58 protein-coding genes, 1 tRNA gene and 1 pseudogene (1 of these 60 only partly in view) are annotated in these 55,710 nt (G+C 58.0%); 21 read left to right on the top strand and 39 right to left on the bottom strand.

Annotated features, from left to right (window positions below):
* Positions 1-143: 143 nt before the first annotated feature.
* The 4 genes and pseudogenes from WLY71_RS00800 to WLY71_RS00815 form a co-directional block, all read right to left on the bottom strand.
* Positions 144-596 (bottom strand): hypothetical protein, encoded by a 453-nt coding sequence (locus WLY71_RS00800; RefSeq protein ID WP_347802122.1) that lies wholly within the window; start codon positions 594-596, stop codon positions 144-146.
* Between the two features lie 6 nt (positions 597-602).
* Positions 603-1,019 carry a hypothetical protein gene (locus WLY71_RS00805; RefSeq protein ID WP_347802123.1) on the bottom strand — a complete coding sequence of 139 codons (417 nt, stop codon included), beginning with the start codon at positions 1,017-1,019 and terminating at the stop codon, positions 603-605.
* A 37-nt stretch (positions 1,020-1,056) separates the two neighbouring features.
* Positions 1,057-2,031 carry an alpha/beta hydrolase family protein gene (locus tag WLY71_RS00810; protein WP_347802124.1) on the bottom strand — a complete coding sequence of 325 codons (975 nt, stop codon included), beginning with the start codon at positions 2,029-2,031 and terminating at the stop codon, positions 1,057-1,059.
* 69 nt (positions 2,032-2,100) lie between these two features.
* Positions 2,101-2,771, bottom strand: a pseudogene (locus WLY71_RS00815) (PDDEXK nuclease domain-containing protein).
* Between the two features lie 190 nt (positions 2,772-2,961).
* Here WLY71_RS00815 and WLY71_RS00820 point away from each other — a divergent pair.
* Positions 2,962-3,411, top strand: coding sequence for a carboxypeptidase regulatory-like domain-containing protein (locus WLY71_RS00820; protein ID WP_347802125.1), 450 nt, complete (start codon positions 2,962-2,964; stop codon positions 3,409-3,411).
* Positions 3,412-4,377: 966 nt separating this feature from the next.
* Here WLY71_RS00820 and WLY71_RS00825 read toward each other — a convergent pair.
* Complete coding sequence (locus WLY71_RS00825) at positions 4,378-4,617, bottom strand: DUF2188 domain-containing protein (RefSeq protein ID WP_347802126.1); 240 nt, start codon at positions 4,615-4,617, stop codon at positions 4,378-4,380.
* A 470-nt stretch (positions 4,618-5,087) separates the two neighbouring features.
* Positions 5,088-5,651 (bottom strand): RrF2 family transcriptional regulator, encoded by a 564-nt coding sequence (locus WLY71_RS00830; protein WP_347802127.1) that lies wholly within the window; start codon positions 5,649-5,651, stop codon positions 5,088-5,090.
* Positions 5,652-5,997: 346 nt separating this feature from the next.
* Between WLY71_RS00830 and WLY71_RS00835 the strand changes: the two genes are divergently transcribed.
* A complete protein-coding gene (locus WLY71_RS00835) occupies positions 5,998-7,200 on the top strand; it encodes an NAD(P)/FAD-dependent oxidoreductase (RefSeq protein WP_347802128.1) in 1,203 nt (400 codons plus the stop codon).
* Positions 7,201-7,473: 273 nt separating this feature from the next.
* On the opposite strand, the gene WLY71_RS00840 is transcribed toward WLY71_RS00835, so the two are convergent.
* Positions 7,474-8,115, bottom strand: a complete 642-nt coding sequence (locus tag WLY71_RS00840) for a DUF1109 domain-containing protein (RefSeq protein ID WP_347802129.1) — start codon at positions 8,113-8,115, stop codon at positions 7,474-7,476.
* On the bottom strand, positions 8,112-8,684 hold the full coding sequence (locus WLY71_RS00845; protein WP_347802130.1) for a sigma-70 family RNA polymerase sigma factor: 573 nt from the start codon (positions 8,682-8,684) through the stop codon (positions 8,112-8,114). The genes WLY71_RS00840 and WLY71_RS00845 overlap by 4 nt, the downstream gene beginning before the upstream one ends.
* Before the next feature lie 250 nt (positions 8,685-8,934).
* On the opposite strand from WLY71_RS00845, the gene WLY71_RS00850 reads away from it, so the two are divergent.
* The 4 genes from WLY71_RS00850 to WLY71_RS00865 are packed head-to-tail and all read left to right on the top strand — an operon-like array spanning position 8,935 to position 11,348.
* Positions 8,935-9,207 carry a BufA1 family periplasmic bufferin-type metallophore gene (locus WLY71_RS00850; RefSeq protein ID WP_010461569.1) on the top strand — a complete coding sequence of 91 codons (273 nt, stop codon included), beginning with the start codon at positions 8,935-8,937 and terminating at the stop codon, positions 9,205-9,207.
* Positions 9,208-9,235: 28 nt separating this feature from the next.
* A complete protein-coding gene (gene bufB / locus WLY71_RS00855; protein WP_347802131.1) occupies positions 9,236-10,090 on the top strand; it encodes an MNIO family bufferin maturase in 855 nt (284 codons plus the stop codon).
* Complete coding sequence (locus tag WLY71_RS00860) at positions 10,087-10,854, top strand: HvfC/BufC family peptide modification chaperone (protein ID WP_347802132.1); 768 nt, start codon at positions 10,087-10,089, stop codon at positions 10,852-10,854. Before bufB ends, WLY71_RS00860 begins: the two co-directional genes overlap by 4 nt.
* 20 nt (positions 10,855-10,874) lie before the next feature.
* On the top strand, positions 10,875-11,348 hold the full coding sequence (locus tag WLY71_RS00865; RefSeq protein WP_347802133.1) for a DoxX family protein: 474 nt from the start codon (positions 10,875-10,877) through the stop codon (positions 11,346-11,348).
* A 582-nt stretch (positions 11,349-11,930) separates the two neighbouring features.
* Here the strand turns inward: WLY71_RS00865 and WLY71_RS00870 are convergent.
* The 4 genes from WLY71_RS00870 to WLY71_RS00885 form a co-directional block, all read right to left on the bottom strand.
* Positions 11,931-13,088 (bottom strand): S49 family peptidase, encoded by a 1,158-nt coding sequence (locus tag WLY71_RS00870; RefSeq protein WP_347802134.1) that lies wholly within the window; start codon positions 13,086-13,088, stop codon positions 11,931-11,933.
* 36 nt (positions 13,089-13,124) lie between these two features.
* Positions 13,125-13,664 (bottom strand): terminase small subunit, encoded by a 540-nt coding sequence (locus WLY71_RS00875; RefSeq protein WP_347802135.1) that lies wholly within the window; start codon positions 13,662-13,664, stop codon positions 13,125-13,127.
* A gap of 144 nt (positions 13,665-13,808) precedes the next feature.
* On the bottom strand, positions 13,809-14,645 hold the full coding sequence (locus WLY71_RS00880) for a coiled-coil domain-containing protein (RefSeq protein ID WP_347802136.1): 837 nt from the start codon (positions 14,643-14,645) through the stop codon (positions 13,809-13,811).
* 80 nt (positions 14,646-14,725) lie between these two features.
* Complete coding sequence (locus WLY71_RS00885; protein ID WP_347802137.1) at positions 14,726-16,066, bottom strand: tyrosine-type recombinase/integrase; 1,341 nt, start codon at positions 16,064-16,066, stop codon at positions 14,726-14,728.
* A 403-nt stretch (positions 16,067-16,469) separates the two neighbouring features.
* Here WLY71_RS00885 and WLY71_RS00890 point away from each other — a divergent pair, with 403 nt between their 5' ends.
* Entirely contained in the window at positions 16,470-16,931 is a 462-nt protein-coding gene (locus WLY71_RS00890; protein ID WP_347802138.1) for a hypothetical protein, read from the top strand.
* Positions 16,932-17,000: 69 nt separating this feature from the next.
* On the opposite strand, the gene WLY71_RS00895 is transcribed toward WLY71_RS00890, so the two are convergent.
* The 14 genes from WLY71_RS00895 to WLY71_RS00960 all read right to left on the bottom strand — a co-directional run bounded on the left by WLY71_RS00895 (position 17,001) and on the right by WLY71_RS00960 (position 28,256).
* Complete coding sequence (locus tag WLY71_RS00895; RefSeq protein WP_347802229.1) at positions 17,001-17,903, bottom strand: hypothetical protein; 903 nt, start codon at positions 17,901-17,903, stop codon at positions 17,001-17,003.
* A gap of 170 nt (positions 17,904-18,073) precedes the next feature.
* Complete coding sequence (locus tag WLY71_RS00900) at positions 18,074-18,301, bottom strand: excisionase family DNA-binding protein (protein WP_347802139.1); 228 nt, start codon at positions 18,299-18,301, stop codon at positions 18,074-18,076.
* Positions 18,298-18,588, bottom strand: coding sequence for a hypothetical protein (locus WLY71_RS00905; protein WP_347802140.1), 291 nt, complete (start codon positions 18,586-18,588; stop codon positions 18,298-18,300). The genes WLY71_RS00900 and WLY71_RS00905 overlap by 4 nt, the downstream gene beginning before the upstream one ends.
* A complete protein-coding gene (locus WLY71_RS00910; protein ID WP_347802141.1) occupies positions 18,588-19,868 on the bottom strand; it encodes an AAA family ATPase in 1,281 nt (426 codons plus the stop codon). Before WLY71_RS00910 ends, WLY71_RS00905 begins: the two co-directional genes overlap by 1 nt.
* Positions 19,865-20,272, bottom strand: coding sequence for a virulence-associated protein E (locus WLY71_RS00915; protein WP_347802142.1), 408 nt, complete (start codon positions 20,270-20,272; stop codon positions 19,865-19,867). The genes WLY71_RS00910 and WLY71_RS00915 overlap by 4 nt, the downstream gene beginning before the upstream one ends.
* A gap of 2 nt (positions 20,273-20,274) precedes the next feature.
* Complete coding sequence (locus WLY71_RS00920) at positions 20,275-20,991, bottom strand: hypothetical protein (protein ID WP_347802143.1); 717 nt, start codon at positions 20,989-20,991, stop codon at positions 20,275-20,277.
* A 553-nt stretch (positions 20,992-21,544) separates the two neighbouring features.
* A complete protein-coding gene (locus WLY71_RS00925) occupies positions 21,545-21,769 on the bottom strand; it encodes a helix-turn-helix transcriptional regulator (RefSeq protein WP_347802144.1) in 225 nt (74 codons plus the stop codon).
* Between the two features lie 143 nt (positions 21,770-21,912).
* Positions 21,913-22,641: a hypothetical protein gene (locus tag WLY71_RS00930; RefSeq protein ID WP_347802145.1), complete on the bottom strand. Its 729-nt coding sequence runs from the start codon at positions 22,639-22,641 to the stop codon at positions 21,913-21,915.
* Positions 22,641-23,867, bottom strand: a complete 1,227-nt coding sequence (locus tag WLY71_RS00935; RefSeq protein ID WP_347802146.1) for a tyrosine-type recombinase/integrase — start codon at positions 23,865-23,867, stop codon at positions 22,641-22,643. Before WLY71_RS00935 ends, WLY71_RS00930 begins: the two co-directional genes overlap by 1 nt.
* 174 nt (positions 23,868-24,041) lie before the next feature.
* Positions 24,042-24,117, bottom strand: a tRNA-Phe gene (locus WLY71_RS00940).
* 103 nt (positions 24,118-24,220) lie between these two features.
* Positions 24,221-24,493 (bottom strand): oxidative damage protection protein, encoded by a 273-nt coding sequence (locus tag WLY71_RS00945; protein ID WP_008149405.1) that lies wholly within the window; start codon positions 24,491-24,493, stop codon positions 24,221-24,223.
* The gene (mutY, locus tag WLY71_RS00950; protein ID WP_347802147.1) at positions 24,490-25,557 is read right to left on the bottom strand and encodes an A/G-specific adenine glycosylase; all 1,068 of its coding nucleotides are present in this window, start codon (positions 25,555-25,557) and stop codon (positions 24,490-24,492) included. Before mutY ends, WLY71_RS00945 begins: the two co-directional genes overlap by 4 nt.
* Positions 25,554-27,773 (bottom strand): AsmA family protein, encoded by a 2,220-nt coding sequence (locus WLY71_RS00955; protein ID WP_347802148.1) that lies wholly within the window; start codon positions 27,771-27,773, stop codon positions 25,554-25,556. Before WLY71_RS00955 ends, mutY begins: the two co-directional genes overlap by 4 nt.
* A 78-nt stretch (positions 27,774-27,851) precedes the next feature.
* Positions 27,852-28,256, bottom strand: coding sequence for an acetyl-CoA sensor PanZ family protein (locus tag WLY71_RS00960; RefSeq protein ID WP_347802149.1), 405 nt, complete (start codon positions 28,254-28,256; stop codon positions 27,852-27,854).
* A 223-nt stretch (positions 28,257-28,479) separates the two neighbouring features.
* On the opposite strand from WLY71_RS00960, the gene WLY71_RS00965 reads away from it, so the two are divergent.
* The 7 genes from WLY71_RS00965 to WLY71_RS00995 all read left to right on the top strand — a co-directional run bounded on the left by WLY71_RS00965 (position 28,480) and on the right by WLY71_RS00995 (position 34,311).
* Complete coding sequence (locus tag WLY71_RS00965; RefSeq protein WP_046045556.1) at positions 28,480-30,144, top strand: OFA family MFS transporter; 1,665 nt, start codon at positions 28,480-28,482, stop codon at positions 30,142-30,144.
* Positions 30,145-30,424: 280 nt separating this feature from the next.
* Entirely contained in the window at positions 30,425-31,018 is a 594-nt protein-coding gene (hisB, locus tag WLY71_RS00970; protein WP_129439274.1) for an imidazoleglycerol-phosphate dehydratase HisB, read from the top strand.
* Positions 31,018-31,656 carry an imidazole glycerol phosphate synthase subunit HisH gene (gene hisH, locus WLY71_RS00975; RefSeq protein ID WP_347802150.1) on the top strand — a complete coding sequence of 213 codons (639 nt, stop codon included), beginning with the start codon at positions 31,018-31,020 and terminating at the stop codon, positions 31,654-31,656. Before hisB ends, hisH begins: the two co-directional genes overlap by 1 nt.
* Positions 31,657-31,917, top strand: coding sequence for a DUF2164 domain-containing protein (locus WLY71_RS00980; RefSeq protein ID WP_054616495.1), 261 nt, complete (start codon positions 31,657-31,659; stop codon positions 31,915-31,917).
* 42 nt (positions 31,918-31,959) lie between these two features.
* The gene (hisA, locus tag WLY71_RS00985) at positions 31,960-32,697 is read left to right on the top strand and encodes a 1-(5-phosphoribosyl)-5-[(5-phosphoribosylamino)methylideneamino]imidazole-4-carboxamide isomerase (RefSeq protein ID WP_008149420.1); all 738 of its coding nucleotides are present in this window, start codon (positions 31,960-31,962) and stop codon (positions 32,695-32,697) included.
* 9 nt (positions 32,698-32,706) lie between these two features.
* A complete protein-coding gene (gene hisF, locus WLY71_RS00990; RefSeq protein WP_007897430.1) occupies positions 32,707-33,477 on the top strand; it encodes an imidazole glycerol phosphate synthase subunit HisF in 771 nt (256 codons plus the stop codon).
* A 78-nt stretch (positions 33,478-33,555) separates the two neighbouring features.
* Positions 33,556-34,311, top strand: a complete 756-nt coding sequence (locus tag WLY71_RS00995; RefSeq protein WP_347802151.1) for a substrate-binding periplasmic protein — start codon at positions 33,556-33,558, stop codon at positions 34,309-34,311.
* 75 nt (positions 34,312-34,386) lie between these two features.
* Here the strand turns inward: WLY71_RS00995 and WLY71_RS01000 are convergent, their stop codons facing one another.
* The 5 genes from WLY71_RS01000 to gpmI all read right to left on the bottom strand — a co-directional run bounded on the left by WLY71_RS01000 (position 34,387) and on the right by gpmI (position 41,329).
* Positions 34,387-35,787, bottom strand: coding sequence for a trypsin-like peptidase domain-containing protein (locus WLY71_RS01000; RefSeq protein WP_347802152.1), 1,401 nt, complete (start codon positions 35,785-35,787; stop codon positions 34,387-34,389).
* 340 nt (positions 35,788-36,127) lie between these two features.
* Positions 36,128-36,895: a divergent polysaccharide deacetylase family protein gene (locus WLY71_RS01005; protein ID WP_347802153.1), complete on the bottom strand. Its 768-nt coding sequence runs from the start codon at positions 36,893-36,895 to the stop codon at positions 36,128-36,130.
* A 1-nt stretch (position 36,896) separates the two neighbouring features.
* Entirely contained in the window at positions 36,897-38,216 is a 1,320-nt protein-coding gene (locus tag WLY71_RS01010) for a S41 family peptidase (protein ID WP_056745477.1), read from the bottom strand.
* Between the two features lie 31 nt (positions 38,217-38,247).
* Positions 38,248-39,546 carry a murein hydrolase activator EnvC family protein gene (locus WLY71_RS01015; RefSeq protein WP_347802154.1) on the bottom strand — a complete coding sequence of 433 codons (1,299 nt, stop codon included), beginning with the start codon at positions 39,544-39,546 and terminating at the stop codon, positions 38,248-38,250.
* 253 nt (positions 39,547-39,799) lie between these two features.
* Positions 39,800-41,329: a 2,3-bisphosphoglycerate-independent phosphoglycerate mutase gene (gene gpmI / locus WLY71_RS01020; protein ID WP_347802155.1), complete on the bottom strand. Its 1,530-nt coding sequence runs from the start codon at positions 41,327-41,329 to the stop codon at positions 39,800-39,802.
* A 153-nt stretch (positions 41,330-41,482) separates the two neighbouring features.
* Here gpmI and WLY71_RS01025 point away from each other — a divergent pair, with 153 nt between their 5' ends.
* The 3 genes from WLY71_RS01025 to secB are packed head-to-tail and all read left to right on the top strand — an operon-like array spanning position 41,483 to position 42,679.
* Positions 41,483-41,896 carry a rhodanese-like domain-containing protein gene (locus WLY71_RS01025; RefSeq protein WP_347802156.1) on the top strand — a complete coding sequence of 138 codons (414 nt, stop codon included), beginning with the start codon at positions 41,483-41,485 and terminating at the stop codon, positions 41,894-41,896.
* 1 nt (position 41,897) lies between these two features.
* Positions 41,898-42,152 (top strand): glutaredoxin 3, encoded by a 255-nt coding sequence (gene grxC, locus WLY71_RS01030; protein WP_008149430.1) that lies wholly within the window; start codon positions 41,898-41,900, stop codon positions 42,150-42,152.
* 41 nt (positions 42,153-42,193) lie between these two features.
* A complete protein-coding gene (secB, locus tag WLY71_RS01035; protein WP_347802157.1) occupies positions 42,194-42,679 on the top strand; it encodes a protein-export chaperone SecB in 486 nt (161 codons plus the stop codon).
* Positions 42,680-42,791: 112 nt separating this feature from the next.
* On the opposite strand, the gene WLY71_RS01040 is transcribed toward secB, so the two are convergent.
* Positions 42,792-43,247 carry a tRNA (cytidine(34)-2'-O)-methyltransferase gene (locus WLY71_RS01040; RefSeq protein ID WP_007949025.1) on the bottom strand — a complete coding sequence of 152 codons (456 nt, stop codon included), beginning with the start codon at positions 43,245-43,247 and terminating at the stop codon, positions 42,792-42,794.
* Here WLY71_RS01040 and WLY71_RS01045 point away from each other — a divergent pair.
* Positions 43,246-43,686, top strand: coding sequence for a hypothetical protein (locus tag WLY71_RS01045; protein WP_111449420.1), 441 nt, complete (start codon positions 43,246-43,248; stop codon positions 43,684-43,686). The two genes, WLY71_RS01040 and WLY71_RS01045, sit on opposite strands and share 2 nt — an antisense overlap.
* A 391-nt stretch (positions 43,687-44,077) precedes the next feature.
* On the opposite strand, the gene ntrC is transcribed toward WLY71_RS01045, so the two are convergent.
* The 6 genes from ntrC to glnA form a co-directional block, all read right to left on the bottom strand.
* Complete coding sequence (gene ntrC, locus WLY71_RS01050) at positions 44,078-45,514, bottom strand: nitrogen regulation protein NR(I) (RefSeq protein ID WP_046052178.1); 1,437 nt, start codon at positions 45,512-45,514, stop codon at positions 44,078-44,080.
* A complete protein-coding gene (gene glnL / locus WLY71_RS01055) occupies positions 45,511-46,596 on the bottom strand; it encodes a nitrogen regulation protein NR(II) (protein WP_008024908.1) in 1,086 nt (361 codons plus the stop codon). Before glnL ends, ntrC begins: the two co-directional genes overlap by 4 nt.
* 225 nt (positions 46,597-46,821) lie before the next feature.
* Entirely contained in the window at positions 46,822-47,445 is a 624-nt protein-coding gene (locus tag WLY71_RS01060) for a DUF4124 domain-containing protein (protein WP_347802158.1), read from the bottom strand.
* Positions 47,442-47,951 carry a DUF4124 domain-containing protein gene (locus WLY71_RS01065; RefSeq protein WP_347802159.1) on the bottom strand — a complete coding sequence of 170 codons (510 nt, stop codon included), beginning with the start codon at positions 47,949-47,951 and terminating at the stop codon, positions 47,442-47,444. Before WLY71_RS01065 ends, WLY71_RS01060 begins: the two co-directional genes overlap by 4 nt.
* A 66-nt stretch (positions 47,952-48,017) precedes the next feature.
* Positions 48,018-48,605, bottom strand: a complete 588-nt coding sequence (locus WLY71_RS01070; RefSeq protein ID WP_347802160.1) for a hypothetical protein — start codon at positions 48,603-48,605, stop codon at positions 48,018-48,020.
* A 172-nt stretch (positions 48,606-48,777) separates the two neighbouring features.
* A complete protein-coding gene (glnA, locus tag WLY71_RS01075; RefSeq protein WP_347802161.1) occupies positions 48,778-50,184 on the bottom strand; it encodes a glutamate--ammonia ligase in 1,407 nt (468 codons plus the stop codon).
* Between the two features lie 330 nt (positions 50,185-50,514).
* Between glnA and thiI the strand changes: the two genes are divergently transcribed.
* Positions 50,515-51,969 (top strand): tRNA uracil 4-sulfurtransferase ThiI, encoded by a 1,455-nt coding sequence (thiI, locus tag WLY71_RS01080; RefSeq protein ID WP_347802162.1) that lies wholly within the window; start codon positions 50,515-50,517, stop codon positions 51,967-51,969.
* Positions 51,970-52,108: 139 nt separating this feature from the next.
* Complete coding sequence (gene typA, locus WLY71_RS01085) at positions 52,109-53,929, top strand: translational GTPase TypA (protein WP_033055293.1); 1,821 nt, start codon at positions 52,109-52,111, stop codon at positions 53,927-53,929.
* Positions 53,930-54,145: 216 nt separating this feature from the next.
* Here the strand turns inward: typA and WLY71_RS01090 are convergent, their stop codons facing one another.
* Positions 54,146-54,589, bottom strand: a complete 444-nt coding sequence (locus WLY71_RS01090) for a YkgJ family cysteine cluster protein (protein ID WP_008149447.1) — start codon at positions 54,587-54,589, stop codon at positions 54,146-54,148.
* Positions 54,590-54,843: 254 nt separating this feature from the next.
* On the opposite strand from WLY71_RS01090, the gene WLY71_RS01095 reads away from it, so the two are divergent.
* Positions 54,844-55,710: the 5' end (the start) of a glycogen/starch/alpha-glucan phosphorylase gene (locus WLY71_RS01095; RefSeq protein ID WP_347802163.1), read on the top strand. 1,584 nt of this gene lie beyond the right edge of the window; only the first 867 of its 2,451 coding nucleotides appear in the window; the start codon lies at positions 54,844-54,846; its stop codon lies beyond the right edge, outside the window.

Here is a 55,710-nt window from a genome sequence, read left to right on the forward strand (position 1 = left end):
ACAGGGATTGATCAATCGAAGTATGCTTTTTCATGGACTCGCCCTCGCTGTCGTTGGCTGATTAGACTGCCACCGTGGCGCATTGACGCCTCGGCTTGGGCGAGTCCATCCAATTACAGATCGCGTTATGGCTTTACCGGTGTTTACTCGGCCTTTTCTTCCTGCGCGTCCAGCGACTCGCGATAGCTGTCGAGCGCCGTGCCGAAGTCAGTGATGAACTGCGGGTCCGTCAGCCAGGCCTGGGCGGTGTCGCGGTCCATGCCGTCGGCCCACATGCGGTAGTCGATCAGCATGTCGGCGGCCAGGTGAGTGGCCGCCATGGCTTCGTTGTCGGCGTTTTCCATGTCCAGCAGTTCTGGATGGTCGCTGATGATGTCGGCGAGGTTCGACAGCAAGGTCAGCAGCATGACGTTGCGGCTGGTGGCTTCCGCGTCACGCATTTTGCTGAACATCGCCAGGGTGTATTCCGGGATCGGCTCGCCGATTTCCCCCAGATCATCGTCCAGTGCGGCGGGTTTTCTGCCGTGAATATTGATTTGCTTGGCTTTGATCTTGGCGCGTTTGGCGCGTTTCTGTTGCTTGTTCAGGGAGGCCATGGGAACTCAGTTTGCTTTATGTTGGGTTTGAGCCGCGATAGCTTCGGAAGCTGCCACGTAATCAATCTGGAAGGCCGGGGATTCGATCCAGGCCAGGGCACTGGCTTCGTCCGCTTCGGTGGACCATTGGCGGTACTCGATCAGCGCAGCGATGATGAAGTCTGTCGCTGTTTCTTCGCCTTCCTGCTCCAGCACCAACGCGAGCAGCGGGTGTTCAAGAAAGGCCGCGCACATAGCTTGTTGGCTGATCTTTTCCGCGTCGATCATCTCTTTGAACAGCTCGGTCAGATCCACCGATTCGAAGTCGATACGATCATCGTTCGGGTCCAGCTCGACCGGCGCGGCAGCCCGTTGAGTGCGGTTCTGCTTGGCCTTGGCTTTGGCGCGTGTGGCGCGTTTGTTCTGCTTGTTGGCGGAGGCCATGGGCGTCGTTCCGTATTCCGTTGAGTGGGCGCATCAGTCAGTTGCGTGGCACTAGCCGCCCAGGTGTGTCGGGGGCCAGTTCGCCGTTCTGCAGCCAGGACAATGCAATGGGCCATAGTGTGGCTTGGTATGGGCTGCGAAAAAAGGCGAAATGTCCGACTTCTTGTTCGCCGATGTCTTCGGGGGTGATTCGCAGGTGGCTGTTCGTGCTGTTGGTGAAGTAGCCGAGCAAGCGTTCGATGGCCGGGATGGTGCCGTAAGGGTCGTCGCTGATGCTGATGGCCAGGGTTTTGGCGGTGACGTTGGCGAAGGGGAGCCGGCCGTGCTTTGCGTGGACCACGCGACCGCTGGGGCGCTTCTCGTAGCGGGCCGTGGGCGTGCTCCAGTCGCGGACCACGCCAGTGGGCGTGTCTTCCAGCCAGCCGAGGCGTTTACCTGGGAAGTAGCCGTAAATCATCGTCAGCAACGGCATCACCAAATGCCACTTGCCAAACATCCGCCACCGATGGGCCGGCGCATAGTCGCGCCAGTAAGCGAATTGCGCGCCGACGGTCACCAGGTGCCGGATCAGATGCCCGGAGGCTCCCAGGCCCGCCGCACAGCCGCCGAAGCTGTGGCCTACAACATCGATGGGTTGCCCGGGAAATTCACGTTGAGCGCGCTTGAGCATCGCCTCAAAGTCCAGCGCGCCCCAATCTGACCATGAAGCCCGAAGCCCTTTCAGCGACGCGGGTCGCGATTCGCCGATGCCACGGTAGTCGTAAGTGATCACGTCGAAGCCGTTGGCGAACAGGTAATCGGCAAAGCGCGAGTAGTGCCGACAGCGGACCGATGTTGCGGCGTTGATCACCACCACAGGACGGGTCGAGTCTTGATTCGCATGCCGCCAGGTGAAGCCGCCAAGGATGAAACCGTCGGCGGCGGGTTCCTTGAAAGAGTCACCAGTTGTGCCGGTGGGTAACGGCAATCCAAGTTGCGTCGGGGCCAGTGAGGGCATGTCCTGCAAATTCATCGACTTTGAACCTTTGCGGTTAGCCAGTCACCATAGTCTTCACGCCGTTTATGAACAATCCACCCGTGCTTATCGGGGCCTTTGCTTGAGTAACCGCTCCTCAAGCACCGCCCACTCCCGATCCAGTTCTGTGCGAAGTTCCTCCTCGCTCGGCAGTATCAGTCTGTATGTACCGGCGAACAGTTGTTCGTTGCCTTGCGGTACTGAATAGCGCACCACCGATTCATCTTTTTGCGCGCAGAGAATGAGGCCGACGGTGGGGTCATCCTCCGATCCGCGCTTGAGGTCGTCGTCATGCGCACGTACATGTCCATCTGGCCGACATCCTGGTGGGTCAGTACGCCGCGCTTGAGGTCGAAGATGACGAAGCACTTGAGCAGGTAGTTGTAGAACACCACATCGATGTAGAAGTCTTTGCTCTCGGTACTAATGCGTTGCTGGCGAGCGATGAAGGCGAAGCCTTTGTCCAGTTCGAGCAGGAAGCCCTGGAGTTGATTGATCAAGGCTTGTTCAAGTTCGCTTTCCTGGATCAAGCCCGCATTGGGCAGGCCGAGAAACTCCAGTAGCACTGGGTCCCGGATGAAATCCCGAGGGTTGGCATTCATTTGCTGGATATTGGTGGCGGCTTCCTGTTTGACGGCGGCCCGGTCGCGGCTCGCCAGCAAGCGTTCGTAATAGAGGGTATTGATCTGGCGCTCGAGGGCGCGACTTGACCAGTTCTGCAGGGCTGATTCGTTCATGTACCAGTGGCGAGCGTGGTCGTTGTCGACGCGAAGGAGCCTGCGGTAGTGAGAAATCCGCGCTTGAGGAATACAACGTGTAGTCCAATTCGCAGTGAACCCAAGTACTAATCAATCTAAAACTTGGCGATTCAGCAGGAAATCTAACAGGAGTACAGATTGGGTTCTGCGGAGCCCGGGAGTCGCCACCATGAAGTACCTCCATTCACTCCTGTTGCCCATCGCCGCTGTCGGCGTATTGATGTTTCCCGTCATGCTGAGCGCTGCCAGCCTTGAACCCATCGACAACTCAGGCGTGCAAGTCCAGCCGCAACAGCAAGGCGGGATTAGTTACCTGTCCGGGGGGATTGGCGAGGATGAGTCGAAGGCCATTCAGCAAGCCGCGGGCTACAACCTGCACATGACATTCTCCATCGGGCCGGAGAACAAGTACGTTCCAGATGTTGATGTGGTTGTGCAGAAAACCCCGGGGCATACCGTGCTGACGCTCAGCCAGGCTGGCCCGTTGGTTTACGTTCAGCTGCCTGCTGGCAAGTACACCGTTGTCGCGACCCGCAATGGTGAGGAGCGACGTGAAACAACCGATGTCGGAAGCGGCACCGCTCGCAATCTGGTTTTCCATTGGAATGGTGACGAATAGCCAACGATGGGCGAGAGAGAAGTGTCGCGAGCAAGGCAGAGAAAAAGCGCGGATCAAATCGCAGACATAAAAAAACCCTGAATCTTGCGATTCAGGGTTTTCGGTATTTGGTGCCAGAGACGGAATCGAACCTTTGTCTACAGGCCTTGCGTAGTCTAGATGCGGCCGGTGTTATAAATCCGCTTGCCCCCATATCTGCCCCCAAATCTAAATTCAACCTGCTTCGCCATGTTTCCCCTATCAGCGATATGTTGAAAATTCTGATCGCCTTGTTTTCATCAGCCGTTATCAGACGTGCCCGCAATTTTGGGCAGTAAGCGAATACCTGGCAGGTCCGGGGCGGTACGGGCGTCACAAGCTCCTAGTGATCTTTCGCGGTAAGGGATCGTGATCTGCTACCCCCTTTTAACGTTAATGCACGGTGCAAGAACCGTTAATGCACGGTGCCTGGATGGGATAACGATTCGTGAGGCGATCTCGTTAGAGCGCGATGGGTCTCGGGAAAATTTCCGACACGTCCATCCACCAGCGGTGGCAGGAGACTTCCTCAGATTGAAGGAGTCGTCCTAGGGTGCGGTGTCAAATCGAACATTGTCAGCTTGACAGATTTGACCGTCGACACACTTTTGCGGAGCCTCCCGACCTGCATTGCAGGTTGGAAGGTCAGATCCGATCTGGCCCCCATTGGGGAGTGAACACTGCCGCCGTTTGTGGGGAATTGCACTCCACTTGACCAGTGAGTTGCATTCGTGCTGACCAAGCGTTTGCATTCGACTTGACCAGCACACTTAGTGGCTCGACGGGCAGAAGTCGAACCATTGCAGCCAGTCATCGTAGGAACCCGCGAATGTGGCGCCGCCGCTCATTCGCAGGCTTTAACCCACCTACGCGAATTGCGCCTCGTGTTTTGAGGTCATGCCAAGCATTCTACCTCGGTCATAGGCGCGAACTCGAAGTTAGCGGCATTTAACCTTTTACGTCACGGGGATCGTTGCCGGGCGCGATGGTGTCTTTTGCCCTGAACTGTCCGTCGCGGCCCTTAGTAGTCATTTCACCACCACCTTGGTTTTGCAGCATCGCGCGCGCGGCTTGTTGCGCCTCTGCCTGAGTATCGTGGACGCTTGAGGCTCGGTCTGAATCGTTGCGCTTGTTTTCCCACGTCCCATCTGAGCGTTGGGAAATGGTGCGGTCTTGGGGCTTGCTCATGATGAATCTCCTCTGCTGGGGTCTCCATGTATAGACTAGGAAATGGCCCTTTGCCCGCCATTTGCGCTCTTACTGGGTACGTTAGGCTGAGAGCATCTCTCAATGCCTATGGTGACAGACGGAAATCGGCCAAAAGCAGTCAGTCGTGACGGGCAGAGAACAGCCATTTTCGGTTAGTCTTGATAGATACAAGCTCGCCAGCGCGCCTAGCAGCGGCTCCAGATCTTCGCCATGAGTGGGTACCCGAGCGTATCGGATAAACATCCCACCTTCTCAGTGCCACACCTATCGCATTTCATGTCGCAGATAACTGAATACATGCGACACACTCACGCAGCATCGCAAAGCCTTTACCGTCAAGCCGAGTGAGTCGTCGCATAACTTAGAATTAAAGCGACAATCATGGTTTGCTTTGAAGACGCTGGAAGCTAGCAGTGCTCGGTGAGTATCACGAAGTGTGAGGGAATTATTCAGTCCGAAATAATGGTCACCTGGATGGTCCGATCGTCAGAAACCTGCGCGCTGCTTTTCTTTTCTCGACGATCGTTTATCCACCCACCCACCTGGGCTTGGAAGTCAGCTGGAGATTTTCTTCCGATCTTTCTTGCAAGATCAAGAATGGTTTGTTGGGCGAGGGCTTCTTCCATGCGTTTCTGTGCCGTCATCATAGCCGCGTGAATCGAGCAGTGGCCGTCCAGTGCCCAGGCAGGCGGTGAGCCTTCGAACAGGGCACAACGGCCGCGAATCTCTCGGCAATCAAAAATGAGCTTCTGACCGTCGATGGCGTTGACGATATCAAGAATGCTGATCTCGTCAGAAGACCTAGACAGCTTGAATCCACCGCGTACACCTTCCGTTGCTACGACCAGTTTGGACTTGGCCAACTTGGTGAAGATCTTCGCCAGATAATCCAGAGGCACGCCTTGCAATTCTGCAAGATCGCGCACGCTCGCCTCACGGCTTTCGCCGCCATTACCCACCAAAAAAACCAGGCAATGAATGCCGTACTCAACGCCTGCACTGTAAAGAGACATAAAGATCTCCGACTAAATTAGTCGCATATATTAACGACGATTAGTAAGTGCTGCAATGGTCTTCTCATTCTGTGGCATGAGCGGTTTCGTCCTTGAAAATCATACAAGCGCTTAATTTATGGTGAAAATATCGTATTGAGTAGCCTTCCCCCCTCTGATTTTTCTCACAAATCAGACAAGAGCAGCGACGAAAAATATCTTGCCATTAAGAACTGCGACCAATATAGTCGTAGTTACTGGGGCGCAACGGTTCGCATCTGCGGGGGCGCCCTCGCTCCGCTTTCGCGTCCACTACCGACAAGCGTGACTCTTTAACGAACTCATCACTTCCCACCAGGGGTTAAAAATGAAACAGCAGATTCTGGTTATTGGCGCAGGTTTCGGTGGCATGTGGGCGGCTTTGAGTGCAACGCGCCTGTTCGACATTCATGCTCACACCGATGTTGAAGTTACCGTGCTGGCTCCTCAGGCCGAGTTGCGCATCCGTCCACGTTTTTACGAGCCTGATGCGCACCAACTGGTCGCGCCGATCGGTGAGCTATTCGATTCGGTAGGCGTCAAATTCATCAAGGGAGCCGCAGAGGACATTAACGTTCAGCAAAAACATGTCGGCTACATCGATACCTCGGGCACCAAACATGTGTGCAGCTACGACAAACTTGTTCTGGCCACTGGCAGCCGCCTCGCGATGCCCAACACTCCAGGTGTTGCGGAACACGCCTTCGATGTGGACCAGATAGAACAAGCTGAACGTTTACAGAACCACCTCAAGTCCCTGGCCGGCCTTCCAGAAAGCAAAGGCCGCGACACTGTAGTAGTTGCAGGTGGCGGCTTCACCGGCATTGAAACGGCGACCGAAATGCCGGCTCGTCTGCGGGCCATACTGGGTGATCATGCGGATATAGAAGTGATCATCGTTGATCGTAGTGAAAAAGTCGGGGCGTCAATGGGGGCCGAAATCAGCAAGTCGATCGCCGAGGCCTGCGATGAACTAGGGGTGAAATGGTGCTTGAAATCGTCTGTGGTAGGAGTTGATGAAAACGGTGTGACCCTTGACGATGGTCAACGTATTGAAGCGAAGACCGTGGTCTGGACCACTGGTGTGCGGGCCAGTTCTCTGACCGAGCAGATCCCGGGTGATCGCGATTCCCTCGGTCGCCTGCATGTGGACGCCCACTTGAAAGTCATCGGTCAGCAAGACATCTTTGCCACCGGCGATGTTGCCTACGCCGCCACCGATGAACTTGGCAACCATGCACTGATGACTTGCCAGCACGCCATCGTCCTGGGCCGCCACGCTGGCAACAATGTTGCTGCGCAGATTTTAGGTGTGGAACCGACCCCATACAGTCAGCCCAAGTACGTCACCTGCCTGGACTTGGGGGGATGGGGTGCGGTTTACACCGAAGGATGGGATCGCCAGGTCAAGTTGACCCGGCAGGAGGGGAAATTGCTCAAAACGCAGATCAACACTGTGTGGATTTACCCTCCGGCGGCCAACCGTGATGCTGCGTGGGCAGCAGCGGATCCATTGATCCCCATCGCCTGAGATAGCAGACCTGGGAGGCGTTAGTAGCTGGCAACGCAGACTTCAAAACGATGTCTGCGTTTTTACACAGCCTCGGTCGTTAGCAGACGAGATCGGAAGACTACTTTGGCCGTTAGTGGTCGATTGCGAACGTCCGCTTATGGCCGGTATTGGACATTCACGGCGTTGCGCTTCTGGCCAAGAGTTGCCTATCGCGTGCGGCAGCTGGCGGCCATAGCCAGATCGGAAGGGGCAGTGTTGGAGTCGCTGGATAACTAGCGATTTTCAACTCCACTACCATTGGAGCCAGCGCGGTCCGAGCAGTGCACCGATAACGGTTGGTATCAACATGCCAAGCAAGTACCAGACGCCCCAGAACGGGGCTTCCATTTCAGGGCAATGGAGGCAATAGGCAATGGTAGCCATCGCCCCTGAAAGCAGTCCACCGCAGGCGCCGGCCAGTCTCAGGCGAGTGGGTGCCAACCCGCGCAGCGCCCAAAAAACAGCAATGAACCCCGGAATCGAAAGCAAGGTGATGTTCAGCGTACACACGCGCCAGGTTTTACCGAAGATCATCGAAGCACGCACGTCCGGGGCTGCTGTCATCAGGCCATAGAGGGCGCCGGCCCACACCGCTGCAACCGCAGCAATGACCAACAGTTGTCCAGCGCCTTGCGTAAGTCCGGGCCTCGCCAGGCGCACAACCTGGCTCAACGCGCCGACCATCAGGCACAGGGGCAAGGCAATTTTTGCCCAGAAAATCGGAGTTGCCGCCACTTCGGCCAGATCCGGACGTGCGCCGAACATGGCCATCACCAGCAAGAATGCCGTTATCAGACCTACCAGCACAGCGACGCCGAAACGCTTGGCTAGCGCATGCCGGTCGACCGGTGTAACCCCGGTCGCCAGCATGGAAATAAGATCGTCAGTTTTCATCGTGTACCTCTAATCCTGTAGGCCAACGCCTTAAGCCCGCGATGGATGCCAATCTTTACCGCTGACTCCGAAAGCCCGGTCAGTTGAGCGGACTCGGCAACCGACAGGCCTTCAAGCTTCACCTGCTGGATCGGCAAGCGCTGCCGCTCAGGCAGTTGCTCAAGTAACTTGCCGAGGTCGCGATGGGCCTGCTCCGGCTCCAGAAGCGACTCGGCAAACAGCTCTGCCACATCGTCGAGCGAGTCATTGAGCAGTTCATTGCGCGACCTGCTACGAAAAAAATCCGTGAGTTTGTAGCGGGTGATGGCAAACACCCAGGCCGTCAGCGGTTGATCCGCACGGTAAGTTTGTCGACCGTTATGGACAGCCAGCAACACCTCTTGCAGCAAATCCTCGACTTCACCCGGTTGCCGCTGAAGTCGGGTTCGAAGAAAGCCGCGTACATGACCGCTCAGCTCTTTGAGGAAAGTGCCATAAGCCCGCTCGTCTCCACCCAGGCCCGCGAGGAACAAGGTCTGAAGATGGATTTCCCGGCTGCGCAATGCGTCGTTATGTGAAGTTCGTTCCATCGTCCACTCTGGTTACACGAGGATGAAAATATTCTGTAGTTGCATAACGCCAGCGCCGATAACTGGCGATGGATCATGCTTGCCGCCAAAGGCATATGGCAACAAGCAGATTCATTTTGCGTTTCTAAAAATATTTTTTGCGATGGCTGTAACCGGATTTGAAACCTCAGCGAACTACCTTTCGGATCTGAAGCACAGCGTACTCCTGCACTGATGCGACGACCCACCCTCATGATCCCGGAGAATAACCATGAACAATCTGAAGCTTGCTGCCATCGCCGTTGCCTTTTCCTCCTTTGCTGCCGGCGCCATTGCCGCCGAGACCCCAGCCGCCGCAGGCGCCATGGAAAAATGCTACGGCGTCGCCATGGCCGGTCACAACGATTGCAAGGCGGGTGCAGGTACCACGTGCGCAGGTACGGCAAAAATGGATTACCAGCCTAACGCCTGGAAAAACGTTCCCGCTGGCACTTGCACCACCATCAAGACACCAAAAGGCACCGGCACACTCACACCAATGTAACGTCAACGCCACGGGGCACGTACTTATCATGACCAAGGCATTCCAGATCGGGGCCGGACTTGGCCTCAAACCGAACCATTATCAAGAGGCCCACGACTGCACGGTCGAAGGTCTCTGGTTCGAAGTTCATCCGGAAAACTACATGGTTGGTGGCGGCCCCCGTCTGGCATGGCTGGAGGCCATTGGCGAGCGGCACCCATTGTCGTTGCACGGGGTGTCACTTTCGCTGGCGGCTGATTGCCCGCCGGACCCGGAGCACTTGAAACGCCTGAAACAGCTCGCTGATTGCGTTCAACCGGCACTGATTTCCGAGCACCTGGCCTGGTCAGCCTGGCGCGACCAATACCACCCCGACCTGTTGCCGTTTCCTCGTACACACGAAGCGTTACAGCGTATCGCAAACAACATCCAGCGCACACAAGACGCCCTCGGGCGTCGCATTGCCATCGAAAACCCGACCCATTATTTGCACCTGGACGGGCATGACTACAGCGAACTGGAATTTCTCACCGAATTGAGCACGGTGACTGGCTGCGGCTTGTTGCTGGACGTCAACAACGTGCACATCAGTGCGCACAACCTGGGTTTTAACGCCGCCGATTATCTGGATGCCTTTGCGGCCGACGCCATCATGGAGATTCATCTGGCGGGGTTCACCAAGGATCCGGGTGAATCCACGTTACTGATCGACAGCCATGATGCCCCTGTCGCCGAAGATGTCTGGTCGCTGTACCAAAGGCTTATCGAGCGGATCGGCCAGCGTCCGACACTGATCGAACGCGACGACCATATCCCCACTTTCGACGTTTTACTGACCGAGCGCAACCGAGCGCAGACGTTATTGAACCTTGGGCAAAATCAGCAAATGAAGGTGGCGATATGAAGCCCTCTCTCGCAATCTTTCAGGATGCCTTCGTCGATGCGTTATACGGCAATGAATCATCCACGATGGATTCGCTGACCCAACAACCAGGCTTTGCGGTCTATCGCAATACCGTACTCAAAGGCACGACGGATGCGTTGCTAGCCAACTTCCCTACCGTAGAGCGCCTGGTGGGCACTGACTGGCTTAAAAGCGCCGCCGCCATACATGCCCGGCTTTCACCGCCAACAGATGCACGTTTACTGAATTACGGAGCGGGATTCCCCCACTTTCTCGACAAATTCGAGCACGCGCAAGACATGCCGTATCTGGGCAACGTCGCCCGTCTGGACCTGCTCTGGACACAGGTTCATTGCGCCGCTGATGAGCCTGGTCTTGGGCTGAACGACTTGGCGCAGATTCCCGCTACGGAATTGGGCAACTTGCGGCTTAAACCACGGGACACCGCCCGTTGGGTCTGGTTGCCGGACTGTCCCGCCTACACGATCTGGTGCGTCAATCGTGAACAACGGGAAATGCCTGAAAAACTCGAATGGCAAGGTGAAGGTGCACTACTGACACGCAAGGCCGGCCGCGTGTATTGGCAAGCTGCCAGCGCCGCAGACTGTGCCTTTCTCGACGCCTGCGCCGCTCACCTGCCCCTCGATGTCGCCGCCGACTGGGCCATTGATGTCGAGTCTGACCTGAATCTGGAAAACCTAATTATTCGCCTTGTGAGTGCTGACGCGTTTGTAACGGCGGAACTCCTGACAACTAGTTACTGAAGCCATCAACGGAGCACAGCATGGATACCATCAACACCCGCTCACCTGCCGCCGACAATTCCCTGCGTGGACTCTGGAACCGCTTTGCAACCCGTTTGGGCAATCTGATCAGCGATTCGTTTCTGGTGTTGGTGGCGCGCATCGCCATCGCCGCCATTTTCTTCATGTCCGGGCGCACTAAAGTCAGCGACGTTCTGACGATTACGCCGAGTACCTACGAACTGTTTCGTACGGAATACGCCTTGCCTGTGATCTCTCCAGAACTGGCGGCACACCTTTCGACCTACAGCGAGCACCTATTTCCACTGCTGTTGGTCCTCGGGCTGTTCACCCGCCTATCCGCCTTGGCATTGCTGGGTATGACCTTTGTCATTGAGGTTTTCGTTTACCCCGATGCCTGGCCGACGCACCTATCCTGGGCGGGATTGCTGCTAATCATCATCGCACGCGGTGCAGGAGCACTTTCGCTGGATCGCAGACTGGGCATCCGGTGATCCATTGACGTATGGAGAACTATCTAGCAGGAGTCTGCAAGTAGTTATCGCCCACATCAGCGTGAAGTTCGCCGTCAGTCCAAGAGCTCCCTTTGTTCTAGCTAACAATACTTCGGCTGCCACATGTGGGCAATCACAGGGCTTGCACGCGTATTGCGTATGCAATACGCAACTACACAAGCGAATACAGCCGATTTATCTTCCGCTAATTCATCTTTGACGCAAATCGCGTCATGCAACTTCAATAACACCTCCGCTTATTTTAAATACTGTTCCTCAAACGTATTGCCTGAATGACTCAGAAATAAGTCGCCCTAGTCTTTTAATCAAAGTGAGTGACCGCTTTTGGCCGATCTCTGCCTATCGTCAAGATGCCGTGTGCTGGTTAAGTCGAATGCAAAAGGGTGGTCAAGTCCACAATACACACGGTCATGATGGAGGCCGGCGTATGTTCGAGAGCGCGCGACAGGCACCACATGCGGCTCCACACGAGACCTTAAAGCCTGATGGGGTCGCGCTCTCTCTGCTGTTGCGGTCACTCAGCCGCATCCGCAGTGAGACCGCAAGAATGACAACGGGAAACTACCTTTTCGAACGCCTGTTTTTCCAAATGCTGCTGGTGGAAAACTGCTGAGGGCGATCAGCGGGTGCCTTCACTGTTGCAACTGCCGCTGCACGAGTTGAGCTCTCGTGCGATTGAGTGGCCTTGAATAGCCGGAGTGCTGCCGCCTCAATCGACAACCCCTCATTGATCGATGCATATACCTCGGAGTCGAAGCCCGACCCCAGCGGCGCAAGGGCAGTAATCCCGGCAATGCGTGCTTGCTCTGCAGTCTGACCGACGGGAGCAACAGTTGGGCCGAGGGCACGGACCGGTTGGTGATTAGTAAGGACCGGTGCAGTCTTAGATTTAGATGGCGGTGCCAAGACCGTGACGCCTTTGGAAAGACTGCTCACCAGCCCCTCCAGCGAGCCTAAGCGCTTGGCCAAGCCCGATTTTACAGCCGCAGCTCCCACCAACAGACCGCCACCACCGCCCATTGCCGGCACGCGAGCGGCGGGCACATTCAGGTTGCGCGCCACCTTGGCGACGAACACACCTGCCATAGCGTCGACCATCTCCCCCACTTTGGCCCGTCCCTGCTCCGTGGACAAATCCGGGCGCTTGTTGGGCGCGTTGCTGCTGACGATCTGATAGCGCTTCGGACCTTTTGCGTCCGGGCTATCCACTATCACCTCCACCACGACACCGATGCTGCCGACGATAGCGGTGTCATCGACAACGACCTCATGCGCAGCGGAGGCCAGCCAGTAAGCGGCACTTGCACCAGTCCCACCGACATACGCCACGATTCGCTTTTGCGACCGGCCGGCAAAGATCAGTTCGGCCAGCTCGTTGATTCCGCTGGCCATCCCGCCTGGGCTGTCGATGTCCAACACAATTGCTTTGACCGCCGGGTTATCCAGCGCCTGGCGAATATCGGTCGCGAGAATCTGAGTGCTGGTAGCGCCGCTGATCTCAGTCAGCAGATTGGCATAGCGGAATATGGGACCAACAATCGGCACGATGGCCACGCCGTCACGAATGGACACCTGGCGGGTGTTGTCGAGCTTGCGACCGAGGCGCGCCTCAAGTGCCACGGGATCCCCCATGCGTTCAGAGACGGCCAACAAGTCAGCTAAGGCGTTGGGTAAGATGAGCCAGGGTTGGCCGGATGCAAGGTCGAATGCAGAATTCATGGAGGTTCTCTCTTTCGATTAAAGGGACGACGTTGATTACGAAACCTCCTCCAACTGATCCAGGTACTCATCGAGGATCGCGGGCAGGTTTTCGCCCAGGCCGGCGGCGATGTTTCGGGCCAACGCGATTTCACGCTGCATGGTTTCGACGTACAGATGGTCGATGTCCGGATGCTTGCGGGCCACTTTATGAGCCACGGTGTCGAGGATGGACGCCACCTGTGCAGCGATGCGGGTCAGCGCGAACACGGCAAAGTCGACGGGCACCAGTTGGCGGGACGAGACAGCGTTCTTGTTCTCCTGACCCACACGCTGGGCGGCGGTGAGACCTCGGCGCTCCTCCATGAGTTTGTATTCGATCAGTGGGTCGATACCCTCCTCGACGTGGGAGGCCGTTTCCGCTTTTACCTGACCTGCTGAGAGGCCCCTTAGGTACCGAATGTAGGCAAGCCGACCCGCTTCAAAATCGAGCCCGCCATTTCCCTTGGAGCCAGGCAGGACACCGTCTGTAAGCAGATTGCGCACCTGTCGATCAGTAAGGTCCAGGTGCGCCGCGAGTTGTTTCTGATTAGCCATAAATCACCAAAGCGGAAGCGGAAACGGCCTTCCTGGCAAAAAGTCATAAATACTGGAAAGTCGGGGCTCGAATTACCCTCACCCCCAGGGGGTAGGGGAAAGGACCCATTGCACCAGCATGGTGCGCCAGAGCCCTAGGCTCCGTTACGCCACGATCAGATCGGCCCGGGTGACCGTGCTGGCGTAGCTATCGATCTCTTGACGATTGATCGAATCGCGACTGCCCAGGCTGAACAATGGGATGTGCAGGTCATCCAAGAGAGTGGTCGTGCCGGAGCCGTAGCGAGCGGTTGCCGACAGCTTCCCGCCCAATCCAATCAGCGCCTTTGCGGCCGCATCCCATTCAGCAATCAGTTTTAAGCGCACAGCATTGAGTTGCTCATTTTCAAGCGCCTGCAATTGTTCAAGCGCCTCTGCCTTTGCGCTGTCGATAGCAGCGAGTTCAACGGTCAACGCATTGACGATCGGCTGCTGACGCAAGGCCTTTCGCTGCGCATCGTCGACAGCCTCACCCGCGCGCTCGAGCTTGATCTGCGCCGCTTGCTCCGCTCCGTCGTCACCCTTGGCCAGTGCCGCGGCATAGTCCTTCGCTGCATTCTGCTCACCCTCGACAGCCCGGGCTTGCAGTTGGCTTATCTCACCGCTGACCTTGGCCAGCTTGCCGTCGACCTTCTCCCGAGTGCTGTCCAGTTTGGTGATTTCCTTCTGGGCAACGATGATCTTCTTGCGCGATGCCTTGATAGTGGCGTCTGCGTTCTCGGTGTCACGCTGCCAGGTGATCAGCTTGTCAAGGCGATACAGCTCACGCTTTAGGTTGCCTTGCTCGCTCGTGGCATTGTCGCGGGCCTCGTGCAGCTGAATACGCTCAAGGCCGCTGAGCGTGTCTTCATGGCGCAGGTCATCGCAGGCGGCGGCTAGATCCTGCTCAACCTGGCGAAGACGGTTTGCGGCCTGGGTGCGTTGGGATTGGTAATTGCTCATGTCGTTGGTCCTTCTGGGTGTGAGTGGGCTAGTTGGCCCAGTGCGTTTTGGCTGAAATGGATACGGTGAAACCCCCTGTTTCAGAAGCTCGGGCTCCTCCCCTGAAATGGATGCATGGAATGGCTGGAGGCTTTGCTGTTGGTGGCCTGCGGGGGGAGTGCCTTAGCCGCTGGTCCTGCAAATGTCCCTTCGTGCAGGGGAGTAAAGCCGTGGTGGTCGAGGTGTGCGTGCCACGTCTCCAAGGCTTTGCGCTTCATGCCCTCGGCAGTGGTGTGGATGTACGTGGCGTCGAGATCTTTCATGGCGTGGTTGAGCAGCATCTCGGCAACCAGGTAATCGATACCTAGATCCATCCACTGGGTGCGCGCCAACTTTCGCAGGTCATGGCTCGACCATTCGCCCTTGGCCATACCCTTGAACAAGGTGCTGGCCAACGTGGCGCTAACCGCCACACCAGGGCGCCCAGGGAACAGAAAAGACCCCTTATAACCATTGGCGTGTTGAATAGCCCTGTACCGCTCAATCAGGGCGCAGGCTTGGCTGGTCAGAGGCAGCGTGTGTTCAGTCTTGGTCTTGGTATCCGGCGCCGGGATGAACCATTTGCGGGTTTCGGTGTTCACGTTTTTCCAGCGGGCCAGGCGGGTTTCGCCTAGCCGGGTGCCGTGACAGAGCATCATCAGCGCGAGCATGGATTCCAGCGGCGCACGTCCGATCCGATCAGCGAGGTCCCGCAGGAGTGCCGGCAGATCATCACCGCGCAACTGGGCAGGCTTGGGCCGAATACGTGTCTGTACGAAGTCGGTATATTTGAGGCTGGCCATGGGGTTAACGCCCAGCAGTGCGAGCCGGGTTGCCTGACGGAACGCGACAGCCAGGACGCCATAGACCGAGCGCACGAACGAGAGCGCAAAACGCTCCTGCATTGGCCACATCAGCAGGCGGTCGAGACTGGACCGGTCAAGACTGGTCAGCTCCAGTGCTTGCAGTCGCGGCACCAGGTGGCAACGTAACGCGGACTGGGCGCTGGCCTTGCGCTTGACGGACAGCCCGCGGTCGCGGCTCATGCGGTCGGCGTACCAGATCAGCACATCACCCACCGTTGTCCAGCTAGTGGTGATCGACGTGGCGGCCGGGTCAGCAGAGCGCCGCGCAAGGATGGCAGGCAAGGTGGTCTGCATCAGCTTGGCATTGATACCGGGATAGTTGCCTGCCTTCCCCCACACCCCACCGATTACGACGTGCCATGAGCCTCTAGCCCGGTCGGTGGACGAGTAACGAAAGCGAAGTTCCGGGAATCTCGGGTCTCGCAACTGGCGAACCTGAGTCGCGGCGTGTTTGCGGATCTCGGAATCTGTAACCACGAGGTGCAGGGTTTTAGGGGGCGCGGGTAGTTGATGCGGCGCCGAGGCGGGGTCAATCATTGATAGCGTCCCCGATCGCTGAAACAGGGGGTTTCAAGTTGGCAGTGTTTGTCTGTGGGTGCGCCAACAGGGGGATAGGCGATGCGGCCTCGGCGAGAGAGATCAACAGAGCGTTAGCTTGTAGATCGCCCCGGTCGGCTGCGGCGCGCAGACGAGCCCAGGCGCACGCCAATTCAGCTTGTGTCGGCCGACGCTGGCGGCCCCTCGATTTGCTCATTTCCAGATACACCCTGATTCCATCAATTCAGGGCAGATTAGGGCTGATTCGCTTCGTTAAAAAGGAAGGAAAATGGCAGCTATTCACTTGAAACTGAACGACACGCTATAGGACACTTGAGGGAAATATTGCCGACGAACGGTCACTCTGACTGTAAAACACTAAGCCAGAAATAGGACCGGATTCATGGACGGAAAAAAACAGTTTGCGGTGTACAGCGATTCTCGCGAGGGTTTTCTGAGTCAAACTAACCCGAGTGTTTGGCATTACGACGCTGAGTATGCGATCCGCTTTGAGACCGAAAAAGATGCGAGGAGAGCTGCGGGAAGGCGGCACTCGGAGGACGCCCAGGCCGGCCGACTTTTCCAGGTTGATGGAGTCACCGAATTTGAGCCGCTAGGGAAAGTCGACAATGCGCCCCCAGGCAGTTGGGTTGTGACTATTATCGACCCTAAAGCTCCCGGACAAACTTTCTACCTCATGAGTGAAGGAAGGGTTGTGAAAATGTCGAGTTCGGCTGACGACGCAAAAGGCTACCGATCTGAGCGTGCTGCTAGAAAGGCTGTCGACGCTATTAACGGAGGGCAATTGTTCTCGGCGCAGACGCACCAGAACACGGCACAGGTGTATCACTTTCCTAGGTCTTGATCCCTCTATCGATGAGCACAACCGGTGCCTCACTGGATTTTCTCCTCGCGCAAATGCCCGGGCGAGACATCACCCGATGAGGTTGTCGATTATGCGATCACAGTCCTGTCGATGATCGGCACGACCGCTGACGTTCAGGTACCGCATCACCGTCTTGGCTTCGTCCTTGTGCCGTGGCCGGATCTGCGCCAGCAGCTCAAACACAAACCAGTCACGAGCTGACGCTTCCGGGGCAGGATCACCGGCGTAGCGCTCACATGCATTGCGCAGCCAGTAGAGCGCGCTCCAGTACTCCAGCTCGTAGATGCAGTCGTGCAGGGTGTTTGGCATCAGATCCGGCCTCGCCTGGAACCTGGCAGCAACCTCGGACTTGTCCAGGTCAAAGTGGTCAACAGGCTTTAGCCCATCGAGTACCGAGGCGCAGAACACCTCGGCATCTGTCAGGCTGAAAATCCGGTCACCGAAACGCGACCTGGCCTCTGTCTGCCTTCGCAGTTTCTCCACTGACGACTTGGCCAAGCTCTCAAGGTTACCGAGGTCGAACGACGACAAGGCCGCGATCATGTTGTTTGGGTGCTTGACTTGGAGCCATTGGCGATACCGTTCCTCAAGCTGCTTGAACGGCGTCTTGATGCGCTTTGCCGCTTCCATGGCCGCTTCGATGTGTCCAGGGTGGCCGGTGCCGACCACTTCACGCAGCCAGAGCAGGGCGTCAACGTCACGGTCCCCGGTCAGGCATTGCTGCGGTGGTAGCTCTTGCACGGCTGGCGACGTTCCAGCGCTTACCTGCATCGGCGGCAGGCAGAACAATGCCCGGTGGGCCTCATTGTCTCGAAAAGCACCCGACCGGCTCACGATGGTCTTGACCGTGCCGAGGGGTATCCCGGTGATTTGGGAGACTTCCCGGAACGAGTGGCGGCGACGCAGATCGAGGATGCGGATTCGCTGATCTTTTGAAACCCCCTGTTTCACTGTGTTCAAGTTGGAAACCCCCTGCCTCAATGTTGCTGACTTGGTCCGATTTGAGATCGGACCATGCACTGCACTTTTCGGATAATGAAACCCGCAAGTCCCCTGCTTTCGAACTGGCCCCACGGCTCGACGGATTGTTTGGGGGATTTCTGACACTCTCTCAAAACGCATCAAGATGGGCGCCTCGCTACCTTGGTGATCCAAGCCTCTAAATCTTTCACTAGGATCAGCCGTCGACGACCGGACTTAAAGGCTCGAAGCTCATTATTTGCGATTGCTTGAAAGATCGTAGAACGGGTCGTTCCAGTCATCGAAGCTGCCACCTCTGGGCCAACTGCTATAGGGGCGAACGTAACGTTTTTCACCTCCTGTACACCTCTCTCGAAGCTGCCATTCATGCCACGTCTCCATCCGGCCAGCGACCGCGCACATCAGCCAAGGCTTCCGCTCGTGTCATGGGCTCACCGATCATCGTGCAGAGCGGTTTCCCGTAGCGCATGACCTGCCAGTGACAGCGGCGCTCAATGCCGTCGTTCGATGCCAGTTCAGCCAAAAGCTCGAGCCGGTGGTTTTTGATGTAGGCCCGCACCTGGTCGTTGAGCCTGCTTGCGGGCGAAACCCGAACACGCTTCCCGCTCAACTTCGCCGCAAATCCCAGATTGAGCAGATAGGCGAGGGCGGCCATCAAAGCTCCTCCGCGTCATCATCCAAAAATGGAAGAGATGTGCCGTCTGGCAGCGGGCCACTTAGCAAGCTTTTCCAGTCTCGTTCTTCCTGCTTGGGGCCGAAGGTGCTCACATTCATCCGAAGGTGCTCAGACTTATCCCTGAGCACCTTCGATGATTCGTTGAGCACCTTCGGGATTTCATGAGCAACTTCTTTGCCCAGCTGCCATGCCCATCCGCTGCCCATCCCCTGTTTGCGGGCTTCAGCACCGACCACCTTTTGGGCCCTTCGAATCGTCGCCCAGGCGTGTCCAGCACCGTCGGCATCGGCTTTAATTTGCTTGGTGGGTACCGGCCCGCGAGCCAACAGATCGCGCAAAAAGTCACAAGCCTCATCCAACTCGCTGCGCTCATCACCGCCGGCCGATTCAACGTCTCCGAGAATGTCTCGAGCACTGCCGGTGATCGTGTCGCCCCAGATGACCCTTGTTGTCTCGATGCCGTCGCCTATCGTGAACGGCTCAATGGCGTAAGAGACTCCGCCCTCATCGGTACCGATGTTGGACTTTGCCCGCGCCAGCACTCGGGCATCTGAGTCTTCCTGTTTGGCCGCAACCAGTACCGTCCGGGCCAGTGCCGAGAACGCTTGCGAGCCGATCACCCGATCCGCCGGCGATGAACCGGCCCCGCCTTTGGCAAAGTGGCTGATGCCGACCACGGCGCAGAGATTGGCCTCGGCAAAGTCCACCACGCCCTGTAGGCCACGCCGGACGTCGTTGGCCTTGTGCATATCCCCCTTCACGGCGCCGACCACGGGGTCAAGCATCAGCAATGACACGCCGCCCAGCTCGCGGGCCGTTTCGCGCAACAACCCGATATCGTTTGCTGGGTCAAAGGGGTCAGAGTCGCCTTGAGCGTTGAGGCGACCTTGAATGATGTGTACCCGGCTCACGTCAGCACCAGCAGCGATCAGGCGTGGCACCAGCGTGTCTGCCGGGTCGTCTTCGCTCGACCAAATCAGGACGTTGCCGCGCTCCTGGCAAATCTCACCATCTGGCCAGCGACCGCCCGTGGTGATGGTCGCGATCAAGCTAATCAATAGCGTGGTTTTCCCGGTACCGCCGGCGCCCGCCAGAATGTGCAACTTCCCCTTCGCCAGCCAGCCAGGCCAGAGCCAACGAATCGCTACAGGCTTGATATTCGCCGCGCTCACAGCGTTGACCTTCCACACGGAGGGGATTACCTGGAGTGGCGTGACAGTATTGGCCCACTGCTCTGCAAATCTGTCCTTGTTGCTCATTTCACCCCCAGACGCTGTTTGGCGAGGTTGAAGCGCTGCAGATCGTCGCCGGATAACTTTCCGTCATCGAGCAGTGACTTTCCGATCAGGTAAACGGCCCGCTCATGTTTGATAGCGGCCGCACTTGGCCCACGGCGTTCTCGTTTCTCACCGGGGAATAGATCGCGAAGCTCTAAGCCAATTGCCGAAACGATGCTTTGAGCGGTACAGCCGGCCCAACACTTCAGCAGAACAGTCCCTTCCGAAGTTTCACTAATTGCCAAACTTGGGCTCTTGTCGTCATGTGCAGGACAGCACGCTTTCCACTTGTTAGCGCCAGCTGGTTTAACTTTGTCGAGGCAGCCGAGAACTTTCTCCAGGCAAGCCGATCCCGCCGGCGCAAGTGCGCCGTTTTGAATATTCATAGTTAGCCCCTTACGCGAGTATCGCGGCGATAAACACGGCGGCGATCACGGGCGCGATCCACAAGTTCCGGTGATACCTTCGTTCCCACGTAAGCGACTTTAGAGTCAGTCATTAACATCGCCCGCGGAACATACGTATATTGGCCGCAGGGCAAAGTACGCGGTGCCCGACGAGTGCGAGGCACGTACTTATCCAACAGCGCCATCGACTCAGCCATAGACTCTTGCAGTCGTTTGCCGCTTTCACACAAAGGAACAGGCTCACCAGGTCGAATAGCGTTCCATGCGTAGCGATCAGCTAATATTTCGTTCACATCACCAATAACTCGCTGGCAGTCTGCGTGAACTTCTGGGTCGGTAATTCCGAAAGTGTCAAAGCCACAGTGGTTATCGCGATAGTGTCCGATTTCATGCATGACGACGAATGCGTGGATTTCGTCGTCTTCAAGTTGGGACCAATCTATTTCTGGGCGCTGGACACTCCGCAGAGCACCCGCGTCTATTTTTGCGGCCACCAGAATTACAACTCGTTCCTGCAGACACACTTCGTTGACTGACGCGTCAGGGTGAACAGCTTGTGCAAAAGGGTTGAACATACCCCAGTTGCCTGCCAGCTCTTCGTCAGTGCCAATCGCGAGGCAGCAACCCGCTTCTTTGGATATCTCGGCAAGATTACGGTACTGGACGCGGCCGAGCGTGAGAGTGGTATTGCTCTTCACAGGGCACCGCCTTGAGCTTCCAGTGCACGGACCTGGCTCATGTGGTGGTTGTAGCGTGTCAAGCGAACAGATAGGGACGAGTTTGCGCGGAGGGCGGCCATTGCCATAGCGCGATGCGCAGCGGCTTTGTTGGACGGGGCGGACGGATTTCGAGTGCGAGAGAACTGCATGGGTATAGCTCCTTTTGCTTTCGGGGAGCTGCCACGGTCCTTCTCACGGGATAGGTGGCAGCTATGCGTGGGGTGAGAATACCGGGGCAAAAGGAAACCCGGCCAGACCGAAGTCTGCCCACGCACAGCCGCCATAAAGCGAAATCTCAGGCATAAAAAAACGCCGGAGATGGAATCTTGGGCGCTGTGCGCCTTTTGCTTACTCGGGTTCTCACGCCCGGTCACTGATTTGGCAGCGACAGCAGGACGATACAACGGGAGATTTTCCGGCGCAAGTCTTACTCGTGCCCTTTTTTTCCACTCGTGCCCATCCCTGTGTATGGGCACGAGTAAAGAAAATGGGCACGAGTGAGAATAAAGGGCATGAGTAAGGGGTTGGGTATTCATGCCACTTCACCCCGGCTTTCAGCGACACGGGCGTCACACCAGCCCAGAACCTCAGCCTCGATCCAGACGACACACTTGGGGCCCAGGGTGACTTGCTTGGGGAAGTTGTCAGCAGCGATACGGCGGTAAATCTCAGTGCAGGAAAGGCCGGTGATCGACTCTACTTCCTGGCGCTTGATGAATCGGCGAGCTGGTGCGGTGGTATTGGAAACGTTTGCCATCGTCTGCGCCTCCTTGGGCGGTATTGGTAATCGACGATGGCAATGCTGGCGGGTAAGAAGCGGTGCTGACAGTCCGGTGTGCGGCGCAAACCGTACAGTTTGCTGAGCATAATGTACGGTTTGCAGTGCAGACCGTAGTCAGGTCACGAGCGAACCCTTTCGTGAACTCGAATCCATTCTTGTAGCGTCCGCTCTTTTATTCCGTCTCGCTTGGCTATGATGCGGCAGAAGTCGGAGCGGTTCTTGTACCCTGCAGATGTTTTGTCCCACTCCGCCAGCAGTAGGGTCTTTACCTTGTTCGTTGAGGCATGACGTTTATTCGCTCGCTCACTGGCTATGTTTGAGGCGATTTGGCCTTGTCTCTCGAAAGAACGGTTTAGCGCATAACTAGCTGCCAGCTCGCCATAGGTTTTCAGAATCAGTTCGTATACTTCAAACGCTTCTTTGATCTTGCCTTTGCTATATAGCCAGCACAGTAAGTCATATTGATATACCAGTAGGCTTGTTTTCTGCCAGTAGTCAAACTCTCCAAACGACGCGTGAATAGATAGTGTGGTCAACTTCTCAACGGCTGTCGTCGCAGATGATCGGCGGCTTGGAAGAGTTATCTCCGCAGCTATTGCGATTAGCTCTAAGTCCGCCTCTATGATATCCCCTACGTCTGCGCCAACCTGAATTGCCGGTAAATTCTTCCAGGCGTCTTCATCGTCCTGGCCTAGTGCAATGTATGCCAGTTCCTCAAAGCAAAACGATAGGGTGTCTGTAAATTGCTCTTGGATATTCGAGAGCTTAGAACTTTCAAATGAATTGAACGAGTCTAGTTGCTCATACAGTTTTTCAAGATCGATGTATCGGAAGTATTCGCAAAGCATTAGCACGCCCTCATTAACTGTACATTTGAGTTCGCGCCAGCACATAGCGCGTCGATTGAGTCAGCCCAGGCCTGCATCATTCCCCGGCGCTGCTCCAGGTAGTTGGCGTGGTTGTACGTGTCCCGGATGCCGTCGCTGTCGCCGTGGGCCAGCTGTCGTTCGATCCAATCTTTGTTGTACCCGCGCCCGTTGAGCTCTGTGGAGAGCAGGTGACGGAAGCCGTGGCCGGTCTGTCGGTTCTCGTAACCCATCACGCGCAGCGCCTTGTTGATCGTGTTCTCGCTCATTGGCCGATCTGGGTTTTGCTGGCCGGCGAACACCAGCGGGTATTTCCCCGTGATCGGCTGCAGCTGGCGCAGGATCTCCACAGCCTGTTTCGGCAGCGGCACAGCGTGAGGCCGGCGGGCCTTCATTCGTTCCTTGGGGATTGTCCAGGTGGCGGCATCCAAGTCGAACTCTGCCCAGGGCGCAGCGCGCAGTTCACCAGGCCGCACAGCGGTCAGCACCAGCAATCGGATAGCTGATCTGGTCAGGGTGTTGATGTTGGCGCTGTCGCACTTTTCCAGCAGCTCGGGCAGTTCAGCCATTGCAACGTGAGGATGATGGCGAGGGGCCTTCGCTTGGGCGGCCACCACGTCCAGATCGGTTGCGGGGTTTGACTCAACGACACCTTTGGCCAGGCCGTATCGGAATATCTGATGCAGCCACTGCCGGATCTTCCCGGCGGCGTTCAGCGTCCCGCGCGCCTCGACCTTGCGTACCAGCTCCACCAGATCGGGGCGGGTGATAGTTTTTAACTGGCGTGATCCGATACCGGGGATCAGATCGTTTTCAAGGTACAGCTTGGCCTTGTAAATCGTGCTGTCTGCCCAGCGGGGCGCGTTGTAGGCAAACCACTCTCGCGCCAGCGTCTCGAATGTCAGTCCTTCCACCTTCTGCGCTTGCCTGGCCGACTTGCGCTCGCTCGACGGGTCTTTGCCTTCCGACATCAGCTGGCGCGCCTCAGATCGCTTCCGGCGAGCTTGCACCAATGTCACTTCAGGGTATGAACCGAATGCCAACCGATTTTCTTTGCCGAGGTGGCGGTACTTAAGGCGCCAGAGCTTTGAGCCTGTCGGCATCACTTCGAGATACAGGCCTTCGCCGTCGGCGAGTTTGTACGGCTTCTCCCTGGGCTTGGCAGCCTTGAGAGCGGAATCGGTCAGGGGCGTGACTTTCAGGGCCATGGAGCACCATTTTGGGGGCATGCGAGATGACCGAACCGGCCATGCCCCCAACTCTGCCCCCAAAACTCTGGGCTGGCAAGGTTGGTTTGGGAAATCATAGACAACAAAAAGCCCGCACTGGGCGGGCTTTTTGTGGGCTTTCGGGTAGTTTTGGCACCACCTGAAATCAATTAGTGGTGCCCAGAGACGGAATCGAACCGCCGACACGGGGATTTTCAATCCCCTGCTCTACCGACTGAGCTATCTGGGCAACGGGGCGCATTAAACTGGTTTTTCGGGGGGTCGTCAAGAAAGTTTTCAAAAAAATTTTAATTATTACCGTCGCTTACGTTCCGACCCTCGAAAAAGCGGGATTATTCAGCCGGCGGAACGTAGCCGTCAGCCTTGGCGTATTCCTCGCCGGAAAAGAACTTGTCCATCTCGCCCTGAAGATATTTGCGGTCTTCGGCGTTCATCATGTTCAAGCGTTTTTCGTTGATCAGCAGAGTCTGGTGCTTTTGCCAGTCTGCCCAGGCTTTGGCCGAGACGTGGTCAAAAATGTCCTGACCTTTTGCGCCTGGAAATGGAGCGCGCTCCAGGGCGGGTAATTCTTCTTTGTACTTGCGGCACATGATGGTGCGGGTCATGACGACTCTCCTGCGTTCAATACGGCGGCCGCGCGTTCGAGCAAGGTTTTGACCGGGGCGGCAAGGCCCAGGCGCGGCGGGGTGGCGAGGTTATACCAGAGCCAGTCGGCCTCGGCCACGTGATGGCCGGCCTCCTGGACCTGAACCAGCCAGGGTTCGATGGACAACTGAAAATGACTGAAGGTGTGTACCAGGCTCGGCAGCGCCTGTTGGCTGCCAAGCTCCAGCGAATGCTGCGAAGCCAGATGTTGCAGGTCGTCGAGGTCGTCGAGTTCCGGCAGGCTCCATAGACCGCCCCACAAGCCCGTGGAAGGGCGACGGTAAAGCAGAATCGCGCCTTCGCCGTTGGCAAGCATCGGCATCAGCGTGCGCTTCTGTGGCACGGCTTTGCGCGGTTTGGGGATCGGGTAGCGCGTCTCCAGGCCAAGCATGTGCGCTTCGCAGCCTTTTTCCAGCGGGCAGAGCAGGCAGCTCGGCTTGCTGCGGGTGCAAAGCGTGGCGCCCAGATCCATCATCGCCTGGGTATAGGCGTTGACCCGATCATGCGGCGTAAAGCGCTCAGCGTTGGCCCACAGCTGTTTGGCGACCTTTGGCTCGCCCGGATAACCCTCTTGCGCGGTAAAGCGCGCCAGCACCCGTTTGACGTTGCCGTCGAGGATCGGCGCCCGTAGACCCATGCTCAGGCTGGCGATGGCGCCGGCCGTGGACAGGCCAATGCCCGGTAGATCAACCAGCTTTTCCACATCGCGGGGAAACTCGCCACCGTACTCGGCGACAACAATCTTCGCGGTCTTCTGCAAATTGCGCGCACGGGTGTAGTAACCCAGGCCGGTCCACAGGTGCAGGACTTCGTCTTCCGGCGCAGCGGCCAGGGCTTCGACCGTCGGCAACGAGGCCATGAAGCGGTCGAAGTAGTTCAGCACGGTGCTGACCTGGGTCTGCTGCAACATGATTTCCGAGACCCACACCCGATAGGGGGTGATGCCTTGTTGCCAGGGCAAGTCGTGGCGGCCGTGGCGGTCGTACCAGTCCAGCACCGCCGATGAAAACTGCTCGGCTCTCATCGCTTGAACAGCCCCTTCAAGGCGTCTTTCAGTTCAGGGCTGACTTTGTCACCCAGCTTCTCGTCGATTTTTTCGCTGATCTTCTCGCCAGCCAATTTGCTCGCGACTTGCCCCATGCGTTCGTTATCGAGGCGGCAGGCCTTGGCGCCCAGTTCCAGCGGGCCGCGGCAGCGCAGCGGCCACTCGATGCCGACGAACTTCTCGCCGACCTGGCAGGCCGGGTCCGGCATGTCGCTCTTGTCGCCTTCGACGATAACGCCCACGCGGTAGTCCATGCCCAACACCCGCAGATCGACATCGCCGTCGCCCTTGACGGTCATGCCCGGGATGCGCACTTTCAGGTCCGGGTTGCTGGCCACGCCGTTACGGAAGGTCAGGTTGCCCTTGAGCTCCTGGAACGGTGTGTCCTTGCCCCGTGGTTCGCCGCTGAGGGATTTACGGTTCAGGGTGGCGATGCCTTTGCACAGCTGTTGTTCGAGGTTGGCATTGAGCAGCACGCCGTTATTGATGACGAAACTGGCGTTGCCGTTGAGGGTTTCGATCAGCGCTTTCTGGCTGTTGCCGCTGCCGGTCAGGTTGCTGTTGACCGTCACCAGACCTTTGACCGGTGGATTTTTACCCTGGCTTTCAAGGATTTTTTCCATCGGTACTTTGCTGATGCTCGTCTGCATGTTCAGCGCTGGCACCTGTTGGCGCACGTCGAGCGTACCTTTGGCGTCGAAGTTGCCGTCGTACAGGTCGCCGCGAAGGCTCTCCAGGGTCAGCAGACCGCCCTGGCCTGTGGCCTTGAGCACGGCGTTCTGGATCGGCAATTTATCGAGCGTCAACTGACCGAAGGTGAGGTCAGCGTCTACGTCGAGTTTGCTCAGGCGTTCCACCGGCAGCAGGCGCTCGTTGCTCCACGCGTCTTTGGTCGGTGCTTGCGGCAGCGGTGTGCTGCCCGCGCCAGCCAAGGCATCGGCTTCGGTGCTGGCCACTTCGGCCTGACGCACCTGCGTCGCGCTGTTGGCTTCGGCAGATTTTGGTGGCAGGTAACGGTCGACGTTGAAGGTGTCGGCTTTGAGGGTCGCCCGCAGCGATTGTTTGGCGAAGTCCTCGACGGCGATGCGGCCACTGAAGGTGCTGTCATCGACTTTCATGTTGATGTTGTCGAGCACCACGCTGGTCGGCGTGCCAGCCAGACGGCTGACTAACTCGACTTTGCTCAGGCTACCGTCAGCCATCGCCGGAAGCTTCTGGCCGATGCTGTCGACGAATTTCGCCAGATCGAACTGGGCGATCGACAGGCCGCCGCTGATTTGCGGGGTTTTGTCGAGGTCGTTGACCTTCAGTTCACCCAATGCGCGCAGTTGGTTGGCAGAGATCTTGATGCCAGTCCATTCGGCGACGTTCGCCGCTTTATCCAGCAGCAACTGGCCTTGGGCAGCGAAGGTCATGGTTTTGCCTTGCAGCGGATCGCCAGCCACTTCGCCAGAGAGTTTCATGTCTTCGAGTTTGTAGCGCTGCAATGCGCGCTCGAAACGCAGCTCGCCGTTGAGCTCGGTACGGACACGCAAGACCGGCTGGTTGGTGCCCAGGAACGCGGTGAGTTTGACCGGGATGTTCGTGGAGTCATGCACCGGCCCTGTACTCAGCTGGATGCTTTCGGCGCTGAATTGCTTGCCGGTTTTCTCGTCGCTGTATTCAACGCGGGCGTTGTTGACGGTCAGGCTGTCGATGTCCAGGCGAATCGGCTGGGCCGGTTTTTCCGCTTGGGCGGTGGTCTCGGACGCTGGTTGGCCGGTGGTCGCGGGCGGTGTGGCTGATGTGGCCGGGGCTTTGCCGATGTCTTGCCAGTTGCCGTGGCCGTCCTTGTCGCGGGTCAGGCGCAGGTTCAGGCCTTCGACGCGCACATCGCTCATCTGCACTTCACGGCGCAGCAGCGGCAGCACGCGAACCGACAAGCCAAGCATCTGCAAGTCAGCGAACGGCTCGGTGGGCTTGGCCAGGGTCGCGACGCTGGCTTCGTGCAATTCCAGGCCCAGCCACGGGAACAGGCTCCAACCGATATCGCCATTGAGCGTCAGCTCGATGTGGGCCTTGTCGCGGGCTATCTGGCGAATCTCGTCTTTATAGTCGTTGGGATCAAAGAGGTGGGTCAGGGCAAAGCCCAGCGCCACAATGATCAGCAACAGCCCGAGAAGTACCAGACCCAGGATTTTGCCGAACGCTTTCATGGGCGAGTCCTTGTAGTTAGTCGAATTCGAAATTTAGCCGGGGAGTATAGCGCTCCGTAGCGGACGACCGGTCAGCGATCACGTCGGCAATACATCCAGCGGTATTTTCAGTTTGGCCGCCAGCGCTTGCGCCTCCAGATGCCTGGCAGGCGCCAGCAAGCGCAATGTCGCGCCCGATTGCGACGCCATTTTCTGCGCTTCATTCACCAGGCGCTCGGCCACGCCACGACGACGGGTGATTTTTCGTACACATAGTTGGGACAGATGCCAGACATCCGAGTGCTGTTGCAGGCGTGCCGCGCCCAAAAGCCGATCGTTGAAGCGGCCGGCGATCAGCGAACCGTCCAGCAGGCAGCTTTCGATCAACTGCAAATCTCCGGCAAACGGGGCAAACAGCCAGTCCGGCGCATCGCGGTAGATCTTCTGCAGATCTTGCTGATCCTGATAAGTGGCTTCGTTTAGCGGCTCGACAATGATCGGCATGAGGGTTCCTTCAGTGGTACGAGAACTGATGACATACAAAAGGTGATATCACTTTGGTTTTTCTGTCACGTACAGATGGTAACCTTTGCCGGTTCGTCCGTCCTTCTGCGACGTGATGTCGCACCAAAATGAAGCTTCCCCCCAAAAAACAGTCATGCGTGCGCATAAAGGCTGAGGGGTGAGGAGTGGCTGACGAACCCTACTAATAATTGGGGGATACACAATGACCACGAGCATCACGGCGGACGGCCTCAAAGCCGACCAGCCCGCGTTCCTGTCCAAGGAACGCATCATCGCCAAGCCCGGTTTCAACCGTTGGCTGGTACCACCGGCGGCCCTGGCCATTCACCTTTGCATCGGCATGGCCTACGGCTTTTCGGTGTTCTGGTTGCCACTGTCCAAAGCCCTGGGCGTGACCAAGGCAGTGGCCTGCGCGCCGGACATGAGCTTCATCTCGCAAGTCTTCTCGTCCCAATGTGACTGGCCGATCTCGATGCTCGGCTGGATCTACACCCTGTTCTTCATCTTCCTCGGTTGCTCGGCCGCCATCTGGGGCGGCTGGCTGGAACACGCCGGGCCACGCAAGGCTGGCGTTGTATCGGCCCTGTGCTGGTGTGGCGGTCTGCTGATTTCAGCGCTGGGGGTCTATACCCACCAGATATGGCTGATGTGGATCGGCTCCGGGGTCATTGGCGGTATCGGCCTGGGCCTGGGTTACATCTCGCCGGTATCGACCCTGATCAAGTGGTTCCCGGACAAGCGCGGCATGGCGACCGGCATGGCGATCATGGGCTTCGGTGGTGGTGCGATGGTCGGTGCTCCGCTGGCCGCAGCATTGATGGGCCACTTCGCCTCGCCAACCAGCGTCGGCGTATGGCAGAGCTTCCTGGTGATGGCCGCGATCTACTTCGTGTTCATGATCGGCGGTGCACTGTCCTACCGCGTTCCGCCAACCGGCTGGAAGCCTGAAGGCTGGACCGCCCCGGCGAAGAAAGCTTCCAACGCGATGATCACCCACCGTCACGTCCACGTGAATGTGGCGTGGAAAACCCCGCAATTCCGTCTGGTGTGGCTGGTGCTGTGCCTGAACGTTTCGGCGGGTATCGGCATCCTCGGCATGGCTTCGCCGCTGTTGCAGGAAGTGTTTGCCGGTAAGCTGCTGGGTAACGGTCTGACTTTCGGTCAGCTCGACGCTTCGCAACTGGCTTCGATCGCTGCAATCGCTGCCGGTTTCACCGGTTTGTTGAGCCTGTTCAACATCGGTGGTCGGTTCTTCTGGGCTTCGTTCTCGGATTACCTGGGCCGCAAAAACACTTATTTCGTGTTCTTCGCGCTTGGTTTTGCGCTGTACGCGTTGATCCCGAACCTCGGTCACCTGGGCAACGTTGCGCTGTTTGTAGCGGCCTTCTGCATCATCCTGTCGATGTACGGCGGTGGTTTTGCGACTGTTCCGGCTTACCTGGCGGACCTGTTCGGTACGCAAATGGTCGGCGCGATCCACGGTCGTCTGCTGACGGCATGGGCGGCGGCGGGCGTGTTGGGTCCGGTGCTGGTGAACTACCTGCGTGAGTATCAGCTGAGCATCGGCGTTGAACGCGCCGCGGCTTACGACATCACCCTGTACATCCTCGCGGGCCTGCTGGTGCTGGGTTTCATTTGCAACCTGCTGGTGCGTCCGGTGGCCGACAAGTACTTCATGACCGACGCTGAACTGGCCGCCGAACAGGCGCTGGGCCACGACAAGGGGGCTGACAGCAGCACCGTATTGGAGTGGAAAGCGGATGCGGGCACCAAGCCGTTGGCAGTGGCTGCATGGCTGGTGGTGGGTATTCCGTTGGCGTGGGGTGTTTGGGTAACCCTGCAGAAAACGGCGGTGTTGTTCCACTAAGTACCGCATGTGCCTGACATGGGTTGTGTCAGGCACATTGGTTTATGCCCTAAAAGATCGCAGCCTTCGGCAGCTCCTACAGTCAGTGTTCACATGACATGGTGTGAATGCGGTCGGTGTAGGAGCTGCCGAAGGCTGCGATCTTTTGCTTGTCATGACATGTCTATCCCCGACAACACGGGATTCAGTCCGTCAGTGAAATCACCTCCCGTGTTTCTGTTTGGCGCCCGCGCCCCTATAATGGCTGCCTTTTTCGCCCAATGATTTTGCGGAGCTGGTGATGGCCGAACGTAAGGCGTCAGTCGAGCGCGACACTCTGGAAACCCAGATCAAAGCCTCGATCAACCTGGATGGCACCGGAAAGGCCCGATTTGATATCGGTGTTCCTTTTCTTGAGCACATGCTGGACCAGATCGCCCGTCACGGGCTGATCGACCTGGATATTGTCAGCAAGGGCGACCTGCATATCGACGACCACCACACGGTGGAAGACGTCGGTATCACCCTGGGTCAGGCCTTCACCAAAGCCATCGGCGACAAGAAAGGCATCCGTCGCTACGGCCACGCCTACGTGCCGCTCGATGAAGCGCTGTCGCGCGTGGTGATCGACTTCTCCGGCCGTCCGGGCCTGCAGATGCATGTTCCCTACACCCGTGCCACCGTCGGCGGTTTCGACGTTGATCTGTTCCAGGAATTCTTCCAGGGCTTCGTCAACCACGCCAACGTCAGCCTGCACATCGACAATCTGCGTGGGCACAACACCCACCACCAGATCGAGACCGTGTTCAAGGCTTTCGGCCGCGCACTGCGCATGGCCGTAGAGCTGGATGACCGCATGGCCGGTCAGATGCCGTCGACCAAAGGCGTTCTGTAATGCAGACGGTCGCGGTTATCGATTACGGCATGGGCAACCTGCACTCGGTGGCCAAGGCCCTCGAGCACGTCGGTGCCGGCAAGGTCCTGATCACCAGCGATGCCGATGTGATTCGCGAAGCCGACCGGGTGGTATTCCCCGGCGTCGGCGCGATTCGCGATTGCATGGCGGAGATCCGTCGCCTGGGCTTCGATTCGCTGGTGCGCGAAGTCAGCCAGGACCGTCCGTTCCTCGGCATCTGCGTGGGCATGCAAGCCTTGCTCGACAGCAGTGAAGAGAACGACGGCGTCGACTGCATCGGCCTGTTTCCAGGCGCAGTGAAGTTCTTCGGAAAAGGCCTGCACGAAGACGGTGAGCACCTGAAAGTCCCGCACATGGGCTGGAACGAAGTGAAGCAGACGGTGAGTCATCCGCTGTGGCACAACATTCCGGACCTGGCGCGTTTCTACTTCGTGCACAGCTACTACATCGCTGCCGGCAACCCGCGGCAAGTGGTGGGTGGCGGTCACTACGGTGTCGATTTCGCCGCCGCGCTGGCCGATGGCTCGCGTTTCGCCGTGCAGTTCCACCCGGAGAAAAGCCATACCCATGGCCTGCAATTGCTGCAGAACTTCGCCGCGTGGGATGGTCGCTGGTAAATGGCCGTCAAGAAATCCAAACCGCCGATCCTGACCCTCACTCCTGAACAGGAGAACGAGGCCAATCACAAGATCAAGCGGTTCATGGAGGATCGTTTCGAACTGGACCTGGGTTCGTTCGAAGCGGCGGAAATCCTTGAGCTGTTTACCCGCGAAATTGCGCCGCACTATTACAACAGGGCGATTTTCGATGTGCAGACGCACCTTAAAGAAAGGTTCGAAAGCATCGAAAGCGACTTGTGGGCGCTCGAGAAAAACTGATTTTCGAGCTAAGCTGAACAATCGAATTTGAAGGTTTGCCAGATGCTGATTATTCCCGCTATCGATCTCAAAGACGGTGCCTGTGTTCGTCTGCGCCAGGGCCGCATGGAAGATTCCACGGTGTTCTCCGATGATCCGGTGAGCATGGCTGCCAAGTGGGTGGAGGGCGGTTGCCGTCGTCTGCATCTGGTCGACCTGAACGGCGCCTTCGAAGGCCAGCCGGTCAACGGCGAAGTGGTCACCGCCATCGCCAAGCGCTACCCGAACCTGCCGATCCAGATCGGCGGCGGTATCCGTTCCCTGGAAACCATCGAACACTACGTGAAGGCCGGCGTGAGCTACGTGATCATCGGCACCAAAGCGGTGAAAGATCCGGCTTTCGTTGCTGAAGCCTGCCGCGCGTTCCCGGGCAAAGTGATCGTCGGTCTGGATGCCAAAGACGGTTTTGTCGCCACTGACGGCTGGGCTGAAATCAGCACCATTCAGGTGATTGACCTGGCCAGGCAATTCGAAGCCGACGGCGTATCCGCGATCGTTTATACCGACATCGCCAAAGACGGCATGATGCAGGGCTGCAACGTACCGTTCACCGCTGCGCTGGCCGCCGCGACGAAGATTCCGGTCATCGCTTCGGGCGGTATCCACAATCTGGGTGACATCAAGTCGCTGCTCGACGCGAAAGCACCAGGCATCATCGGCGCGATCACCGGCCGTGCGATCTATGAAGGCACCCTCGATGTCGCTGAAGCGCAAGCTTTCTGCGATTCGTACAAAGGCTGAGGACTGACCATGGCGCTGGCCAAACGCATCATCCCTTGCCTGGACGTGGATAACGGCCGGGTGGTCAAGGGCGTCAAGTTCGAGAACATTCGCGACGCCGGCGACCCGGTGGAAATCGCCCGTCGCTACGACGAGCAGGGTGCCGACGAGATTACCTTTCTCGACATCACCGCCAGCGTCGACGGTCGCGACACCACGCTGCATACCGTCGAACGCATGGCCAGCCAGGTGTTCATCCCGCTGACCGTGGGTGGCGGTGTGCGTACCGTGCAGGACATTCGCAATCTGCTGAATGCTGGCGCGGACAAGGTTTCGATCAACACTGCTGCGGTATTCAATCCTGAGTTTGTTGGTGAAGCGGCTCAGCATTTCGGTTCGCAGTGCATCGTCGTTGCCATCGACGCCAAGAAGGTTTCCGGCCCGGGCGAGACCCCGCGCTGGGAAATCTTCACCCACGGTGGTCGCAAGCCAACCGGTCTCGACGCCGTTGAATGGGCGAAGAAGATGGAAGGCCTGGGCGCCGGTGAAATCCTGCTGACCAGCATGGACCAGGACGGCATGAAAAACGGCTTCGATCTGGGCGTTACCCGCGCGATCAGCGATGCATTGGGTATTCCGGTGATTGCTTCGGGCGGCGTCGGCAACCTGCAGCACTTGGCTGACGGCATTCTAGAAGGCCACGCCAGTGCAGTGTTGGCGGCGAGCATTTTCCACTTTGGCGAATACACCGTGCAGGAAGCCAAGGCCTACATGGCTCATCGCGGCATCGTGATGCGCTAAACAAACCGATACAGGCCAGTGGACATCATGGCGGGCTCAGGGCACTCTTGGGTACGCCATGGATCTCGGTAGCCAGACATGCTTAAACGCCTTCTTCTTGTCCTCGCCAGCGCTTCTCTATTGCTCGTCAATGGAGCGCATGCCGCAGAAAATCCCGACACCGGTCTGGTGTTGCTGACTGAAAATTTCCCCCCCTACAACATGGCGAAGAACGGCAAGAACTTCGCTCAGGACGAGAACATCAATGGCATCGCGGTGGACATCGTCCGCGAGATGTTTAAACGCGCCGAAGTCACCTACAGCCTGACGTTGCGTTTCCCTTGGGAGCGAATCTACAAGCTCGCCCTGGATAAGCCCGGTTACGGCGTATTTGTGATGGCGCGGTTGCCGGATCGCGAGAACCTGTTCAAGTGGGTTGGCCCGATCGGGCCGGATGACTGGATCATGCTGGCCAAGGCCGATAGCAAGATCAGCCTTGAGTCGCTGGAGCAGGCGCGCAAATACAAGATCGGCGCCTACAAGGGCGATGCGATTGCCGAGACGCTGGCCAAGCAAGGACTGAAACCGATCGTTGTGCTGCGGGATCAGGACAACGCAAAAAAACTGGTCAACGGCCAGATCGACCTGTGGGCTACCGGCGACCCCGCCGGGCGCTATCTGGCGCGCCAGGACGGGGTAACCGGGCTCAAGACCGTGCTGCGCTTCAACAGCGCCGAACTGTACCTGGCGCTGAACAGGCAGGTGCCGGACGAAACCGTTGCCAAATTACAGGCGGCGCTGGATCAGCTACGCAAGGAAGGTGTGGTGGACGACATCATGGCGAAGTATTTGTAGTGTGAGTCAAAAGATCGCCCGTTCAGCGGTCAATCCCATCCTTTTCATGCCCGGCCACCGCCTTATGGCCGTGCACTATTCAATCAGATCGAAACGCACTGCCGAGGGTTGCGGCCCGGAATCGCCTTGCGCATAGCTGCAGACCTTGGTGGCCGAGGTTATCCGCAGCGTTAGGCTGCCTGCCACTGGTTGGTAGCGCGCATCATCGAAGTCACCGCATTGGGTGATATCAGCCGGGCCTGCGTGAAAGAAATGAGAAGTGAATGCCGGGTACGCATTGCTCCATGACAAGTGAGCGTTGCGATTGGCGTCTAGCGTAATGCTCGGTGCCGGGGCTGGCTCGGCTAAATGGACGGCGTGCGTGAAAACGTTCCTGAGTAGCCCGCTGACAAGTTGTTGCTCTGCTGAATTGACACCGATGATGCACAGAACGTGCATGCGTGTCTCAGGACCGATAGCGCTGTTAATGTAAGCATCGGTGGCGCTGATCGCTGCGCTGTATTGGTTGGGGTCTTGGCAACTCAAGGCATCGCGTGTCGCTTTATAGCGATAGTAGGGCGTATTGATTTCGAACCTGAAATCCCATGTGGGCAAGAGTTCCAGGCGCGCGTTCAGCTGAGAGCGGACGGTCGTTCTGAATAATGTTTGCAGATCGATTTCAATGTCGACTTCTTGCAATGCGCAGTTACTGGCGTTGTTGCTGAACACGCCATTGATGAAGCAGGGCGACAGGAAACTGGCAGCGAAACTGTAGTGAGCCTCCGAAATGATACTGATGATTTTGTTTGTGCGACGATCAAGTATCGGTCCGCCGGAACTGCCATGTTGCAAACCTTGGCATTGATTCACAAAGCCGCCGGGAAAGCGTTGAAGGTGACCAATGTTGGTTCTGGCCAGTTCTTGAGAGCATGCGCTCAAGCGAAGGCCTTTTTCAGGGAGCCCGCCAGGTGCGCCAACAAAAAGCACATCATGAGGGCCCAGGGCGGGTGGGGGTGCAAGGTTGAGTGGAGTAATGCCATCCAGGATAAGTGATGCGAGGCTTTTTTCGACTTCCAGTATGGCCATATCCATACCCACCAGACTTGCCCAGTTGGTCGTTCCAACCTTATAGGTTTTGTGACGACCGGGTGTGTCATGGAAATAGTTGAAGGTGATAGTTCCACCATAACTCTGATTTAGAGTGGAGCTGCCGATGGCGGCACCAGCGCAGTGTCCGCTCGTTATTAAATAGGCAGGTCCGTCGGCTTTTTGTCCGGATTGTCTTGTATCGATAAGAGTGGCAGTGCAGGTGGTGTTTTCCGGTGTTTTCAGCAGGCCAATGCCACTCCAGCGTGAATATGTTTCTCCACCGTTATTCAATATTTTTGCGGGGGTGTCATTCCTGAGTCCCTCACCGATATCTCTGGGTTCGGCGCAGACAGGAGTAGTAAAACTGTACAGCGAGAAAATCAATGATGTAGCGAGTGTGTAGTTCATGGCCATTCCTTGGCGTTTGCACTCATAGCATTTTAATCAGGCTAGTGGAGACCCCGCCGGGCGCTATCTGGTGCGCCAGGACAGGGTAACCGGGCTCATTCGAAATCATGAGACGGTTTCTGTAGGTGTTGGCAAGTCTTCCACCGGCTTCGGGGTGATGTTGACGTCAATGGCTTTATGGATTCCATTTGCCTGGTGGGCAATGCGCCATTTTCATTGGTAGTCATAGTCTGTCCTGATAGAGAAAGGCGACTCGGGGAGTCGCGACCTGTTGGAGGTCTCACTATCGGGAAACGGGCGAGGCGCCTGGCGGTAACTATGTATAGGTCGTTGCAGGGTATTACCGATACACGCCGCTTTGGCCATGCGCGGCCGTTGCGCGATTGCCGCGTACGCTGATCATCTGGCTAATATCGATCCACTCAATCCCTTGAGCCTTGAGCTTGGGCAATTCCCGCTCAAGCACCGCCAACGTTTGAGGGTACGGATGGCCGATCATGACTGCTGAACCCTGTTTGCGCGCCAGGCTGATTGCGGTCTGCAACTGAGCAAAAATCGCCGCCTCGGTGCGTTCGTCATCGAGAAACACATCCCGCGAAACGCTCGCCAGATCGATCTTCTGCGCCTGTTGAGCGGCAACGGTTTGCGCGCTGGTGCGGCTGTCGACGAAGAATTTGTGGCGGCGCTGCAACTCGGCCATCAACCACGCCATCGCCACCGGCTGGACGGTCATGCGGCTGCCCATGTGGTTATTGATGCCAGCGGTGTACGGCACCCTTTCGAACGCGGCGTTCAGCCGTTTCTCAAGCTCTTCGATGGGCAAGTCGGGATGCCAGGCAAACGGACCGGTGGCCGGGTCCATGGGCATGTGCAGGATGACGATCTTGCCGGCGCGATGGGCTTCGCGGGCGAATTCGGTGGCGTGGGGTGTGTCAGGCATGATCGCCGTGGTCACCGGACCGGGCAGGGCGAGCACGCGGCGATCCCGGGGCAGGTTCTGCCCCAGGTCATCGATGATCAGAGTGATGTAGGCCTTTTGAGGGGCGGGCGCCGCGTGAGCAACACCCGCCAGACAGCACAACAGACCGAGGACTAACCGCAGGCGCATCTCAGCGGCCGGAGGTGATGCTCAACCCTTTGAGCAGGCTCAAGGCCTGGGCCAGCTGGTAATCGTCATCCTGCGGCATCGCCTTGGCTTTGCCGCTGGAGCTGGTCGGTTTGTCGGCGCCGCCGTTGCCATTGCCCAGGTGACCTTGCAGGTCGGCTTCCTTGAAGTACTCCCCGTCCTGCTCGTTGGTGATCTTGGCCTTGCGCACTTCGATGTCCGGGACGATGCCCTGAGCCTGGATCGAGCGGCCGTTCGGCGTGTAATACAGCGCCGTGGTGATCTTCAGTGCGCGTTCGTTGTTCAGCGGCAGCACGGTTTGCACCGAGCCTTTGCCGAAACTGGTGGTGCCCATGACCACCGCGCGTTTCTGATCCTGCAAGGCACCGGCGACAATTTCCGAGGCCGAGGCGCTGCCGCCGTTGATCAGTGCGACCATTGGCACGGCTTCGCTTTCGTCCTTGCCGGTGGCGGAGAAGCGCAGTTCGGAGTTGGCAATACGGCCCTTGGTGTAAACGATCAGGCCCTTGGTAATGAAGTGGTCGACCACTTCCACCGCCGCTTGCAGCACGCCGCCCGGGTTGTTACGCAGGTCGAGGATGATGCCTTTGAGCTTCTTGCCGTTGTCCTTGCGCAGCTTGGCCAGAGCCTTGGAGACTTCGTCACCGGTCTTGACCTGGAACTGGGTGATGCGGATGTAGCCGTAGCCGGACTCCAGCAGCTGGCTCTTCACGCTCTTCACTTGAATGATGGCGCGGGCCAGGGTCACGTCGAACGGCGTACCGCCGTCGCGCACCAGGGTCAGGGTGATTTTCTGGCCGATCTTGCCGCGCATCTTGTCGACGGCTTCGGTCATGCTCTGGCCGCGGGTCGGTTGGCCGTTGATCTTGACGATGAAGTCGCCGGCCTGAATGCCAGCCTTGGAGGCCGGAGTGTCATCGATCGGTGAAACGACCTTGATGAAACCGTCTTCGGCACCGACTTCGATGCCCAGGCCGCCGAATTCGCCGCTGGTGCTTTCCTGCAACTCAGCGAAGTCTTCCGGGCCCAGGTAGGCGGAGTGCGGGTCGAGGTTGCTGAGCATGCCTTTGATGGCGTTTTCCAGCAGGGTCTTGTCGTCCACCGGTTCGACATAGGCGGCCTTGATCCGATCCATGACCTCGGCAAAGGTGCGCAACTCTTCCAGAGGCAACGGCGCCTTGGTGGTCGCAGCCGTGCCCGCAGGCGCGACTGCCGGAGCCGGTTGAGCGGCGAACGCCAGAGGCGCGCCGATCACCAGGGCGATCGTCAGGGCCAGCGAGGTAAGGCGGGACAAATGCAGCATGTCGAACGAACTCCTGAATTAGGTAACGTGCTTATCCTTGCGCACGACACCATTGCGCCGGATCACTCGGGTGACCCTGCTGACGAATAGCGAAATACAGCGCTGGTGTGTCCTGCCCGCCACTGCTACCCACAGTGGAGATGGACTCACCGGCTTTTACCACGTCACCCGCAGACTTGAGCAGCGTCTGGTTGTGACCATAAAGACTCAAAAAACCGTTGCCGTGGTCGAGAATCACCAGCAGCCCGGCGCCTCGCAACCAGTCGGCGAACACCACGCGACCGCCATGCACGGCGTGCACCTGGCTGCCGGCGGAGGCGCTGATCATCACGCCGTCCCACTTGGTGCGGGCATCGTCGCCACGGGTTTCGCCAAAGCGTGCCAGCAGTCGACCATCAACTGGCCAGGGAAGTTTTCCCCGGCTTGAAGCAAAGGGGCCGCCGAAGGTCTCACCTGAATTTGATACCAGGGCGCCGGGTGTCGATTTTACGGGTTTGCGTGGGGCATCAGTGGCGTCTGCGTCTGCTGCAGCCTGAGCCTCACGTAAACGCTTTTTTTCGGCTTCCTGCTGGGCGATCAGCGCTTTTTGCCGCGCTTCTTCTGCCTCTCGGGCCTGACGGGCCAGGGTTTCTTCAATGGTTTTAAGGACTTTAGACAGGTCTGCATGATCCTGCTCGCGGGCTGCCAGCTTCTGATCGCGGGCCTTCACGTCGTCGCTGAGCTTGGCCAGGACTTGCTGGCGCTCCTTGCGGACTTTGTCGAGTTCGTCGCGCTGGCTGTCGAGGCTGCTTTTCTGCACCAGCAATTGCGCCTGTTGCATGGCGATGTCTTTTTCGACATTGGCCAGTTGGCGCAGGGTTTCGTTGAAATTCTTCAGCTGCTCCAGGCGGGCCTGGCTCAGGTAGTCGTAATAGGTGAGGGTGCGGGCGAATTTTTCCGGGTTCTGCTGGTTGAGCAGCAGCTTCAAGTACTCCTGACGGCCGTTCTGATAGGCCGCGCGGGCCTGAATGGCGATCAGTCGCTGCTGTTCAATGCGCGCGCTCTGGAGTTTTTTTTTCTCGGCATCGAGTCGCTGCAGCTCGGTTTCGCTTTTCTTCAGCTCTTTTTGCAGGGCTTCGACCTGCTTCTCAAGCTTGCCCATCTCGGTCTCGGTGCCTTTGAGGTCTTTCTGCACACCGGTTTTTTCTTCCTGGAGCTTGCCCAGCAGTTTTTTCAGCTCGGCAATGTCCTGGCGCGTGGCGTCCAACTGTTGTTGGGTTTGCGCGCGCTCGTCAGCAAAGGCCGGTTGGAGCAGGCATGTCAGAGCAAGGGCTATCAGGACGCGAAGCATAGAGGCGGGCGACACCAGGGAAAGGGACGCCCTAGTATGCCCGCCAAGCGCTGCAAAAAAAACGCCCAATTGGGGCTGTGTGATGACTGGAGTGGGATGTAGGGGCAATTAGCCTTCGAAACCACTACAAACCACTGTGGGAGCGAGCTTGCTCGCGATGACGTGATGACATTCAACATCGATGTTGGCTGTCAGATTGCTATCGCGAGCAAGCTCGCTCCCACAGGGTTTTGGTGGTGTTTGATGGGGCGGGTTACACCAGTATCGAAGTACCCGTCATCTCGGCAGGTTTCTCAAGATCCATCAACATCAGCATGGTCGGCGCCACATCCGCCAGCACGCCGCCGTCGCGAACCTTGAAGTCACGCTTGCCGACATAGATGAACGGCACCGGTTCGGTGGTGTGGGCGGTATGCGCCTGGCCAGTGGATTCGTCGGACATCTGCTCGACGTTGCCGTGGTCGGCAGTAATCAGGGCTTCACCACCGACTTTTTCCAGGGCATCGACGATGCGGCCAACACACAGGTCGAGGCATTCAACGGCTTTTACGGCCGCGTCGAACACGCCGCTGTGGCCGACCATGTCGCCGTTGGCGTAGTTGACCACGATCACGTCGTAACGCTGGTTTTCGATAGCGTCGACGATGCGGTCGGTGACTTCCGGGGCGCTCATCTCGGGCTGCAAGTCATAAGTGGCGACTTTTGGCGACGGGATCAGGATGCGTTCTTCGCCCGGGAACGGTTCTTCACGGCCGCCGGAGAAGAAGAAGGTTACGTGGGCATACTTCTCGGTTTCGGCAATGCGCAGTTGGGTCTTGCCGTTTTTCGCCAGGTAGTCGCCCAGCACGTTGTCCAGGCTGCCCGCGGCGAAGGCCGATGGGGCGGGAATGCTGGCGGCGTACTGGGTCAGCATGACGAAGCCGGCCAGTTTTGGCTGGCGGGCACGTTCAAATTCCTTGAAATCGTCTTCGACGAACACGCGGGTCAGTTCGCGGGCGCGGTCAGCGCGGAAGTTCATGAACACCACGGCGTCGCCGTCTTCGACTTTCACCGGCTCACCGATGCTGGTGGCTTTGACGAATTCGTCGCTCTCGCCGCGTTCGTACGCGGCTTGCAGGCCTTCCTGAGCGGTGGCGGCGTCGAATTCGCCGTTGCCATCGACAATCAGGTTGTAAGCCTGGGACACGCGGTCCCAACGGTTGTCGCGGTCCATGGCGAAGTAACGGCCGACAATGCTGGCGATCCGGCCTTTGCCGAGGGCCTGGAAGGCCGCATCCAGCAGTTCGATGGACGACTGAGCGCTTTTCGGCGGCGTGTCGCGGCCGTCGAGGAAGGCGTGCAGATAGATTTTTTCGGCACCGCGCTTGAAGGCCAGTTCGGCCATGGCAACCAGGTGATCCTGGTGGCTGTGAACGCCTCCGTCCGACAGCAGGCCCATGAAGTGCACGGCTTTGCCGGCAGCAACGGCTTTATCGACAGCGGCGCAGATGGTCGGGTTCTCGAAGAACTCGCCGTCGCGGATCGATTTGGTTACGCGAGTAAAGTCTTGATACACCACGCGACCAGCGCCGAGGTTCATGTGGCCGACTTCGGAGTTGCCCATCTGGCCGTCGGGCAGACCGACGTCCATGCCGCTGCCGGAGATCAGGCCGTTCGGCACGGTGGCCCACAAGCGGTCCAGTACGGGCTTCTTCGCCGCAAACACGGCGTTGGATTCAGGGCTCTCACTGTGACCGAAGCCGTCGAGAATAATCAGGACCAAAGGTTTAGGCGTGGTAGTCATGGATTCCACTCGTGGCTGAGTTAAAAGAGGGCGATGGAAAAGGGAGTGGCAGTTTAAAGCGAAGTTCCAACCGCGTCACCGCCGGACGGGGTTTGGCCCACCATAGTGGCTGTGTATACTGGCCGACATTTTAACGCCCTGGAACCTCCTTCGATGGTTGCTCACCTGATTGAATTTGCCACTAACCACTATCTGCTCGTCGGTATCTTCGTCGTACTGCTGGCGTTGCTGATCGCTTATCAGATGCAAGGCGGCGGCCGCAGCCTGAGCACCGGTGAATTGACCGGGCTGGTCAACAAGGACGCGGGCGTTGTGATCGACATTCGTTCGAACAAGGACTTCGCCGCCGGTCACATTGTTGGCGCGGTGAACATTCCTCACGACAAACTGACCGCTCGCGTCGGCGAACTGGAAAAGCACAAGGCCAAGACCATCATCCTGGTCGACGCCATGGGCCAGACTGCCGGCACTCATGCCCGCGAACTGATGAAGTCCGGCTTCACCGCCGCCAAGCTCTCCGGCGGTATTTCCAGCTGGAAAGGCGACAACCTGCCGCTGGTGAAGTGATATGAGCAACGTCGTCGTCTATTCCAGCGATTACTGCCCTTACTGTTCGCGAGCCAAGTACCTGCTCGAGAACAAAGGCGTGGCCTTCGAAGAGATCAAGGTCGATGGCAAGCCGCAGGTGCGTGCCGCCATGGCTCAGAAGGCCGGACGTACGTCCGTGCCGCAGATCTGGATCGGCAGCACCCACGTGGGTGGTTGTGATGATTTGTTTGCCCTTGAGCGCGCCGGCAAGCTCGACGCCATGCTCAAGGCCTGAATGCCTTCCCTGTAAGACCCCAAGATCAGAAAGGATCTGAGATGACTGACCAACAGAACACTGCAGCTAGCGAAGAAGAAACCGCACCGCAATTCTCCTTGCAGCGCATCTACGTACGTGACTTGTCCTTCGAAGCCCCGAAAAGCCCGGCCATCTTCCGCCAGCAGTGGGAACCGAGCGTCGGTCTGGATCTGAACACCCGTCAAAAGGCTCTGGAAGGCGACTTCCACGAAGTCGTACTGACCCTGTCCGTCACCGTGAAGAACGGCGACGAAGTGGCGTTCATTGCTGAAGTGCAACAGGCCGGGATCTTCCTGATCAAGAACCTCGACGACGCTTCGATGAGCCACACCCTCGGCGCGTTCTGCCCGAACATACTGTTCCCGTACGCTCGCGAAACCCTGGACAGCCTGGTCACCCGCGGTTCGTTCCCGGCCCTGATGCTGGCCCCGGTGAACTTCGACGCGCTGTACGCACAAGAACTGCAACGCATGCAGGCTGCGGGCGAGACTCCAATCGTTCAGTAAGCGGTCCAATGTGGGAGCGAGCTTGCTCGCGATGGGGTCATCAGCTTCAACATTAGTGTTGACTGACAGGCCGCCATCGCGAGCAAGCTCGCTCCCACATTTTTTTGCGGTGTTATTTAAACCCGAGTTGGCGCCAGCCTTCGTACACGGCGACCGCCACGGTGTTCGACAGGTTCAGGCTGCGGCAGCCTTCGCGCATCGGCAGGCGCAGGCGCTGTTCGCCGGGCAGGGCATCGAGCACTTCTGCCGGCAAACCACGGCTTTCCGGGCCGAACAGGAACGCATCGCCCTCGGCGAAGCTGGCATCGTGGAACGGCCGCGAGCCCTTGGTGGTGAAGGCGAACAGCCGAGGATGACCGAGGCTTTCCAGACAGCTGGCGAGGTCTGCGTGGCGCTGCAGGGTGGCATACTCGTGGTAATCGAGGCCGGCCCGGCGCAGGCGCTTGTCGTCCATCTCGAAGCCCAGCGGTTCGATCAAATGCAGGTGGCAGCCACTGTTGGCGCACAGCCTGATAACGTTGCCGGTATTCGGCGGAATTTCTGGTTGGAAAAGGATGACGTGAAACATGCACGGCTCCGAAGGTAAAGATGAGCGGCATTCTACGCCTGAAGCGGACCCGCGTTCGAAGCTATTCCCGCGAGTGATGGCTTCGCTGGCGATTGTCGGGGTGATGGTGGGGCTGATGATCGGTCGCCTGACCACTCCCGACCCCAGCGAATTGCAGCAGGTCGAGGTCACGAGCGATGGGCTGGTGGTGTGGTTCAACAACGAACCCAAGGCTCACGGCGAGTTCGTCGACGGTAGCCTCGCGTTGCTGTTCGAGGCTGAAGGAAAGGCACAGAAAGGTCAGCTCAAAATCAACGACAAGAGCGTGAACTGGCGGGTACGTTTGAGTGATGGGGGATTGTTGCTGACGGTGGTGGCGGCTCGGCCACTGCAGGGCGAGTGGGCCGGTAGCGAGGTCGATGACCGCTGGCGGCTGGAGATCCATCTCCGAGAGCAATAAAAGAGGGAATCCCCGGCCTGCCTGTACCAAGGTCCCCGAAACCGGGTAGTGAACTGAATCACTGAATGGACTATTGCAGGGGGCGTGCCAGGTTTTAACAAGTTGATACAGAATGTCGCGCTGAAACGTCGAAAGCCCCGTATTCCGGGGCTTTCGTGTTTTTTCGATAGGGGTTCGATTGCGAAAGCCGGCGGGATTTCGGATCTGTTGCCGTGCGCGATTGCGGTTCACGGTGCATTCAGTCGGTGCACGATGGCCCCAAAAGCATCGCGAGCAAGCTCGCTCCCACAGGGTTCAGGGGGTTCACTCAATCGTGAAAACACTGAAATCCACTGTGGGAGCGAGCTTGCTCGCGATTGGATGTAACTGTCAGCGAAGAGCTAAAGGCTGCTTAGCCTTCTTCCCCTTCATCATCATCCCCACCATCAACCTTCATCCCCAATTCCTTGATCTTGCGAGTCAGGGTATTACGCCCCCAGCCCAGCAAAACGGCGGCATCGCGGCGGCGGCCGGCGGTGTGTTTGAGGGCGGTTTCGATCATGATCCGTTCGAAGGCCGGCACGGCGCTGTCGAGCAGGCTCGACTGGCCACGAGCCAACGCCTGATCGGCCCACTGGCGCAGCGCTTGCTCCCAGTTGGTCACCGGCGCCGAATCCTGCGGCAGGTTCAGCAGCTCCGGCGGCAGGTCGCTGATGTGCACTTCGCGACCCGAAGCCATCACCGTGATCCAGCGGCAGGTGTTCTCCAGCTGACGCACGTTGCCGCCCCACGGCAGGTTCTTCAGGTACTCCTCGGTTTCGCTTTTCAGCAGCTTCGGCTCCACCGCCAGTTCTTGCGCGGCGCGGCTGAGGAAGTGCTTGGCCAAGGTCGGGATGTCTTCGCGACGGTCCGACAACCGTGGAATGTGGATGCGGATCACGTTGAGGCGGTGGAACAAGTCCTCACGGAATTTCCCGGCGTGCACCAGGGTTTCCAGATTCTGGTGAGTCGCGGCGATGATTCGCACATCGACCTTCACTGGCACATGGCCGCCGACGCGGTAGAACTCGCCGTCCGCCAACACCCGCAGCAAACGAGTCTGGGTGTCTGCCGGCATGTCGCCGATTTCATCGAGGAACAGCGTGCCGCCGTCAGCCTGCTCAAAGCGCCCGCGTCGCAGGTTGGCCGCGCCGGTGAATGCGCCTTTCTCATGGCCGAACAGCTCGGATTCCATCAGGTCTTTCGGGATCGCCGCCATGTTCAGCGCAATGAACGGCGAAGCCGCACGCGGACTGTGACGGTGCAGTGCGTGCGCCACCAGTTCTTTACCGGTACCGGATTCGCCGTTGATCAGCACGGTGATGTTGGAGTGGCTCAAGCGCCCGATGGCGCGAAACACTTCCTGCATCGCCGGCGCTTCACCGATGATTTCCGGGGTGCGGGTCAAGGCGACCGGGACTTCCAGGCCTTGCTGTTCCTGAGCGTGCTGGTTCGCGCGTTTGACCAGCGACACCGCTTCGTCAACGTCGAACGGTTTTGGCAGGTATTCAAACGCGCCGCCCTGATAGGACGCGACAGCGCTGTCCAGATCGGAGTGAGCGGTCATGATGATGACCGGCAGCCGTGGGTGTTGTTCGCGAATCCGCGCCAGAAGGTCCAGGCCACTGGCACCCGGCATGCGGATGTCGGAAATGATCACGTCCGGCTGCTGGCGCGCCAGGCGGCTCATCACGCCATCGGCGCTGTCGAAGCTTTGCGTGGTCATGCCTTCTTGCTGCAAGGCTTTTTCCAGGACCCAACGGATAGAACGGTCGTCATCGACGATCCACACGGTTTCACTACGGCTCATGTCGATGTGGCTCCTTGTTCCAGTGGCAGAAAGATCGAGAAGGTGGTGTGGCCTGGATGGCTGTCACATTCGATCAGGCCCTGGTGCTGGCTGATGATGTTCTGGGTAATGGCCAGGCCCAGCCCGGTACCGTCCGGACGGCCGCTGACCATGGGAAAGAAGATGGTTTCCTGCAACTCCGCGGGAATGCCCGGGCCGTTGTCGATGATTTCGATCTTGGTCACCAGACGATGGCGCACGTGGCCGATGGTGAACTGGCGCATGGCGCGGGTGCGCAGGCTGATGCGGCCAAGGCGCAGCTCGTTCTGGCTGCTGATGGCCTGCATCGCATTGCGCACAATGTTCAGTACGGCCTGAATCATTTGTTCGCGGTCGATCAACACGTCGGGAATGCTTGGGTCGTAGTCGCGCACCAAAGTGATGCAGCCCTGGCTTTCGGCCTCCACCAGATGACAAACGCGTTCCAGAACTTCGTGGACGTTGCACATCGCCAGTGACGGCAGCTTATTGGAACCGAGCATGCGATCGACCAGATTGCGCAGGCGGTCGGCCTCTTCAATGATCACGTTGGTGTAGTCGCGCAGGCTTTCTTCCGGCAGCTCGCGGGCAAGCAATTGCGCTGCGCCGCGTATCCCGCCGAGAGGATTCTTGATTTCGTGAGCGAGGCCGCGCACCAGCATCTTGCTGGTTTCCTGCTTCGACAGTTGCGCTTCTTCCTTGGTGATTCGCAGCAAACGGTCACGGGGGTGGACTTCCAGCAACAGCATCGTGGCGCCGTTGGCGAGGATCGGGGTTACCGCGTAGTCGACGGTCAGGGTCTGGCCGGTGAGGGCGGTGAGCATCGCTTCGCGCTTGGTGAACGGGTGGGCCTGCTCGACCGCCTGGCGCAGGGAGTTCAGCGCTTCGGTAGATTCGGTGAACAACTCACTGATGAACTGCCCATGGCTACGCTGACCGCTGATGGCCAGGAGCATCTCCGCTGCCGGGTTCATGTACTCGAGGCGCAGTTCGGCGTCGAGCAGAATGGTGGCGGTGGTCAGGTTGTCGAGTAGCAATCGATGCAGTGCGTCACTAATGGTCATCAGGACCTCTTTTGGAGCATGCGCGTAAATAACGCGCCGATACGAGGAAAATGCAAAAACCAAACCAAGGCTCCGAAAAGAAGCGTTTAAGGCCTGAAACGGGCGTTTGACGCTCGTTTGCGTGGCGTTCTGCCAGCTTTGACGGGTACTTTCGAACCAAAATGGGTTGGAATGTGGGTACGGTGCAGCCTATTGCACCAATATAGTGCGTAAAGCTGAGCGGCGTTAGAAGAAGCGCAGGAAGGGATTTTTTTCTTCTGCGGGTTTGTCTTTGATCGGACATTCCGGCCGTTGGCCGTAGTCGGGGAGGGCGCAGGGTTTGACCTGGCGTTTCTGCGCGAGGGAGATGCGCAGCATGTGGAACGGCTGGTTGGCTGTGCGCTCGACCGTTCGGCCCTGCTCGTCGAGGATTTCCACGGAGAGGTTATGGCTGCCGCGATCGATGTTGCTCAGGGCGAATACCGGGCTCAGGCCGGGCGCTGCGGTGGGTTGGCCGTCGAGTAGCAGTTGGTAGCGATGGCCTCGTTGCAGGCCGGGTTCGCTGGTAACGCTGACGATAGTCTCGCCAGCACTGCTGCGCACCGTGGCGTCTGGCTCCGGCACCAGGATTCTCAGCATGTCGTAGTGGAAAAGCGCTTTGGCTTCGGTTTTCTTCGGGGCTGTCATCGGCGCAGCACCGGTTGGGTTGGCGGACATGCGATTGCTCGTTGCCATCGGCACGCGCTTGGCGTTGCCGGAGCCTGGCTGGTCGGTGTAGACGCGATTGCCCTGAGCGTCGACGTAGGTGAACACCTCGGCCGTCACCGGCAGGGCGATCAAGCAGGTGATCAGCAGCCACCACAGCCTCACGGCTTATGCACCCGTTGTACGGTGAACGTCACGGTGGGACTTTGTTGAACGATGTTTTCCCCGTCGATCACCTGCACCGCGAGGCTGTGTGTGCCGCGATCAACGTTCACCAGTTGCAGGATCGGCACGTTGCTCGGCTGGCCGTAAGGTTGATCGTCCAGCAACAGCCTGAACAGATGAGGGCCTTGCAGGCGGGGTTTGATCAGCACGTTGACGGTGAAGGTGCCGTTGTTGGCACGCAGCGCTTCGGTAGTGGGTAAGTTGGTCAGCTCCAGCACCTCGTAAACGCTGCGCGGCTGTTCTCGACTTGTGGCTTCGACAGATGGCGCAGAAGGGGCTTGGGGCTCAACCCTGTTAAGCGGTGGCAACTCGACCGGCTGAGCCTTCACGCCATCGGGCGGTTGATTGCTATAGGCGGTGTTGCCGTCGGCGTCGGTGTACTTGTAGATCTGCGCTGCGGCGGGCAGGGCGATCAACAGCAACATCAGTAGAAAACCACGACCCATAAAATCGACCAGAAACGAAAGCGTTGGATTGCAGCATAGGTTACGGGCGTGGGTTGGCATAGTTGGTTACAGGCAAGGCCCGATAGCCTTGCGCAACCCGCTGTCGTCTTCTGGCAATACAAACTCTGCAATCAGTGGGGTATCACTCTTGCGGGAAGGCAGTGTCAAAGTTACACGTTGACCATGGGCAGTGTCAGTGAGCCAGTAATGCAACTCGCGCTTGTTGATGGTCATACCAAACTCAAACACCCAACCATCTCCTTGCAGGCTCCTTACTGAGCCCCAACCGCTAACCAGATAGCTGATGGGCGCGCGCGTGCTGGTTGTCAGGCGCAATGGTCCGTTTGCCGGCGCGCCCGGGCCTTCATAATCATCGGCATTGAAGCCAAGTCGCTGTGTCGGGATAGTCAGGGACATACTCATCGGGTTATCAGGATGACAACTTATCGCCAATAGGGCTTCGCCGGTTTTGCCGTCATAGCGCGTATTTCCGCTGAGAAGGGCAGTTTGAAACCGGCTGTCGTCGGAAGTTTTTTCCACCAGCCAGTGTTTGCCCTGATCAGAGGAATGGGAACTTTCAGTCGCAGCCCAGGCAGGTGTTAGCGCCGCAAGAAACAACGCTAGCGAATAAAGAGAGGCTGATGCTGATTTCATCTGATGTTCCTTCCGAAAAGTCCCGGGACAGTAAATGAAAATTGCTTGAAAGTTTCACAGAACTATTTTCAAAAAAATGCAAAAGCGTTTTGCCTGAAAATTCCCGCCCACAAAAAAGGCCTCCCGAAGGAGGCCTCTTTTTTGTCACGCCGCTTGCGCAGGCGCTACCGGATCAGCAGCTGTAGTACAGCTCGTATTCCAGTGGGTGTACGAAGGTACGTACCTTGATTTCTTCTTCGCTTTTCAGAGCGATGTAAGCGTCGATGAAGTCGTCGCTGAAAACGCCGCCTTTGGTCAGGAACGCACGACCTTTGTCCAGCTCGTCCAGGGCTTCTTTCAGGCTGCCGCAAACTTGTGGGATCTCTTTCGCCTCTTCAGGCGGCAGGTCGTACAGGTTTTTGTCAGCTGCGTCGCCAGGGTGGATCTTGTTCTGGATGCCGTCCAGGCCGGCCATGACCAGTGCAGCGAAGGCCAGGTACGGGTTGGCTGCCGGATCCGGGAAGCGAGCTTCGATACGGCGAGCGCGAGGGCTGGACACGTAAGGAATACGGATCGAAGCGGAACGGTTGCGAGCCGAGTAGGCCAGCATTACCGGAGCTTCGAAACCTGGGACCAGACGCTTGTAGGAGTTGGTCGACGGGTTGGTGAAGCCGTTCAGGGCCTTACCGTGCTTGATGATGCCGCCGATGAAGAACAGAGCGGTATCGGACAGGCCGGCATAGCCTTCGCCAGCGAAGGTGTTCTTGCCATCTTTGGCGATGGACAGGTGAACGTGCATACCCGAACCGTTGTCGCCGTACAGCGGCTTAGGCATGAAGGTCGCGGTGCGGCCATAAGCGACAGCCACGTTGTGTACGCAGTACTTCAGGGTCTGAACTTCGTCAGCCTTGGCTACCAGGGTGTTGAACTTCACACCGATTTCGTTCTGACCGGCAGTTGCCACTTCGTGGTGGTGAACTTCGATGACCAGGCCCATTTCTTCCATGGCGTTGCACATGGAGGTACGGATTTCGTGGTCGTGGTCAAACGGTGGAACCGGGAAGTAACCGCCTTTGATACCTGGACGGTGGCCATGGTTGCCGCCTTCGATGTCCTGGTCGGACATCCACGAACCTTGTTCGGAGAAGATTTTGAACATCGAGCCGGAAATGTCCGACTTGAACTTAACCTGGTCGAAGATGAAGAACTCAGGCTCCGGGCCAACGAAAACGGTGTCGCCGATACCGGTCGACTTCAGGTATTCCTCGGCACGCTTGGCGATCGCACGTGGATCGCGATCGTAGCCTTGCATGGTCGAAGGCTCGATGACGTCGCAAACGATGATCAGCGTTGGGTCTTCGGTGAACGGGTCGAGAACGGCAGTGCTGTCGTCCGGCAGCAGGATCATGTCGGAAGCTTCGATGCCTTTCCAGCCGGCGATGGAGGAACCGTCGAACATTTTGCCTTCTTCGAAGAAAGCTTCATCCAGCGCGTCGCGAGCCGGCATGGTCACGTGGTGCTGAGTGCCTTTGGTGTCCGTGAAGCGCAGATCAATCCACTTGACGTCATGATCTTTGATGAGTTGAACCGACTTCGACATAGTGTCCTCCGGGTGGCTTCGGGCTTAGTAGTGGATGCCCTTGGAATGTGGGTGATGCCGGCGCGAATACTCTGCCAAGGCAACCTACCTCACAAGGGAGCAAATTGCATGCCAGTGCCCCACCATGGGTTTTTTGCGCCAATTTCACGCTTATAAAGGCACAAAGCATCTGTAAGCGGAAAATCTCGCCCTACAATGTAGCGTTAAATTCAACAAATGACCTGTTTTGGTGCGCGCAAAACCTTCTGCACATTAACTGGTTAAACCTTGAGCAATTTCCGCTATAATCCGCGCCCCCCTTTTTCGGCTGGCCCAGCGCGCGCTGTTTTCATGAAACTAATCGTAAAAGTCTTCCCCGAGATCACCATCAAGAGCCGCCCGGTACGGATGCGTTTCATCCGCCAGTTGGCCAAAAACATCCGTACTGTGCTCCGCGACCTGGACCCGGCTGTGGTGGTGAACGGTGTGTGGGACAATCTCGAGCTGGAAACCCGGGTCAGCGAGCCCAAAGCCCTGAAGGAGATGACCGAGCGCCTGAGCTGCATGCCGGGCATCGCACATTTCCTGCAGGTCGACGAATACCCGTTGGGTGACTTCGACGACATCGTCGCCAAGTGCAAGCAGCACTTTGGTGATGCGTTGGCCGGGAAGATTTTTTCGGTGCGCTGCAAGCGTGCCGGCAAGCATGAATTCAGTTCGATGGACGTCGAGAAATACGTCGGCAGCCAATTGCGTCGTCAGTGCGGCGCCGCCGGAATCTCGCTGAAAGACCCGGAAATCGAAGTTCGCATCGAAATTCGCGACAAACGGTTGTTCGTGATCCACAGCCAGCACAACAGCATCGGCGGTTATCCGCTGGGTGCCCTGGAACAGACGCTTGTGCTGATGTCCGGCGGCTTCGATTCCACCGTTGCTGCTTACCAGATCATGCGGCGAGGGCTGATGAGCCATTTCTGCTTCTTCAATCTGGGCGGACGAGCCCATGAACTGGGCGTTATGGAAGTCGCGCACTTCATCTGGAAGAAGTACGGCAGCTCCCAACGCGTGTTATTTGTGAGTGTGCCGTTCGAGGAAGTACTGGGAGAAATTCTCGGTAAAGTCGATAACAGTCATATGGGCGTAGTTTTGAAGCGTATGATGTTGCGCGCTGCTTCCCGTATTGCCGATCGGCTGGACATCGATGCGCTGGTCACCGGCGAAGCGATTTCCCAGGTGTCGAGCCAGACGCTGCCGAACCTGTCCGTGATCGACTGCGTGACCGACAAGCTGGTCTTGCGTCCGCTGATCGCCAGTCACAAGCAGGACATCATCGACCTGGCCAACGAAATCGGTACTGCCGACTTCGCCAAGCACATGCCGGAATATTGCGGGGTCATCTCGGTGAACCCCAAGACCCACGCCAAGCGTCCACGCGTGGAGTACGAAGAACAACAGTTCGACATGGCAGTACTTGAGCGTGCGCTCGAGAACGCCAAACTGGTGCCGATCGATCGCGTGATCGATGAATTGGGCCAGGATTTGCAGATCGAAGAAGTCAGCGAAGCGCTGGCTGGTCAGATCGTCATCGACATCCGTCATCCGGATGCCGCTGAAGACGACCCGCTGGGACTCGTTGGCATTGAGGTACAAACGATGCCGTTTTATGCATTGAACGCTCGTTTCAAGGAACTGGACCCTACTCGCCAGTACCTGCTGTATTGCGACAAAGGCGTGATGAGTCGCCTGCATGCCCACCATTTGCTCAGTGAGGGGCATGCCAATGTGCGCGTTTATCGACCGAGCTAAGTGCCCGGGGCTGTTTGCCTGTGGCCTGCGTCACCGGCCCCCCGACGCCGCCGTCAAGCTGTAACGGCTTTGCCGGACTCTACTGTTAATCGCTGCCAAGACTTGTCAGCACACCGAATCCTCTGATCGAGATACACAAGTGATCGAAAATCTACGCAACATCGCCATCATTGCTCACGTTGACCATGGTAAGACCACCCTGGTAGACAAACTCTTGCGTCAATCCGGCACCCTGGAGCGCAACGAGCTCAACGACGAGCGCGTGATGGACTCCAACGACCAGGAGAAAGAACGCGGTATTACCATTCTGGCGAAAAACACCGCCATCAACTGGAACGGCCACCACATCAACATCGTGGACACCCCGGGCCACGCCGACTTCGGCGGCGAAGTTGAACGCGTAATGTCGATGGTTGACTCCGTTCTGCTGCTGGTTGACGCTCAAGACGGCCCTATGCCGCAAACCCGTTTCGTGACCAAGAAGGCTTTCGAAGCCGGCCTGCGTCCAATCGTGGTCATCAACAAGGTTGACCGTCCAGGCGCGCGTCCGGACTGGGTTCTGGACCAGATCTTCGACCTGTTCGACAACCTCGGTGCTACCGAAGAACAGCTGGACTTCAAAGTCGTCTACGCCTCGGCCCTGAACGGCATTGCCGGTCTGGAACACACCGACATGGCTGAAGACATGACCCCGCTGTACCAGGCGATCATTGACCACGTACCGGCTCCAAAAGTTGACCGTGACGGTCCGTTCCAGATGCAAATCTCGGCACTGGACTACAACAGCTTCCTGGGTGTTATCGGCGTTGGCCGTATCGCCCGTGGTCGCGTCAAGCCGAACACTCAAGTTGTGGCTATCGACGCCGACGGCAAGCGCCGTAACGGTCGTATCCTGAAGCTGATGGGTCACCACGGTCTGCACCGTATCGACGTTGACGAAGCAGCTGCCGGCGACATCGTCTGCATCAGCGGCTTCGACCAGCTGTTCATCTCCGACACTCTGTGCGACCCACTGAACGTCGAAGCGATGAAGCCGCTGACCGTTGACGAACCAACCGTTTCCATGACCTTCCAGGTTAACGACTCGCCGTTCTGCGGTCGTGAAGGCAAGTTCGTCACCAGCCGTAACATCAAGGAACGTCTGGACAAAGAACTGCTCTACAACGTTGCTCTGCGCGTTGAAGAAGGCGACACCGCCGACAAGTTCAAAGTCTCCGGCCGTGGTGAGTTGCACCTCTCGGTACTGATCGAAACCATGCGTCGCGAAGGCTTCGAAATGGGTGTTGGTCGTCCGGAAGTGATCATCCGCATGGTTGACGGCGTCAAGCACGAACCGTACGAAAACGTGACCATCGACCTGCCAGAAGAATCGCAAGGTTCGATCATGGAACAGATCGGTATCCGTAAGGGCGACCTGACCAACATGGTTCCGGATGGCAAGGGCCGTGTGCGCCTTGAGTACAACATCCCGGCTCGTGGCTTGATCGGTTTCCGTAACGAGTTCCTGACCCTGACCTCCGGTGCAGGCATCCTGACCTCGATCTTCGACCGTTACGACGTGATGAAGTCCGGCGACATGTCCGGCCGTCAGAACGGCGTGCTGGTTTCGGTTGCTACCGGTAAGGCTCTGACTTACTCGCTGGAAACCCTGCAAGCTCGCGGCAAACTGTTCCTGGGTCACGGTGAAGACGTGTACGAAGGTCAAATCGTCGGCATCAACAGCCGCGACAACGACCTGGGCGTTAACCCAACCAAAGGCAAGAAGCTCGACAACATGCGTGCTTCGGGTAAAGACGAAACCATCGCTCTGGTTCCGCCTATCCGTTTCACCCTGGAACAAGCTCTTGAGTTCGTGCAAGAAGACGAACTGTGCGAAGTCACTCCTAAGTCCATCCGTCTTCGTAAGAAGATCCTGGGCGAAAGCGAGCGTACCCGCGCTGCCAAGAAAGCCGGTAACTGAGTCTCGACTTAGTTAACAGCTAAAAAAACGCCCCCGACCGCAAGGTCGGGGGCGTTTTTGTATGTCCGGAATTTGTGCGGTGTTTGTGCTGGCCTCATCGCGAGCAAGCTCGCTCCCACAGTGAATGGTGGTGTTCACAAAATCTGTGGTCAGCACTGAACCCTGTGGGAGCGAGCTTGCTCGCGATGAGGCCGGTTCAGGCAGCGAGATTCCGCATCAGAACTTCTCGAGGGTCCGACGGCTCTCGCTGGTCTCGCGCGCCACTTCTTTCGGCTTATACGCGCAATACCCCGGCCGCGGCCCGATTTTCGGGTGGTTGCGGCAAGTATCCGGGCGCTTTTCATAAATAGTGCACAGACGGCTCTTACGATCCAGGTACAGGCAATCGTTGTTGCTCATGCGCTGAAGGGTGAAGATCTCGGACTTCTGGTTGTAACGCTCGACGATCCCTTCCTTCTGCAAACGCTTGGCGATGTTCTTCGGCGGCTCGCCGCGCTCGAATTCATCGACGATGCCGATACGGATCAGATCCTTGATCTTGACCTCGACCGGCAGGGTGCAGCAGCTGGAAACGCACGAACCACACATCGGGGCGGAGTACTTGGCCCAGGTATCGAGGCGATCGATCTCCGCGGCGGCGATCAGGTTGGACTTCATCATCGGTTGTTACCAGCGTGCATCAGGGCGCGCGATCATACCGGGACTGGTGGATTTTTGAACAACCTTTCGCCAGATTTTTTCGTATTCCGCCCAATAACACCTGTAACCCGGCACGGCCCCTGCATTCTTTCCGGTGCGCGACAAGGTAATGTCGATCTATCTCACACTAACGGGAAAATCTGCCGAACCAGAGTTCCAACGGCCTGTCAGACCGTCTAGGCTCAACAACTCCACGCTCGCTCGAGGTCCTATCGATGACTCAAGAACCACTTGTTCGCGAAGCAGAGGTGGCCGCATTCCGCGACGCCGTCTTGACCAAACTCACCTACGCGGTGGGCAAAGACCCGGATCACGCCTTCGACCACGACTGGTTCGAAGCCATTGCCCTGGCGGCGCGCGATCACATGGTCGAGCACTGGATGGATCACACCCGGCAGATCTACCGCAAAGGTCAAAAGCGGGTTTATTACCTCTCCCTCGAATTTCTGATCGGCCGTCTGCTCTACGACAGCCTGAGCAACCTTGGCCTGTTGGACGTTGCCCGCGAGGCCCTGACTGAGCTCGGCGTCGACCTTGAACGCATCCGCCTGCTGGAACCCGACGCAGCGCTGGGCAACGGCGGCCTCGGTCGTCTGGCCGCGTGCTTCATGGAAAGCATGTCGACCCTCGGAATCGCCGGCCACGGTTACGGCATTCGTTACGAACACGGCTTGTTCCGGCAGGCCATCGTCGACGGCTGGCAACAGGAACAGACCGAACACTGGCTGGATTTCGGTAACCCTTGGGAGTTCGAGCGACCAGAGGTCGTTTACCCGATCGGTTTCGGCGGCAGTGTCGAAACCGTCACCGACGAAGCGGGCAAGTCCAAGCAAGTCTGGACCCCGGCGGAAACCGTTCGCGCGATTGCGTATGACACGCCGGTTGTCGGCTGGCGCGGAGCGAGCGTCAACACGCTGCGCCTGTGGCGCGCCCGGGCCATGGAAGATTTGCACCTCGAACGCTTCAACGCCGGCGACCACTTGGGCGCCGTGGCAGAAGTCGCCCGGGCCGAAAGTATTTCCCGGGTGCTCTACCCGGCGGACAGCACCGAAGCGGGCCAGGAACTGCGCCTGCGACAGGAG

Origin of the sequence: Pseudomonas rossensis, from assembly GCF_039888995.1 — a bacterium.
Lineage (GTDB): Bacteria > Pseudomonadota > Gammaproteobacteria > Pseudomonadales > Pseudomonadaceae > Aquipseudomonas > Aquipseudomonas rossensis.

Coding starts and splice junctions, on each gene's coding strand:
- WLY71_RS00915 (WP_347802142.1), bottom strand. CDS start 20,272: ATGAATATTCAAAACGGCGCACTTGCGCCGGCGGGATCGGCTTGCCTG.
- WLY71_RS00820 (WP_347802125.1), top strand. CDS start 2,962: ATGAAGTACCTCCATTCACTCCTGTTGCCCATCGCCGCTGTCGGCGTA.
- gpmI (WP_347802155.1), bottom strand. CDS start 41,329: ATGACTACCACGCCTAAACCTTTGGTCCTGATTATTCTCGACGGCTTC.
- WLY71_RS00830 (WP_347802127.1), bottom strand. CDS start 5,651: ATGTCTCTTTACAGTGCAGGCGTTGAGTACGGCATTCATTGCCTGGTT.
- WLY71_RS00890 (WP_347802138.1), top strand. CDS start 16,470: ATGGACGGAAAAAAACAGTTTGCGGTGTACAGCGATTCTCGCGAGGGT.
- WLY71_RS00870 (WP_347802134.1), bottom strand. CDS start 13,088: ATGAATTCTGCATTCGACCTTGCATCCGGCCAACCCTGGCTCATCTTA.
- WLY71_RS00865 (WP_347802133.1), top strand. CDS start 10,875: ATGGATACCATCAACACCCGCTCACCTGCCGCCGACAATTCCCTGCGT.
- hisH (WP_347802150.1), top strand. CDS start 31,018: ATGCAGACGGTCGCGGTTATCGATTACGGCATGGGCAACCTGCACTCG.
- WLY71_RS00980 (WP_054616495.1), top strand. CDS start 31,657: ATGGCCGTCAAGAAATCCAAACCGCCGATCCTGACCCTCACTCCTGAA.
- hisA (WP_008149420.1), top strand. CDS start 31,960: ATGCTGATTATTCCCGCTATCGATCTCAAAGACGGTGCCTGTGTTCGT.
- WLY71_RS01045 (WP_111449420.1), top strand. CDS start 43,246: ATGCACGGCTCCGAAGGTAAAGATGAGCGGCATTCTACGCCTGAAGCG.
- WLY71_RS00860 (WP_347802132.1), top strand. CDS start 10,087: ATGAAGCCCTCTCTCGCAATCTTTCAGGATGCCTTCGTCGATGCGTTA.
- WLY71_RS00805 (WP_347802123.1), bottom strand. CDS start 1,019: ATGGCCTCCGCCAACAAGCAGAACAAACGCGCCACACGCGCCAAAGCC.
- WLY71_RS00925 (WP_347802144.1), bottom strand. CDS start 21,769: ATGGCAAACGTTTCCAATACCACCGCACCAGCTCGCCGATTCATCAAG.
- WLY71_RS00810 (WP_347802124.1), bottom strand. CDS start 2,031: ATGAATTTGCAGGACATGCCCTCACTGGCCCCGACGCAACTTGGATTG.
- WLY71_RS00995 (WP_347802151.1), top strand. CDS start 33,556: ATGCTTAAACGCCTTCTTCTTGTCCTCGCCAGCGCTTCTCTATTGCTC.
- mutY (WP_347802147.1), bottom strand. CDS start 25,557: ATGAGAGCCGAGCAGTTTTCATCGGCGGTGCTGGACTGGTACGACCGC.
- WLY71_RS00960 (WP_347802149.1), bottom strand. CDS start 28,256: ATGCCGATCATTGTCGAGCCGCTAAACGAAGCCACTTATCAGGATCAG.
- WLY71_RS00880 (WP_347802136.1), bottom strand. CDS start 14,645: ATGAGCAATTACCAATCCCAACGCACCCAGGCCGCAAACCGTCTTCGC.
- WLY71_RS01005 (WP_347802153.1), bottom strand. CDS start 36,895: ATGCGCCTGCGGTTAGTCCTCGGTCTGTTGTGCTGTCTGGCGGGTGTT.
- thiI (WP_347802162.1), top strand. CDS start 50,515: ATGAAACTAATCGTAAAAGTCTTCCCCGAGATCACCATCAAGAGCCGC.
- glnA (WP_347802161.1), bottom strand. CDS start 50,184: ATGTCGAAGTCGGTTCAACTCATCAAAGATCATGACGTCAAGTGGATT.
- WLY71_RS01065 (WP_347802159.1), bottom strand. CDS start 47,951: ATGGGTCGTGGTTTTCTACTGATGTTGCTGTTGATCGCCCTGCCCGCC.
- WLY71_RS00935 (WP_347802146.1), bottom strand. CDS start 23,867: ATGGCCCTGAAAGTCACGCCCCTGACCGATTCCGCTCTCAAGGCTGCC.
- WLY71_RS00965 (WP_046045556.1), top strand. CDS start 28,480: ATGACCACGAGCATCACGGCGGACGGCCTCAAAGCCGACCAGCCCGCG.
- WLY71_RS00825 (WP_347802126.1), bottom strand. CDS start 4,617: ATGAGCAAGCCCCAAGACCGCACCATTTCCCAACGCTCAGATGGGACG.
- secB (WP_347802157.1), top strand. CDS start 42,194: ATGACTGACCAACAGAACACTGCAGCTAGCGAAGAAGAAACCGCACCG.
- glnL (WP_008024908.1), bottom strand. CDS start 46,596: ATGACCATTAGTGACGCACTGCATCGATTGCTACTCGACAACCTGACC.
- WLY71_RS00910 (WP_347802141.1), bottom strand. CDS start 19,868: ATGAGCAACAAGGACAGATTTGCAGAGCAGTGGGCCAATACTGTCACG.
- WLY71_RS00845 (WP_347802130.1), bottom strand. CDS start 8,684: ATGGAACGAACTTCACATAACGACGCATTGCGCAGCCGGGAAATCCAT.
- WLY71_RS00840 (WP_347802129.1), bottom strand. CDS start 8,115: ATGAAAACTGACGATCTTATTTCCATGCTGGCGACCGGGGTTACACCG.
- WLY71_RS01070 (WP_347802160.1), bottom strand. CDS start 48,605: ATGAAATCAGCATCAGCCTCTCTTTATTCGCTAGCGTTGTTTCTTGCG.
- WLY71_RS01040 (WP_007949025.1), bottom strand. CDS start 43,247: ATGTTTCACGTCATCCTTTTCCAACCAGAAATTCCGCCGAATACCGGC.
- WLY71_RS00835 (WP_347802128.1), top strand. CDS start 5,998: ATGAAACAGCAGATTCTGGTTATTGGCGCAGGTTTCGGTGGCATGTGG.
- WLY71_RS00875 (WP_347802135.1), bottom strand. CDS start 13,664: ATGGCTAATCAGAAACAACTCGCGGCGCACCTGGACCTTACTGATCGA.
- ntrC (WP_046052178.1), bottom strand. CDS start 45,514: ATGAGCCGTAGTGAAACCGTGTGGATCGTCGATGACGACCGTTCTATC.
- WLY71_RS00900 (WP_347802139.1), bottom strand. CDS start 18,301: ATGAATGGCAGCTTCGAGAGAGGTGTACAGGAGGTGAAAAACGTTACG.
- WLY71_RS00905 (WP_347802140.1), bottom strand. CDS start 18,588: ATGGCCGCCCTCGCCTATCTGCTCAATCTGGGATTTGCGGCGAAGTTG.
- WLY71_RS00930 (WP_347802145.1), bottom strand. CDS start 22,641: ATGCTTTGCGAATACTTCCGATACATCGATCTTGAAAAACTGTATGAG.
- WLY71_RS01090 (WP_008149447.1), bottom strand. CDS start 54,589: ATGATGAAGTCCAACCTGATCGCCGCCGCGGAGATCGATCGCCTCGAT.
- WLY71_RS01015 (WP_347802154.1), bottom strand. CDS start 39,546: ATGCTTCGCGTCCTGATAGCCCTTGCTCTGACATGCCTGCTCCAACCG.
- WLY71_RS00850 (WP_010461569.1), top strand. CDS start 8,935: ATGAACAATCTGAAGCTTGCTGCCATCGCCGTTGCCTTTTCCTCCTTT.
- WLY71_RS00800 (WP_347802122.1), bottom strand. CDS start 596: ATGGCCTCCCTGAACAAGCAACAGAAACGCGCCAAACGCGCCAAGATC.
- WLY71_RS01000 (WP_347802152.1), bottom strand. CDS start 35,787: ATGAACTACACACTCGCTACATCATTGATTTTCTCGCTGTACAGTTTT.
- hisF (WP_007897430.1), top strand. CDS start 32,707: ATGGCGCTGGCCAAACGCATCATCCCTTGCCTGGACGTGGATAACGGC.
- WLY71_RS01025 (WP_347802156.1), top strand. CDS start 41,483: ATGGTTGCTCACCTGATTGAATTTGCCACTAACCACTATCTGCTCGTC.
- grxC (WP_008149430.1), top strand. CDS start 41,898: ATGAGCAACGTCGTCGTCTATTCCAGCGATTACTGCCCTTACTGTTCG.
- WLY71_RS01010 (WP_056745477.1), bottom strand. CDS start 38,216: ATGCTGCATTTGTCCCGCCTTACCTCGCTGGCCCTGACGATCGCCCTG.
- bufB (WP_347802131.1), top strand. CDS start 9,236: ATGACCAAGGCATTCCAGATCGGGGCCGGACTTGGCCTCAAACCGAAC.
- WLY71_RS00955 (WP_347802148.1), bottom strand. CDS start 27,773: ATGAAAGCGTTCGGCAAAATCCTGGGTCTGGTACTTCTCGGGCTGTTG.
- WLY71_RS00885 (WP_347802137.1), bottom strand. CDS start 16,066: ATGATTGACCCCGCCTCGGCGCCGCATCAACTACCCGCGCCCCCTAAA.
- hisB (WP_129439274.1), top strand. CDS start 30,425: ATGGCCGAACGTAAGGCGTCAGTCGAGCGCGACACTCTGGAAACCCAG.
- WLY71_RS00945 (WP_008149405.1), bottom strand. CDS start 24,493: ATGACCCGCACCATCATGTGCCGCAAGTACAAAGAAGAATTACCCGCC.